Origin of the sequence: Atlantibacter hermannii, from assembly GCF_009907385.1 — a bacterium.
Taxonomy (GTDB): Bacteria; Pseudomonadota; Gammaproteobacteria; order Enterobacterales; family Enterobacteriaceae; genus Atlantibacter; species Atlantibacter hermannii_A.
In genome coordinates, this window is the sequence record NZ_JAAATR010000005.1 from 113,066 (window position 1) to 153,836 (window position 40,771).

A 40,771-nucleotide genomic window follows, 5' to 3' on the forward strand; every position below is an offset into this window, starting at 1 on the left:
TGGCACTTCAGCGTCGCGGAATTCCTGGACGATTTCAGAGGTGGTGTCGCTGATGTTATTAATTTCAGGCCAGTCCTGAACGAGGTCAGCCCACTCTTTAACGAGCTGGGAGCGATCACCCGGTTCAGCTTCCACCCAGGCTGTGATAAAGCCGTTAAGGGCGCTTACTTCGTGGTTTTGATCCAGTGGGAATAATTCTTTAACGGCCTGAATGAGTTTCCACTCAACATGCGCAGACAGTTCATCAATGCCTGGTACATCCCGGCAGGCCTGCAGCAGGTTCTGGATATAGAGATTACTTTCATCCGCCTCAGCTGCGCCGATTTGCACGTGCAGGGCTTCGCTGATTTCTTTCTCTTCCGTATCGTTAAGCAGGTGCGCAATCAGGCGCTGCGGCAGGCGCAGGCGCGCTATCGGGCGGAGTAGTGCAGGGGCGTCGGCAGCCGTCGCACTGGCGTTACCGGTATTGTCTGCCAGCTGCGCGCGCTCGTCCTGGATATTTACTGAATCCGCGGCTTTTGAAATTTGATTCCATGACTTCCCGTCTTCGCCGAGTTCGTAACGATCGCACCAGGTATCATCCAGAACGCGTTCGGCGGGCAAGTCGTCAACAACAAGCCAGTTTGTACGGACCGGCAGCTGGTAATCCGCGCCACGACCAGTTTCAATTTCGGCGTCTTCCAGGATGTTTTCGATTTCACGTTGGGCGCGTGAGTCGGATTTGGCAGAGAGCCAGCAAAACAGGTTTTTTTCTCCTGACTTCGCTTTTGCCTTAATGAGAAACGCATAGGTGTTCATTGCGTCTGTGCTCCTTTGGGTTGTAAGATCCCCGGCGCTTGTAAGAGCCGCCTTCGGTTTAGGTGAAAAATTCCGGTATGCTTTGGTCGGTGTTACCGGACGTAAGGCCCGCTTCGGCGGGTTTTTGCGTTTATGGCTCGTGAGCCATCTGGTCGTACCCGGCGCACTGCCTGGAGCAGTACTGCCGTTCTTCGCGGGCTAGCATGTTGCCGCGCAGTAAAAGCAGGGTGCTTTTTACTTCGTCGCCAGGCTGAAGAGGGCTTTTGCAGTAGGCGCATTTCGCACCGGTTGTTTCCTGTCCGTGAATCATCGGATCACCCCAGCCATTCAGAAGAACTTCCACAAGACAATCGTTAATACGTGTGGCGCCGCGCATGGTGCGCAGGTAAACGTATTTGCCGCGAACCGCTGACACATTCCAGGTGTGCCCGTCGTGCTTTGCCAGCATGCCCGGTGCCACGCACTGGCGAATGATGTGCATCGTGCCGTAGTGTTGATTAACCATCTCATCCTCTGCCGTTATCGCCCGGCTGGCGGAACATTGCTGATTACTCGGCGCTGTGTTTGTGTATCTGTTTGGATGAAATTAATTTAGCGTAATGCTAAATATCAAGCAATAGCGAAATGCTAAATATATTAAGCCTTTTATTTAGCAAATTGATTTGAAAGGAATTAAATTTTTTCTGAAGTGTTAGCTGATAAATCTCAGACGAAAAAAAGCCCGCGTTAGCGAGCCTGGAAAGATTTAACAAAGTTATGGGATGTTCAAAATTTTAGCATCTACAACAACGCCTATTATTTTGCAGTTGCCATTGATTTCGACCATCGGATATTGAGGGTTTAAAGGCTTGAGGAAGCGACGACCTGCATCAATGACCAGTTTTTTGAACGTGGCTTCGTTATCCTGTTCTAATTTAGCTACAACAAGTTTCCCATTTCGAGGTTCGATTTCGGGATCAACAAGAATGGCAGCCCCCTCAGGAATGCTTAACCCTCCCGGTGAAGTCATCGAGTCTCCTTTTACTTCAAGCCAGAATGAGTCTTCAGAGCAATCTACAGTGGTGTCATACCAGCGCTCAACGGCTTTTCGGTGATAAGGCTCTACAGCTTCCATCCATTCTCCTGCACTGACCCAACTTATAACTGGGTAGCTGCCTTTTGGCTCATGTAAGCCCCTAAACGCAACATTAGATGCATTTTCCTTAGGGTGTAGGGAATCCATCCAGCCTGACGGCAGACTCAATGCTGTTTCAATTTTCCTTGCCAATCTGTCACCAACGTTTCTGTTGGGATTATCTCCAATTAACTGGCTAAGCATAGCGGGGCTCATATCTGCCAGTTCAGCAAACTGTGCCTTAGTCATTCCTGACTCAAGACGCTTTTGCTCAAAGAGTGATTCAAGATTGGCTTTTCTGATTTCTTTATTTTCCATGCCGCCATTTTTACCACTTTTAGCAAATTGATAAATGTGCAAATTGCTAAATGTTTCTTGCGTGATATTTAGCATAACGCTAAACTCCAGATCGATTCCTGTGATGGAGAAACTTATGAGTAATGAACTTCTGCGCTGGCGCAAAGGCGCAACCACTAATGAGTGGGCACAACTAGCCAACCTTGCCAACACAACTACTGGCTATTTGGATCAGATTGCTTACGGAAATCGTAGAGCATCCCCTGAAATGGCCAAAGCAATCGAAGCAGCCTCGTATCACTTCAAAGGTCAAGCTCCGGTTATGAAAGAAAGCCTCGTTTTCGCTTCACCTCGCATTTCCGCAGCATAAATTGAGGATCACGAAATGCATTCGCAATCACTTCATTTTCGGAAGAGTACCGGAACAGTACCGGTCACGTTGATAAATCGCTATCAAGCTAAGCTCGAGATAACACATGAGCAACTGCGAACTGCGGTTCGTGCCTGGGCTGCTGCGATCGATAACCAGGATGTAGTGGGGGGACTCATTGTTGAGGAATACAAATCACTGGGCGGCGAGCTGGATTTTCCTACGGAAATTTGTCGCCAGCGCCAAAAGCTCTTCCGCTGGCTGGATGGCGATACCGATTACGCCCGCGAAAATATCCGCGAGTTAACGCCGGCAATTCTTAATGTTCTGCCGCTGGAGTTCCGTACACGACTTATCCCCCAGGAAGACATCCTTTCGCGCGTAGCGACGGCGATGAAAGAGTGCGCCGAAGCCAAGCAGGCCGTGCTGATGAAAGCGCCTGAACATCAGAAGCTGAAAGAGGTGAGCGAGGGGATCGCGTCGTTGTTTCGCCTGATGCCCGAGCAGGTCGGGCCGCTGATGACGATGGTCACGTCGATGCTGGGTGTCATGTAACCGGGGCCGCTTATGAACCATGAGCAGTTTATCGAGAAGCACGTCCGTGAGGAGCTTATCCGCCTGGGTTTTCCGGTGCCGGTGGCTCAGGGGGGGGGCGTTCCAGGCCGTGGACTTATACCGGCGCATGTCTCAGGCAAGCCGCAAGGGGAAAATTTTCGATGATGTTTTACGACACGCGAAATTGTGGGCAGAGAAACAAACAACCTCAGCCGACAGGTTCGAAGAAAAGCGCGTTAAGCGTACCGAACAGCGCGGGCTGTTCTGAAAGGGTGAAGACCGTGCTGGTGGAACAGCAACGGCCTTCGGATGCAAAAACGGGTAGTCATTGCGAGGTCATTATGACAAACACCAATTTAAATTACCAGGCGCGGGAGGCATAGCAATGTCGAATGTCGCCTACGCCAATTTCGCGGCGCATTCCGCCGCCAGGAGCAACCGGATGGAAAACCAGAAGACCGGATTCATCCCGTTGTACCGGAGTGTGCTTAAACAACCCTGGTCTAAAGATGTTTTCCTGCGAACGCTGTGGGACAACCTTCTGCTGAACGCCGCCCGACAGCCGTACACAGCAAGTTTTAAGGGGCGTCAGTGGCCACTGCAAACCGGACAACTGGTGACCACCTCAGCCGATCTGGGGCTGAATCTGTGCGACCGAAACGGAGAGCCAGCGAGCCGCCATGCGGTGGATCGGATGCTCTCATTTTTTGAGAAAGAAGGGATGATTTCCACCGTCGGTGAACGTCGGAAAGGCACAGTGATCACTATCACAAATTATGTGCTTTACGCTCAAAAAATAGACAATTTGCCCGCGCATAAAGCCGAGCATAACGGCGAGCATTACCCCGAGCATAACGAACCCAGCAACGGCGCGGGTCTGGAGGGTAATGCCGCGCATAAGCCCGAGCAAATAGCCGCGCTTAAACCCGCGCATCATGAACAACAAGGTAATAACAACAATAAAAACATTAAAAGATCTACGTTTCGGAATTCTGAAGAATCTCGTAACGACGCCACTGAAAAATTTCTCTCTCGTCACCCTGAAGCAGCTGACGGAATTTACACCCCGTCAGGCAAGTCATGGGGTACTGCTGACGACCTGAAAGCTGCCCGCTGGATTTACTCACAACTGCTGACGGTCAACGCCAGTCTGTCCGAACCGAAGTGGGTTGAATGGGCCAATACAATCCGCCTTATGCGCTTACAGGACCACCGCACGCATTACGAAATCTGCGACCTGCTGAAATGGGCAAGCAAAGACGATTTCTGGGGCGAGAACATCATGAGCCCGTCCGGCCTTCGCAAAAAGTGGGATCGTCTGACTGCCAAACGCGCACGTAAACCGAAAAACTCCCGCGCCAGCACAACGCCGCTGGATTTCGATAACACCGACTGGGCGGAGGGTCTGCTGCCATGAAAAACATTGGTACCGAGATGCGTAATTTCGATCGTGAGCAAATGCGCCGCGTTGCGATGGGTATGCCGGAGCAGCAATCCGAATCTCGCCAGGAGCATGCCGCCCAGATATTCAACGATTTGTTTCGCCAGCTGCGCGCTGCGTTCCCGGCCAGCATGTCCGTTTTTAAAACCCAGGCGGATATCGACGAATTCCGTCGCCAGTGGCTGCTGGCTTTTGCGGAAAATGGGATCATCAGCTTCGCACAGGTCGACGCTGGGATGCGCATTGCCCGCACACAGGAAAAACCGTTCATGCCGTCGCCCGGTCAGTTCGTGGCATGGTGCCGCGCCGAGGAAAGCGCCGCCGTGGGTCTGCCTGACCAGAACGAGCTGGTAAAGCTGGTTTACGAGTACTGCCGCAACCGCAGCCGTTACAGCGACGCAGAATCCTACTCATGGCCTGACAACGACATCACCCCGCGCACCGTGAAATACCGCGCCTGTTACTGGATGGTCACAACCCTGTACCAGCAGATGCGCTCTTACGGGCTTACCGACATGGAGCTCAACCGCAAAGCCGGTGAAGAGCTGGCGAAAATGGTGAAACGCATTCGCGCTGGTGAAGTGATTCCTGAGCCGGTTGCGCGTCTGCCGGTGCTGGGCAGCAAACCTGTTACGCGTGAGCAAGGAATGGCGAAAATTCAGGAAATCCGGGCGAAGTTTGGGCTTAAAGGCGGGAGGGCTTAATCATGACAACGAATTCAGTAAACGCCGTTATCATATTCCTGGCTAACCGGGAAGGGAATCTCCATGAAATTGCTGCGGCTATCAGCATGGAACCAAACCGGACCTCAACTCTGCTGGGTGGCCTGCTGCGTAGCGGGACCGTGGTTCGCTCCGGGCGCATGCGGAAATACGTTTACCGGCTGGCGCAGGACTTCCGCACTCCGGAGCAAATCTACCAGGCCCGGGTTAAAGCTGTTCAGGCAGCGCTGGCAGAACAGCGTCGACTAACCTTCGCCGGGGTGAAAAATCTGCTTCGCGAAAGCGAATGGATCACGCGGGCCTTTCTCGATCTGGCCTGTAAAAACGGCGACCTTCACAAGCAGGGTAAGCAGGGGTTCTTCCTGACTTTTGAGGATTACGAAGCCTACATCGGGGAAAGCACCCGCCGCAGCGATGCAAAGCGCAGGGCAACCAGCGCCGCATACCGCGAAGCACGAAAAGCACAGCCCAGACCAGCTAAGTCAGAAAAGCCAGCGGCCTCAGTGAACGTCGTCTGCGATGAATGCCGCCAGAACTGGCAGGGCTATCAGATCCACAAACTTTTCGGGAGTGCCCGCGCATGAAAGACATGACCCATGAGCAGTTGATACGCGCCACCTACGTGGCCGCAAAGTACGAAAATCCGAAGACGGCGCAACTACTGACAGAGTTGGCGGGAAGGCTGAACTGCGCACTGATTGCCGCACGCACCGCCTGCGCAGAACGTGCAACCGCCATGAAGGCAGAAATCGAGTGGGAAACGGCCATGCGTCAGGCTACCGGGGCAGACAGCGTTGATGATGTGGTCAGCGTGATCGATCAGCTTAAATCTGACCTTACGGCGATGGCGTCGGAAAATCTGACCCTGAAAGAATCGACAAAAAACGGCGTGATCGAACCCCACCAGATGACCAGTCGTGGCGTTTCTGTCGGGGTAAAAAACGTGATTGTAAATCGAGAAATCAAAACCCCGGCCACCGACGCATTCCTGGCTGAAGTGCTGGCCAGCGCGATACCTGAAGGTTGCGCCATTGTGCCTCAACAGATTTTCCTTGATCCATCCGACATTGAGTCTATTTGCTCGCAATGCGGTGACGGCAATGAATCCGGGTACGGTGATTTTACTGACGGTCTGTTGTGGGTTGGCAATATTCAACGTGACGACGGCAGCATTGTCCACGGCCTGCATATCTCATCCGCCGATTACTCAGAGGAAGGTGGTGTAACAGTTTGCGAGTTCGCCGCCCAACTGCGCGGTAACAGCAATGGAGGTGCGCTGTGAGTGAGCAAACCATTCTCGACATGTGCTGTGGCTCGCGCATGTTCTGGCATGACAAAACCGACCCGCGCGCCGTCTTTTGCGATATTCGCGCTGAGGAGCACGTACTTTGCGATGAGCGCCGCCTGGTTATCAGCCCTGATGTAATCGCTGATTTCCGCGCGCTGCCGTTCGCCAACGCTACGTTTCCGGTAGCGGTCTTCGATCCGCCGCATCTTGAACGTGTTGGCCCTAATGACTGGCAGGGTAAAAAGTACGGAAAATTGAACCGGGAAACCTGGCGAGATGATTTGCGTATTGGGTTTGCTGAGGCGTTTCGCGTCCTGAGGCCTCACGGCGTTTTGATTTTTAAATGGAGTGAGGTGCAGATCCCCGTTAGCCAGATACTGGCCCTTACCGATGAAAAACCAGCAGTGTGGCAACGTACCGGGAAAAATGACAAAACGCACTGGATTAGTTTTGTTAAGAAAGGAGTATCTGAGCGAGCAGAGCATGATCACCTGATGCAGTACGCTACCAATCGCATCGTAGAACTTGAAAGCCTGCTGCTGGTGGATGTGCCGGAAACAGTCTGGCCCGCTGAAGTCGGCATGGTCTATTCACAGGTAGAAAGCGCCAGAGATCTTCCTGCGCACCACCAGCGCCGCCTGAAACATCACATCAACCGCATGTGGCTGGAAAAAATGCCGGTACCGGCGATCATCACTGCTGCCTGTTCGCTGGCCGCGGCCATGGAGAAATACGCGTGAGAGAAATCATCGTTGATAATTTTGCTGGTGGCGGCGGGGCGTCTACCGGAATTGAACTGGCAACCGGCCGCAGTGTGGATATTGCGATTAACCACGACGAGAACGCCGTCGCCATGCACACCACGAACCATCCGGATACTTTGCACTACTGCGAATCGGTGTTTGATGTAAACCCGATGGCGGCGACGGCAGGCCGCCCGGTGGGGCTGGCATGGTTTAGCCCGGATTGCCGCCACTTCTCGAAGGCCAAGGGCTCAAAGCCGGTGGAGAAAGAAATTCGCGGTCTGGCGTGGATCGTTATTCGCTGGGCGCTGGCGGTGCGGCCACGCGTGATGATGCTGGAGAACGTCGAAGAGTTTAAAACGTGGGGGCCACTTTTACGCGAAATGCCGTTTATCAGCTGGGCTGAGCGCCACTTAAGTGATTTTATTGGCCCTCCTATTCCAACAGAGCAGCGGCCTGACCCTGAGCGTGCCGGAGAAACCTTCGAAGCGTTCTGCGGCATGCTTTCCGGCGGTATCCCCGCCGGGCATCCGGCGCTGGCAGAGTGCTGCGAATTCCTGGGCATTGCCGCCGACGGCGAACAGGCGCAGCAGCTGGTGGACGGGCTCGGATATGCTGTAGATTACCGCGAACTGCGGGCCTGTGATTTCGGCGCACCGACAATCAGAAAACGCTTTTTCATGGTTATGCGGTGCGACGGCGTGCCGGTGAGCTGGCCGGAGCCGACACACGGTGATCCTAAATCATCAGCAGTGCAGAGCGGTAAGCTGAAAGCCTGGCGGACGGCGGCGGAATGTATCGACTGGACTATCCCTGCGCCGTCCATATTCGACCGCAAAAAGCCGCTGGCGGAAAACACCCTCAAACGCATTGCCCGGGGCATTCAGCGGTTCGTGATCGACAATGCGTCGCCGTTCATCGTGAAGTGCAACCACACTACCACGAAAGGCAAATATGACTGTTTCCGCGGCCAGGCGCTGGGCGAACCGTTGCAGACCATCACCAAAACCCATGGCTACGCAATCGCGGTACCGCACCTGACGAAGTTTCGCACCGGCGCAACCGGGCAGGATGTCACCGAGCCGGTGCCCACAGTCACCGCCGGTACGTCAAAGCGCCCGGGTGGTAACGGGCATGCTCTCGGTCTGGTGGAAGCCGCGTTGACTCCTTTTCTGGCTGGCAGCGGCGGCAGTGAGTACCAGGCAAAGCCGCGCTCGCTGAATAAACCGGCTCATACAATCCTGAAAGAGTCACGGTCATGCGTCGTTGCGCCGGTGATCGCCCGCCAGTTCGGTGCCAGCATCGGCCACCGCGCTGATGAGCCGAGCGCAACAATAACTGCTGGTGGCGGCGGTAAATCGCAGCTGGTGACACCGACGCTGATCCAGATGGGTTACGGCGAGCGCCCCGGGCAGGAACCGCGCGTGCCAGGCCTGCATAAGCCGCTGGGTACAGTGGTGGCGGGCGGGAATAAATTCGCGACGGTGAGCGCATTCTTGGCGAAACACTACGGCGGTAACTACTCGGGACCAGGCGTCGGTTTAGATGAGCCTGTTCATTCAGTTACCACGGTCGATCACCACGCAGTTGTCGCTGCGCATTTAATGGTCAATAACACTGGTCATCCGGGCGGTTCGCTGGGCAATCCGGCTCATACCTTAACTACGGGAAATCATCATGCTGCAATAACCTCTCATTTGGTGAAATTGCGCGGCACCTGCCGGGACGGACAACCAACCAGTGAACCAATGCCAACGGTGACGGCGGGCGGCCTGCACGTAGGGGAGGTGAAAACCACTCTTGCGGTCGATGAATACGACGAACATCGCGCGCAGCAGACGCTTGAGTTTCTGCGGGAATACTGTGGCGAGGATTGCGACGGGCTGGTGACAGTTGACGGCATAACTTACCGCATCGTTGATATTGGCATGCGCATGCTGCAACCGCACGAACTATACCGGGCGCAGGGCTTCCCGGACTGGTACATCATTGACCGTGACTATCGCGGGGTGAAGTACGCGAAGGATAAGCAGGTGGCGCGCTGCGGCAACGCGGTACCGCCACCGTTCGCCGAGGCACTGGTGAGGGCGAATTTACCGGAGATGTGCTCGGTGAAAGAGCGGGCGGCATAATCGCACATTAAGCTGCCCGGCTACACAAGTTTGGGCAGCTTAGAGCGAGGAGCGGACATATTGGTTTTCTTCGCACAAAGGATAAGAGGTGGCATTTACCCAAAATGTTTAGATGATTTAGCAAATATTAAGAATTAGAAGTGGGCGGATAATGAATAATTTCTCCGCTTATCCACCTATATTCCGTTAACAATTCAAAAACTGGGATAAAGATTCAACCAATTACATAGATGGTTTAATGCGCTGCGGTTTTCGATAAAAGATTTAGAATTAAAACGCCGCAGATAATCAAGAACATTCCCAATAAAGCCCAAATATCCAATTTTTGTCCGAATACGAGCCAGCCCAGTATAGATACAGTAACGATACCAAGTCCAGACCAGACTGCATAGGCAATACCAAGTGGTATGGACTTTAAAGTAATCGATAAACAATAAAATGCAATGGCATATCCGACAACCACCACGACAGAAGGTACCAGTTTAGTAAATCCTTCACTAAGTTTCAGGCTTGTTGTTGCTACAACCTCACCTATAACAGCGATTAATAGAATAATCCACGTATTCATAATGTACCTCAACTATTAAAATAAGGATTTTGATAATAAACTAAATTAATAAAATGTGTAGTCTTGTATTTTGTATTTATTGGTGAGCAGCCCTAAGCCATTTTTAATGGCAAAAAATATGATGCTGCCGATGATAATCAAGATGTTATCTTTATTAATGTTATCCAGAGACAGGACAATGTCCGCTCTTGGCATAAAGCAGACGACAGAACAAACAGTTCATCCTCAGCATATCGTTAAATCTGAAACAAGCTGAAGCAAGACCATAAGCCACTCACGAAGTGGTTTTTTCTTTTACAATGGCTTTGAAATTACTCAATCCCTGTGCATAATAACAGTGTCAGCCTGAACAACTGACACTGATTACTCGCGCTATGGAGAACACCATGGCGCACCAAAACATCCCAAATCTCATTTCACTGACGTTTAGCGACGCCAGCGATTTTCTGCATTCTGCGGCTTCCTGTGGGGAGGCCGTATGAAACAGCAATACCTCCTCCGCAATACCAACATCCGCGCCAATGCCATCAACGCCATTAATCAGTTGCAACTCGACGAGAAGCGCCCTGTAGTCATCGAGATAAAAGAGATGACCCGCTCTATCGACCAGAACGCAAAATTATGGGCCATTTTGGGCGACATCAGCCGCCAGGTCGAATGGCATGGCCGCAAGCTATCACCTGAGTCGTGGAAGCATGTTTTTACTGCGGCACTGGTTAAGCAGGATGTGGTGCCCAATTTGTCCGGTGATGGCTTCGTGGTGCTGGGACAGTCAACCAGCAAGATGACCGTCGGCCAGATGCGCGACCTCATCGAGCTAATCCATGCCTTTGGTGCCGAACGTAACGTCCGCTGGGGTGATGAATCCCGCCTGGCTATGGAGTGGGCATCCCGCTTCGGAGGTGCCCGTGGCTAGCCCTCTCGCTCGCATCATAGAACGTCACATCTTCCGGGTTCCAGCCAGGCGCAAGCGCGCTGTCGAATTAAGTCCGTCTGATATCCCAACATTCCACTATACGGCCCACCTGGCTGATGTCCGCTGGCTGCGTCTTGCCGCCAGAAGGAAACACGCATGAGTATCTATAAACGCATCAACGGCGCTGACTGGCGCAATATCTGGGTAGTAGGCGATCTGCACGGATGCTACTCGCTGCTCATGTCTGAACTGGACCGCATTGAATTCGACCCGGCGCGCGACCTGCTGATCTCGGTTGGCGATCTCATCGACCGCGGTGCCGAGAACGTTGAGTGTATGGACCTGATTAATCAACCCTGGTTCCTGGCGGTTCGTGGTAACCACGAACAGATGATGCTGGATGGCCTGTCCCCGCATGGCAACGTCAATCACTGGATCGCCAATGGCGGTGACTGGTTCTTCTATCTCGATTACGACAAAGAGGTGCTGGCGAAAGCGCTGGCGCACAAAGTGGCTGAGCTGCCGCTGATCATCGAACTGGTGACCGGCGATAAAAAATATGTCATCTGCCATGCCGATTACCCGCACGACGAATATGAGTTCGACAAGCCCGTCGATGCCCAGCAGGTGATATGGAACCGCGAACGGATTTCCGATTCACAGGACGGTCTGGCGAAAGAAATCAAAGGCGCAGACCTGTTTGTCTTCGGCCACACTCCGGCGCGCATGCCGATCCGATTCGCGAACCAATATTACATCGACACTGGTGCCGTGTTCTGCGGCAACCTGACTATTCGCCAGTTGCAGGGTGGTGCCCATGAGTAAGCCATCCCGCCGCAAGTGCAAAGTCTGTGGCTCTTGGTTCCACCCACAGTACGCAAATATCTGGTGGTGCTCACCAGAACACGGCGCCCGTTACGCTATCGACCTGCGTGCTAAGCAGAAAGTGAAGGATACGGCAAAGCGGATCAAGGCAGAGAAGAAAGCCGAAATGGAAGGGCGTAAGCATGCCCTTGAACGCCGCCAGGCCGTGAAGCCTCTAAGTTACTTCCGCAACCAGGCGCAGCAGGCTTTTAACGAATTCATCCGGTACCGCGACAGACATCTCCCGTGCATCAGCTGCGGGCGTTATCACGACGGTCAGTATCATGCCGGTCACTTCCGCACAACCGGGGCGAATCCGGAGCTGCGCTTCAATGAGGACAATTGCCATCGCCAATGTGCCCCATGCAACAACCACCTCTCCGGCAACCTGACGGCCTACCGTCCGGCGCTAATCGCCAAAATCGGCCAGGCCCGCTTTGATGCCTTGATGGGCCCACACGAATTACCGAAATGGAAGCGCGAGGACTATATCCGGATCCGCAATGAGTACCGCGCAAAGCTTAAAGAACTGAAACAGCAGGAGGCTGCGTGAAGCCTGAATTTATCAAATCGCTCCGCATGCGCTGGCTGCGCCTCCGCATCTACCGCCGCCCGGGTTCGGTGCTGGTGGACTACCGCATTCTTCGCAATTTTATACGCATTAACCAGTTGGCAGGAGCTACAGCGTGAATACTCAATACCTGGAATTTGTACGCCAGCAGCTCATCATCGCGACCGCAGATCTGAGTGGGGCTACGAAAGGGCAGTTGATGGCCTGGCTGGAGAACGCCCAGTTCGATACCGGTACGTTTAAGCGGAAGAAGCCCAAGGTTTGGGACGAAGAAAGCGAAAAATGGGTACCAGTTGATAACCCACCGATCCCCGGCAAACAGTCACACGCAAAGGGCTCGCACATTCCTCTGGTTCAGCCGGTCGAATACTCTACCGCGTCGTGGCGTCGGGCTGTGCTGTCGCTCGAGGAGCACCAGAAGGCGTGGCTGCTCTGGAACTACAGCGAGAGCGTGCAGTGGGATCACCAAGTGGCGATAACCCAATGGGCTTGGGGTGAGTTCCGCGCGCAGATGGGGACCAAGAAGGTGGCCGGAAAAACGATGGACAGGCTGAAGGCGCTGATCTGGCTGGCGGCGCAGGATGTTAAAGCTGAGCTGGCCGGTCGTGACACATACCAGAAGCAGGAACTGGCTGAGCTGTGCGGAGTGAAGCCGGATAACTGGAGCCATAACTACGCCGACTACTGGAGTGCCATGTGCGCCATATTTGAGCGACTTGATAATGATGCTTTACTGCGAGCAGTGAGAACACGATCACAACAAAAATCAGCCCTTTCGCAGCAGAGTATTGCAAAAGTCAATTAAATAGCATACATTTAGCGTAAATCTGATATCGTCGCCATAGCTTTGGTTGTCGACTGAATCACACAACAGAGCCCGAGGTTAACGCCTTGGGCTTTTTCGTATCTGGAGGATGCTAATGAAATTTTCTGAATTGCCTGAAGATTCGAAACATCTTGCGCGCGAAGCGTTATCAAACGCTGCTGTTTGTATGAGGAGCGACGCAGGCGTTGCTGAATATGAATTGCTGGGCGAGGCTGTTGCTGCTGCGTTTGTCAAAATGGAGCGCTACGATAGCGCCCCGGATGTCTGCGCGGATTAGGATTTATCCAAACCACGCCATGTGCGCCCAGCTGATTCCGTAACTAAAACAGCGGGATCTTTTTTTACTGAGTTTGCCGTTGAGTAGGCCTTTTCAAGAACGTCTGCCCGGGTAATGTTACCGGAATAATTATACTCAGCGTCAGGGAGTTGGTATTTTGTGCCATCCCCATTCAGGATGGTCCGCTTAAAGCCTTTACCTTCCATTTTTTCATGCAGCTCTTCATAATCGTCAGAATCGGCGTTATGCAGTTCAACTCGAACAGTGAAGTTAGTCATATAATACCCATTAATTGCCTGTGGAATTATGACGTTATCAGTTTCCTTTGTCTGTGGAAAGCAGGGAACCCTGACGACCTGACAGGGTTAACAAATCGGGTTTATTAATTCTTATGCTGAACACTTAGCCCCGGCACCCGCTGGGGCTTTTCTATTTCAGGCTCCCGGAAACCCCATCAAGGTCCTGTCGTTAATTCGTCCGGAGAGCCTGATCCCCCTTCAAGTAAAGCACCCCGACAACGTCCGGAGGTGAGAGATATGCATCGTATGGAAAAATTCACTAATGGTGCCGCTGTTGGCGCAGGGACAACGACGACGCTGTTCGGCGCTCTCTCGCTTAACGACTGGGCGCTGGTTATCGGTATTGCCTGCACCATAGGCACATTCATCATCAACTGGTACTACCGCGACAGGGAGTACAGGAAAAAGTCAGGAGGTGATGATGTCCCCGGCACTCCGAAATAAAATCATCGCCTCAATCGGTGGTGGCGCTATTGCTATCGCTGCCGCCCTAATCACGGGGCCGAACGGTCACGATGGGCTGGAGGGTGTGAGGTATCAGCCCTACAGAGATGTTATTGGCGTGTGGACAGTCTGCTATGGGCATACCGGCGGTGATGTGATGCTCGGCAAAACCTACAGCGAGACTGAATGCCGCGCACTGCTCAACAAAGACCTTACCGCGGTAGCCAGGCAGATTAACCCATACATCAGGGTCGAGATTCCAGAGGCGACTCGCGGTGCACTTTACTCGTTCGTTTACAACGTGGGTGCTGGCAATTTCAAAACCTCCACGCTGCTGCGCAAAATTAACCAGGGTGATATTCAGGGCGCATGCGATCAGCTGCGTCGCTGGACTTATGCTGGTGGGCAGCAGTGGAAGGGGCTGATAACCCGGCGCGAGATTGAGCGTGAAGTCTGCCTGTGGGGCGAGAAGCCGCAGCCGAAGAAAACAGCCAGCTCGGGTAACGACTATTTTCCTGGCTCACCTGCACCAGTCGCATTTTGAGGAACAGCCATGAAACTTCGCTATCTCGCTCTGATTGCCGCGTTCCTGCTGGCTACCCTCGGTGCGCTCATCTGGTCAGCCAGCCACTATCACGATAAGTACCAGGCAGAAAAGAAACGCGCTGATACTGCTGAGCAGAATGCCAGCGCCGCTGAAACTGTCACTGCGAACGTCATACAGGCCGTTAATATCATCAACGCCATTTCAGAGGCTAACCAGGATGCAAAGAACCAGATCACACTGGAGTCACAGGGAGCCCAGGCAGATATCAAAGTGGCTGTTGCGAATGATGATTGCGCTCGTCAGCCTGTGCCTCCTGCATCTGCTGACCGGCTGCGGCAATTCGCGGACAGTTTACGTGAAGGTGCCAGTGTTGCCGCTTCCGGCAAGCCTGACTACTGAAACGCCCCAGCCGAGCATTCCCGACCCGCTGACCTACGGGGCCAGTTTGGATCTGAATGTCAGCCTGCTGTCTGCGCTGGGCCAGTGCAACATCGATAAAGCCAGCATCAGGGAAATTGAAGCATCACGAGCCTCACAATAGCGGGGATTTTTACTAACCGAGGGTAACGAATGTCATCTCCAATCATGAAGTATTTTGCATATCAGCATCTCCCGGCGCACCTGCAGGAAGTGAGCAAGCCAATTGGCGATCTTGCGACGCTGATTGATGAGTCACTGCCGGACGGCGCTGAAAAGTCAGCAGGCCTCCGCAAGTTGCTCGAAGCCAAAGATGCGCTGGTGCGCGCCAAGTTGGGCTAAGCCATTACAGAAGCTCTTCACCGAGGGGCTTCGATAATGGAGATAGTGACCAACAATTTCGCGCAATGTAGAATTAGCCCATAAAAATGAAGGGGCTAAAATGGACGCTGATATCATATCGTACGAAACATTACTCGCTACCCGATATTCTGCAGATTGGGTAATGAATGGGGCTATAGCGGCTTGGCTTGCTGCATTGAGTTCACTTTTAACGCTCATATGTGCCGCATCCGCATTAAACACATGGAAAAAGCAAGAAAAAACCAAAATAAGAAGCGAATTCAAAAGGTCTCTGCTTGCGTTGGATTACGCCATTCACATGATGCCAGATGAATGGAATGCGCACATTGCTAATATGGTGTTAATGAAATCACGCTTCCCTATATCCGCAGAGGAATCAGCAGCAGAATTAAGACTTAGTGAGCTAAAAAAATGCTGGCATGACGCGATTTCTGCATGGGTTATGTGTGAGGGGCTTTTAAAGACAACGAACTTAACTAGCCTTTGGGTAGAGTTGTCAGATCTTTACGTTAAATACACACAAGGATTCGTCAGTAAGAAGAAGATTTTAAATAAATTGGCAGAGATGCATTCTTTAGAATTTATCTTCGAATGATGACAGCAAATTCCTCGAAATCTTACCGCCTCCGGGCGGTTTTTTTGTTGCCATCACCATGGGCAGACCCATCGTAATGGCAAAAGAATGGCGAGTTTATCGCCCTAAACGTTAACCGCGAGCTTCACGACCTGGTTCGTCTTCAGTGACACGGTATCGCCAGTATCGCTCAGGCTTAACCCAAACCACTTTATCACCACTTACTTTGCGGAACTGGTTAATGATAGGCGTAGATAAAACCAGATTACCATCAGCGTTTTCTTTCAGAAGCTGTTCATTATCGACTTTGACTAAATAATCAACTACGTCTTGCTGATATAGGCAATTATCATTTTCCAACTGCGCCATCATCCAATTCGTCACGTCAGTAAGAGATAACTTTGGCGAGTTTGGGTTTACGGCTTTGGGTTGGTTGCAGTCAGTGAGTCCTCTGGAAATCTTGCTCTTTCTTGCTTTCTCCCCGCAAACCATTGGCACCAGTAATCGCCGGTAAATTCCTTGTAGGAGTTAATGATTGGCTCCTGAACAGCCATCGCCGGGCCGGCTGAAACTAAATAAACGATATCACCGGTCTTAAATTTTGGCTTGCGCTCACTTTCAGACATAAAGCTTCCTTTTTAAATGAGATATACATGGCACTCACCGACAAACAAGAAATGTTCTGTCGCGAGTACCTCATCGATTTAAACGCCACTCAGGCAGCGATTCGTGTGGGGTACAGCGCTAAAACTGCTAACCGTACCGCTACAAAGTTGCTGTCAAAAGCTGTCATCCAAAACAGGATCGCCGAACTCAAAAGTAAGCGCAACGAAGATGTGGGTATTGATGCCGATTATGTGCTTCGACGCTTGGTTGAAATCGACCAGATGGACGTTCTGGACATCCTCAATGACGATGGCAGCCTCAAGCCAATTACTTCATGGCCTAAAGCCTGGCGAATTTCGTTAACCGGCTTGGACATCAGTACGACCATTCAGAACTTCGATGAGGAGACGGCAGAAACCATCCTCAAAAAGGTTAAATGGCCTGACAAGGTGAAGAACCTTGAGTTGCTCGGCAAGCACGTTCGCGTGCAGGCATTCAAAGAGCAGGTCGAACAGAAAGTCGTAGCAACCCACAGCATCATGCCGGTTCCTTCCTGCGATAACGTAGACGACTGGGAAGCGGCAGCCCAGAAGCAGCAGAGCGAGGTTCTTGGTGGATGAATTACAAAGCTGTCTGGAAACCTTTGCCTGGGTCGCAATCGCTCTCCCTGAGCTGCCCGTGTAACGAAATACTCTACGAGGGAACGCGTGGGCCGGGTAAAACTGCCGCGCAGCTGGCGCGCTTTCGCCGCCTTGTTGGTCTGGGCTACGACTCGTTCTGGCGTGGCGTCATTTTTGATACCGAGTATAAAAACCTCACCGACATCATTACCCAGTCAAAACGTATGTACCGCCTGTTTAACGACGGTGCACGCTATCTGGCATCGGCCAGTGAATTACGTTGGGTTTGGCCTACCGGCGAGGAGCTGCTTTTCCGCTTCGGGAAAGAAGAGGGCGATTACTGGGACTATCACGGGCAGGAGTTCCCGTTTATCGGGTTCAACGAACTGACCAAGCAGCAGTCTGCTGAGTTCTACGAGATGATGTTCTCCTGCCGACGTTCGTCGTTCCGCCCGGAAAACTACCCGCTGCCGGACGGCAGTTTGTTGAAGCCGATCCCCCTAGAAACGTTCAGCACGACCAACCCGTTCGGCATCGGCCATACCTGGGTGAAGAAGCGTTTCATCGAGCCAGCGCCACGCGGCACCATCATTCGCGAAACGCAGAAGGTATTTAACCCGCAGACTGAGCGCGAAGAGGATGTGACGCTAACCCGCGTTGCGATTCACGGCTCGTTCAAAGAAAACCCATATCTGGATCCGCAGTACATCGCGACGCTGATGGCTATCAAAGACCCGAACCGGCGCAAGGCGTGGGTAGAGGGCTCCTGGGACGTTACCAGCGGCGGGCGGTTTGACCATCTGTGGAACGCATCGCTGCATGTCATCAAGCCGTTCCGCATCCCGGATAGCTGGACGGTTGACCGCTCGCATGACTGGGGAGAATCGAAGCCGTTCTCCAACCTCTGGTGGGCGCGTGCCGACGGCACCGCCGCCGAGCTGCCGGATGGTCGCCAGTTCTGCCCGCCTGCCGGGTCTCTGATCCTGATTGGCGAATGGTATGGCTGCCCTCCTGACGAGCTGAACAAGGGCCTGAACATGTCATCCACGAATGTCGCCAAAGGCGTAGCGTGGGTGGATAAGCGGCTGGTGGGCGAAGAGCTTGCTGAGCCCGAGGAGATAAAACTCAACGGGCTAACTCAGGGGCAACTGAACATCATGCCCGGCATCTGCAAGAAGGTTCTACCTGGCCCGGCTGACGGGGCTATCTACAACACTGGAGATGAAGAACTCTCCATTGCCCAGAAGATGGAATCGCAGGGAGTTAAGTGGGTTCCATCCAACAAGAAACCGGGATCGCGCGTGAACGGCGCGGCCCTGTTTGCTGACATGCTTGAGGCTGTCATTGAAGGTAAGAAGCTGGAATCAGGCATGCCTGAGAAGCCAGCATTCTACGTATTCGACTACTGCCGGGGCTGGATAAGCCGCGTACCGGTGCTCGTTCGCGACAGTAAGAACCCTGACGATGTAGACACCCAGCAGGAAGATCACGACTGGGATGGCACGCGATACGCCGTCCTGCATTCACCGCCGAAGAAAGTCGGCAAAGTCACCAGCCTGAGGCTTTAACCCATGCCTGATATTTCAACACCCAATCTGGACTATGGGAACATGGTGCAGGCGTGGGACATTAACGACGCCCTGATGGGGGGCACGCTATACATGCGCCAGCTTGGCGAGGCTTATCTGCCCCGCTGGCCGAAAGAGGATAAAGAGGATTACAAAAAGCGCCTGGCTGTGGCCACGCTTCTTCCTGCCTACGAAGAGACCATCAACCAGAACGTTGGTCGCGTATTCGCTGAGCCTATCCAACTGGGCGAGAACGTCCCGGACCAGCTTCGTGAGTTCGCAAAGAATGTGGATCTGGAGGGCAGTCGCCTCGATGTATGGGCGCAGGCGTTCTTCAGCCTGGCGATGCAATATGGCCTGTCTCATGCGCTGGTGGACTATCCGCGGGTGGATGCAGAGCAGGTCAGGACGAAAGCCGACGAAAAGGCCACCGGCGCACGCCCATACGTCACCATGCTGAATCCCCGCCAGGTGATCGGCTGGAAGTCGAAGATGACCGGCGGCAAGGTTACGCTCACCGAGCTGCGCATCAAAGAGGTGGTGGTCGAGCACGGTGACGACTTTGGGCAGACAAAGGTCGAGCAGATTCGCCTGCTGACGCCCGGGCAGGTGCGGATTTACCGCAAGGCCACTGGTGCCGACGGTCAGGTGAACTGGGCGCTGCACGACGAATGGACCACATCCCGCAAGGACATAACGCTGGTCACGCTCTACACCAAGCGCACCGGTTTTATGTGCGGCTCTCCGCCGCTTCTGAATATGGCGCTGCTGAACGTCAAGCACTGGCAGAGCCAGAGCGAGCAGGACAACATTTTGCACGTGGTGCGTGTTCCAATCCTGTCAGTGTTTGGACTCGAGGAGGGAGAGGAACTGGTGATTGGCTCCTCCTCGGCCACGTCATTCTCCGATCGTCAAAAACAGGGAATGGAATACACCGAGCATTCTGGCGCAGCGATCGGTGCCGGCAAAGAGTCACTGACTGACCTGGTGGAACAGATGCGCCAGGCGGGCGCTAAGTTACTGCGTACCGATAACACCTCGACCAAGTCTGTTGACCAGACCTCGGAAGAGAAGATGCAGGAACAGTCGCCCCTCTACACGATGGCAACCAGCCTGGAAGACGCGATCGACAACATCCTGCAAATCATGGCCGAGTACATCGGCGAGAAAGACGGCGGCAGTGTCGATGTCCGCACTGAACTGGATGTTGAGTCGAAGGAGTTCAACCCTCCTGCGGCGCTGGCCATTCAGTCGCTGCGCCAGGGCGGTGATATTCGCCGGGTGGATGCGATTAAGTCATTACAGAAGCTGAACATCATTGATGCTGATGCAGACCCCGATGTGGTGCTGAGCGAGCTGCTCGCTGAATCAGCCTCACTGACTGAAACGCCACCAGGCGAGGTGTGATATGGCCCGCTCCGTCAATGACAGGCTCCAGGACGAGACGATAGCGCATGGCCTGTATGTGACCCGCTACGGTAATGGCGTTGCCCGGCGCATGGTGGCGCTGCTGAATAAAATGGATAATGACCTGGCAGCCAGGCTGCTGGTGCTGCTGGACGGCAAGCGTGCCGATACCTACAGTGCCCGCCGCCTCGCTTCGCTGCTGGCTGGCGTACGTGACCTGAACCAACAGGCCTATGAACCGGTCAATGATGCGCTGGCGCGAGAGCTGACGCGCTACGTTGAGTATGAAGCCGGGTATCAACTGGACCTGTTCAGCAGCATCATTCCGAAACAGATCCTTAAGCATGTGCCGCTACAGAGCATCGCACCTGAGCAGGTTTATGCCGCAGCAGTGGCGCAGCCGTTCCAGGGGCGTTTGCTGAAAGAGTGGGGACAGAAGCTTGAAGCCGACCGGCTGGACAAAATCACCAACGCTGTGCGCTCCGGTTTCCTCCAGGGCGAAACGGTAGAGCAGATTGTCCGGCGCGTTGCCGGCACGCCGAAACTCAACCGTGAAGATGGGGTTATCAACGCATCCCGCCGCGACCTGGCGGTGGTGACCCGCACTGCAGTGAACCATATGGCCGCCACGGCGCGCCAGGAGTTCGCCCAGGCCAACAGCGATATCGTGAAGGCCAAGCAGTGGTCTTCGACGCTCGATACGCATACCAGCCAGTGGTGCATTATCCGGGACCGTAAACTCTACTCGCTCGACGGCAAGCCGCTGGGCCATGTGGTTCCGTACCTGCGCGGCCCCGGCAAAATCCACTTCTGCTGCCGCTCTGGTGAAATCCTGATCACGAAATCGTGGGAGGAGTTGCAGATAGCCTCAGGCGAACTGAGCAGCGCCACACGCGCCTCAATGGACGGACAGGTGCCAGCTCATACCAGTTATGCTGACTGGCTTACCCGGCAACCGTACGCGCGGCAGGAGCAGGTGCTGGGCGTCACCCGCGCCATGATGCTACGTGACGGCAAAATCACGGTGCCGGAGATGTTCAATGATGCCGGGGAGTTTCTTACCCTGGACGAACTGCGCCGCGTGGATGCGACGGCGTTCGAGTAACACAAACCTCATCAACATCAGGCTGCCTCCGGGCGGCCTTTTTTATGCCTGCCGCTGAGCGGATGCGACGCGGTGACCGGGTCGGATGACCTATTACCAATGGCCGGAAGGCTGGAGCTAAACAATGAAACTCAAACTTGATGCTAACGGCAATGTGGTCGTTGAAAACGGTATGCCTGTGTACGTCCATGATGACGGCAAAGAGATCCCGTTCGACGCAGCCGCAGCGATGACCAAAATCACCTCCCTGAACGGTGAAGCCAAAACTCACCGTGAAGCGAAGGAGCAGGCGGAAGCCAGTCTCGCGAAATTCGCTGGCATCAGCGACCCGACCAAGGCACTCGAAGCCCTGGAGATGATGACCAAAATCGACCAGAAGAAGCTGATCGACGCTGGCGCCGTTGACCAGGTCAAGGCTGAAATTACCAAGGTGTTCCAGCAGCAACTGGATGAAGTGAACGGCAAGAACCAGCAGCTGGAAACCCAGCTCTATGACGAGATGATCGGCGGCCGCTTCGGTGGTTCGAAGTTCATTTCAGAGAAGATGGCTATCCCGGCTGAGTTCGTGCGTTCCCATTTCGGGCATAACTTCAAAATCGAAGACGGCAAGGTCGTTGCCTACGACGGCCAGGGCAACAAGGTGTTCTCCCGCACCAAGCCTGGCGAACTGGCTGGCTTTGATGAAGCGCTGGAATCTCTGGTCGAGTTGCATCCGCAAAAAGACTACATCCTCAAAGCGTCCGGCAACAGCGGCGGTGGCTCTCACCAGTCGCAGCATCAGGCCGGGCAGAAAACCATGAAACGCGGTGCGTTTGATTCCCTTGATAACGCTGGCAAGCAAGCAGCGCTTAGCGATGGCGTCAGCATCGTCGATTAATCGAAAGGAGCCATAAATGGCAGGTAACACCCTTACTGGTCTGATCCCGACCATCTACACCGCACTGAACGTAGTTTCCCGTGAGCAAACTGGGTTTATCCCTGCCGTTGCGCGAAATGCCAAAGCAGATGCCGCAGCCAAAGGCCAGATTGTGCGTGCGCCAGTTGCGCCAGTAGCTAAAACTGAAGACATCACCCCCGGAGCCTCCGCGCCAAACACTGGCGAGCAGGTGATTGATGGGGTTGATGTAACCATCACCAAGTCCAAAATGGCCCCGGTCAAGTGGAACGGTGAAGAACAGCTGGCACTTGGCCCGGCCGGCACCTACAACATTATTCTCGCAGACCAATTTCAGGAGGCGTTCCGTGCGCTGGCCAACGAAGTGGATGCAGATCTCGCAGCGCTGTTCTTTAACTCGTCCCGCGCTGTTGGCGCGCCTAAGGATACCCCGTTCAGTATTAAAGATGACCTGAGCGATGCGGCACTGGCGCGTCAGATTCTGACCGACAATGGTGCTCCAACTACTGACATGCGCATGGTGCTTGGTGGTGAGGCGATGGCATCTATTCGTGGTAAGCAGTCTGTGCTGTTTAAAACGAATGAAGCCGGAACTGACCGGATGCTGCGTGAAGGCATTATCGGCAAAATCATGGGGTTCAATCTCCATGAGTCATTCAACATCGGCCGCACCGCGAAGAGCACGGCTGCTGGCTATAAAGTAAATGGCGCGAAGACGGCTGGTGACATCATTATTGCTATCTCTGCTGGTACCGGCGGCATTGCAGCTGGCACCGCGGTGAAGTTCGCCGGGGACGATAACCAGTACATGGTTGTGGCTGCTACCTCCTCAAGTATCACCATCAGCGCGCCTGGTTTGCGTCAGGATCTGGCGGACCAGGCTGCGGTCACTGTGCTGAGCGAGTTTGCGCCAAACATGGCCTTTGCCCGTAACGCATTCCTGCTTGCGAGTCGCACCCCGGCGATGCCAGAAGGTGGCGATACCGCAGATGATGTCATGAACGTGACCGATCCGGTTTCCGGCATTACCTTCCAAGTAGCGCTGTACCGCCAGTACCGCCAGGTGCGCTATGAAGTCGGTCTGTCGTGGGGTGTTGCTGCCGTTAAGCCACGCCACGCATGCATCATCATGGGCTAACAACTGGGGGCTTCGGCCCCTTTGTTTTTCAGGAGGCCCAATGGCCGGATTAACCAAAGAGCAGCGCGCGCAGCGTGAAGCCGAGAAAAAGACGAGCGACCTGGTCATCATGGTTCGTGACCAACCGGAGTTCCCCGGCGGCCCGCTGAGCGCCGAGGTTCACCCTGACGAAGTCGATAACTGGCTGGCGCTGGACTGGCGTCTGGAGGAATAACCATGCTGGTTGCCGATCCCCATTCACCTGATTTCAACAGCTACGCCAGCGTGATTGACCTGCGCGCATTCGCGGCGGGGCGCAGATATACCGTTCCTGCCGAAAATGAAGAGTGTGAGACGTTGCTGATGCAGGCGATGGACTTTCTGGAAGGGAAAATATGGCGAGGGCAGCGCTCCAGCGCATCGCAGCCGCTGTCATGGCCGCGTTCGGGCGTGCGCTTCGATGGTGTTGACCTGCCGGATGACGCCATTCCTCAACGTCTGGTTGATGCGCAATGTCGCCTGGCTATCGAGTCGCAGGAAATTGACCTCACGCCGTCGGTTGCTGGTGGTGGCGCGGTGGTTATGGAACGTGTTGAGGGCGCGGTAACGGTCCAGTACGAACCTGGCACGAACAAGGCTACGCCGTCGTTCCCCTGGTTCTATTCCTCGCTTCGGGGGCTGGTGGTGGGCGGCAATCAAATCCGTATTGAAAGGGGGTGATATGCCAATCGACTATCGCCGCATGCGCGCGACGGCAACCCGGCTGCTGACCGAGAATGGGAAGGCATACCAGCTTACCCGCGGTGGCGGCACCACCCGCGATCAGTTCGGCAAAGAGGTTACCACTCCGGCAATCACTACGACCGTCACCGGCGTTATCACCGAATACTCCTCCCGCGAAATCGATGGCTCATTGATTGCTACCGGCGACAAGAAGCTGGCGGCCACGTACGAAACGGAAGTGCGTATCGATGATCGCATCGAAATCGACGGCAAAAAGTGGCGCGTGGTAGAACCGAATCCCGTTAAGCCTGCCGATGTGTTGATCTCCTACAACATCCAACTGAGGGCGTAGGTATGGCTAGTTCTGCTAATCAGCCGTTCCTGGCTGCCATTCAGTTGTTCGTGGATAGCTCGAAGCAGGAGATGGACGAGGTGGTGCGCCGGACGGGAATTAAAATTCTCGCTCAACTGGTTGAGATGTCTCCTGTTGGTAACCCTGATATCTGGCAGGTGAACCAAACGGCATCGGCATATAACGATGCTGTGCGGGATCATAACGCTGCCCTTCGTGATAATCCGGACAACTTGACCAGGTCCGGACGGCTTAAGCGTGGGCTGCGCGTCAACGACTCGATGGACATCAAAAAGCCTGATGGCTATGTGGGCGGACGCTTCAAGAACAACTGGTACGTGGGGTTCGATAGCCAGCCGAGCCAGTCCAACGATACACCGGACGCTTCCGGTCAGGGTTCCAACTCCCGCGGTCTGGCAGTGCTTGAGGTGTTCCGGGTAGGGCAGGTTAGCTCGATTTACTTCACCAATAACCTGCCGTATGCACAGGCGCTGGAGAATGGGCACTCCGGTCAGGCCCCTGGCGGTATGGTGGGCATCACTGCGCTGGATGCCGCGCAGTTATTCCGCGAGGCAATGAGCGAGGTGCGCAATGGCCAGTGACCAGTCAATGCGAATTGCTGAATTACTGGAGAGCCGCATTGCGGTTATCTGCTCATCGCTTGGGCTGCCAGTAGCCTGGCCGAACATCGCTTTTACTCCTCCGGATAATGCGCCTTACGGGCGTGTTTATGTTCTGCCGGCGCAAACCGTGGGGCAGGACCTGGAAGGGCAGTTGCGTACGTATCAGGGCATTCTGCAGCTCAACATCATCGCTCCTGCCGGCAGCGGCGTGACGCAGGCCAGAGGGTTGGCTAAGTCTGTCGCTGACGCCTTTCCGGAAGGACTGCCGCTGGTGGGAGGCGATCTGACGGTTTACATAAACGGACCGCCGCAGGTGCGCACGCCGATTCAGGACCGAACGGCGAGCCGCAACGGTTCCAGCGGCTCCATAACTTTCACAACTCCCGTCAGCATGCAATACCGCGCTGATTACTGACCCGCCACCCGGCGGGTTTTTTTATTACCTAAATTCAGGAGAGTGCTATGGCATTCGCAATCCCTAACGGCTCGCGTGTGAACGTGGCCAAAGCCTATCAGGCTCCGATCACCTTCACTGCAGCCTCCAACGCGACGGAATGCGAACTGACCGTTGCATCCGCCGCAGGCATCCTGGCGGGCGACGTTGTGCAGGTGAATTCCGGCTGGCTTAAGTTGGACAACATGGTGTTGCGCGTTAAATCGGTGACCGGCACCAAAATCGTGCTGGAAGCGTTTGATACCACCGACACAAAGAAATTCCCGGCGGGAACCGGCGCAGGTACGCTGCGCAAAGTCGATTCGTGGATCACCATGCCGCAGGTTATGACGCTGTCCACTGAGGGCGGTGACCAGCAGACTATCAGCGTGCAGTTCCTGGAAGATGATAAGGCCCGCACCATCCCGACGTTCAAAAACGCCGTGGTTCAGGTCTACACCTTCGCGCACGACCCGCAGCTGGCGATCTACAAACGCCTTATTGACCTGGACGAATCCAGCGATACCACAGCGGTGTGGTTCCACAACCCGCGCGGCAAAGCGGATCGTTACTATTCCGCCAAGGTGTCCTTCCAGCGCGTGCCGCGTACTGAAATTAACGCAGTGGAAAGCAATGAGGCGCGTATGAACTTCGAATCGGATATGCAGATTTACCCGATCGCTGATTCATCCGTGCTGCCGCTGGCGTTCCTGACTGACCTGCCATCCACTAAAGCACTCGCAACTGGTGCTGCACTGGATCTGGCTGTGGTTATGCAGGGTGGTTCCGCGCCGTACACCTACGTGTGGAAGAAGGGCAGCACGGCTGTACCGGGCAAAACCGCCTCGACGTTCAACATCCCGTCTGTCGCATCCGGTGATGCTGGCGTCTACACCTGCGAAGTCACCGACGCCGCAGGCAAAACCCTAACTTCGGCTGCCTGCACCGTCACTGTCAGCTAAGCCATTAAGCCCGGTTCGCCGGGCTATTTGTTTTCTTTTTGTAAAACAGTACCGCTGGCGAATTTTCTGTATTCGCAGTGCCCGCTTTTCCAAACTGCGCCTTCACACGCGCTATCTAACCAAGAACCTTTCAGAAAGCGATCCTGAGAACTGCCGTTAGTGCCGGTGGGCCTCTTGGGGCGGCTTTTCTGTGTGAACAGGTTCGCTTTTTAAAGGGTGTACACCATGACTTATCCAACCGTGTCAGTAAACGGCGTTTCCGTTCGTGTTGACGACGAAGGGCGCTATAACCTCAATGATCTTCATGCGGCTGCGGTGGCCGAGGGAAATGCCACCGAATCGCAGCGTCCAAGTAACTTTGTCAAAAGCAAAGCCATCAAAGAATTTGTCAAAGAATTGACCGCCGCTACGAAAATAGCGGCGCTTAAAACCGTCAATGGCGGGGCAAAACACGGTGTCTGGGGTCTCGAATTGGTAGCGATACGATATGCCGCATGGCTAAGCGCGAAGTTCGAAATTAAGGTTTACCAGACCTTTCAGATGGTCATCCGTAATGGCATTGATGCCATGTCTCGCCTGAACAAAATCGACCACATCATCAACACTGAAACCAAGGCAATTAGCCATTGTGCCAGCCAGATGGCGAAGTGGGGCATTGGTGGGCGCAAGCAACTCCTGCATTCAGTCCGGGAGCGTGCTGCTGACGAAGTCCAGATGTACCTTCCAGGCATTAATTAAGACCCGCTGCGGCGGGTTTCTTTTTTTCTAAGGAACCGAAATGACTAAATTCTCCCTAATCCCAAACCCGAGATTTTCCGCAACCGCCAGCATTCCGCGCGCCGGCGCAGAAGACGGCAAACTGACGCTCACCTTCCGCCATAAGACGCTGGAAGAGCTGCGCGATATGGATACCGAACTTCAGAAAAAAGCTGACGGTAAAAAGAGCGCTGTCGAGCCGCAGGCAGACTATCTGATGAAAATCGTTGAAGGTTGGGCGCTGCCGGATGAGCTCACCCGCGATAACGTGATCGTTATGCTGCAGAACTATCCGCGGGCATTCGACAGCATCGGCCTGGCCTACACCAAAGAGCTGATGGGCATCCGCGAAAAAAACTGAGGCAGGTCGCCGCAGCGATGTATACGCCGGGACCGACGCTCGCGGAATTAGCCGCTTTTGGTTTAACGCCTGAAGACGTGGAGGAAGAGGTGGGTATCCTGCCATCAATCTGGCAGGCCTTTACCGTCTTCTCCGCGCTGGCTACCCAATGGCGCGTCGGAGCGAGCGGTGCGACCGGCCTTGATTACAACGTTCTCCCCTGGATGTTCGAGTTACACGGGGTTGAGGATGCGGCGGCCTGCATGGCTGACCTTCAGATTATGGAAAGCGAGGCTCTCAAGGTAATGCATAAGGAGACGAAATAATGACTGACCAAATCGCCTCGATTACTTTGCGGGCCGATGTTTCCGACCTGAAAACAGCCAGTAATGAACTGGATAAACTCGGCCAGGCGGCATCCAGTGCTGTCGATAAAGCCGATGATCTAAACAGCGTATTTCGCGCTGGTGCTGAGTCTGCGAAGCAGGGCAGTGCGGGAATTAAGGAGCAGCAGAACGCGCTCAAAGGCTTGCTGGAAAATATCGACCCGGTAAACAAGGCGCTGAACCGCCTGGATGAACAGCAGGCCGCCCTGCGAAAATTCCAGTCCAAAGGCTTCCTGGATACAGATGATTTTCAGCACTATAACAAAATCCTCGACGATACCCGTCTTAAGCTGACCGATACCGGAGAAGCAGCGGCGCGCGCCCAGGCCGAACTGGCCGCCACGCAAGCCGCCGAGAAGCAATCAGCCGCGCTGAAAAACCTGCTGGGCTCCATCGACCCGACAATCCGAGCGTTCAACTCGCTGGATGAGCAGCACGCACAGCTGGTGGCGCACTTCGAAGCGGGCCGCATCAACGGCGCGCAGTTCGAGCACTTTAACGATATTCTGAACCAGACGCGCCAGCGCCTCTCCAGCGTTGCGGACGTGCTGCCTGAAGCATTATCACGGCAGGAGGCCGCCGCCCGGCGAGCGGGTATTTCGGTCGGGCAATACAGCAATGCTGTACGGCAACTGCCGGCGCAGTTTACTGACATCGCAACGCAGCTGGCAGGCGGGCAGTCACCATTTCTAATCATGCTCCAGCAGGGCGGGCAGATTAAAGACTCATTTGGTGGTCTGGGACCAATGCTGCAGGCGCTCAGGGATGCTTTATTTGGATTTAACGAAGAGGGCAGGGAAACCTCTGAATCTGCGGCGAGTATCAGCGATGCGGCTGAAGGGCTCAATAATACCAGCGAGGCCGCAGAGAAACTCGGCAGGGCTGGTGGGCTGCTAAATACGTTCAACCTTGCCCTGGCTGGCTCTGCTGCATTACTGGCAGTTCTTGCCGGGGCAGCGTACAACTCATCTCAGCAGTTCGACAGTGTAGCGAGATCGCTCATTCTTATGGGTGGTGCTGGCTTCTCGTCAATGCAACAACTGAACGATGCTGCAAAAGATGTTGCGGATGACGCCGGAGCATCACTGGCGGATTCGGTTGAAATTCTGGTTCAGCTAAACGACACCGGAAAATATACCGCTGACCAAATGTCGAAAATAGCCAGGTCCATACTGGCTATGGGTGATGCTGGGCTGGATACGAAGGCCGCGTTGTCAGATTTTTCACGGATAGTTAACGACCCGGTTAAGGCGCTAGCCAGCCTCAATCAGCAATATGGTTTCGTTGATGAAGCCATGATGAAGCACATCATCACGCTGGAGAAAACACAGGGAAAAACAGCTGCTGCCAATGAAGCGATCACACTATTTGCGAGCACTATGGAGGATCGCAGTAATAAAATTGTAGAGGCTACCGATAATATCGGGCAGGCCTGGCAGGGGTTAAAGGCATTTGCGTCTGATTCCTTTGGGCAGATTGGGATCACGGTCCGCGCCTGGGGCAATCAGGTCATCGAAGTGTTTAAGCTTTTAGGCACTTCGTTTGAAGCCCTGTTCGTTAAAATGAAAGAATTCTCCCTCGGAATCATGGGTGGAATGGTTACTGGCTTTACGGGTATAGCCAGTAAGCTCCCGGGTGGTGAATCACTTATCAAAGCCATGGGATTTGGCGGGCTATCTGAGGGTATCGCAAAGGACAGGGAAGCAGCTAACAAAGAGTACGCTCTGCTTGTGGCGGACTATAACAAGCATTTCGCTAACCTTAGCAAATCCCAGCATCAGTGGGAAGAAGAGGCCAGGAATGGCCCCGGTGGTGGAGTAAAAGGCGAGGGGGCGGTTGACCGGCAAACGAAGGATGCCGTATCCAAACTTGCTGAGGATTCAACAAAAAAAGCAAGGGAGGCCAGAACCACTCTTGATGCGGGTGACCGCACGCTGGAGAATTACCGCGCCCAGGCCAGAACCTTAACGGAGACCCTCGAAACTCTGCGGCAGACCGGTGAAACCCACGCCAAAAATACCGAGTTCAGTAAACAGCAATCCCACTTTGCTGAGCTGGATGAGGCCGCCAAAACTCGCGCTCTTACCGCGCAGGAGAAGTCCCTCCTGTCGAGCCGCGAGGCCATTCTGAACGCCGCTAAGGTGGTGGATCAGAAGAACAAGGAAGTAGAGGCTCAGCAGAAGATTAACGGCCTGGCGCAGCAGGCTAATAAGTACGTCACCCAGATGTCCGAGAAGTCAGAGGCTCTAAGGAGCGGGTCTGGTTTGAGTAGCCGCATGGCTCAGCGAATGACTGAGGAGGCGCAGTTACGACAGGGGTGGCTGAACGGCGGCGGAAAACTGGAAGACGCAGGCTATGAGAAAGAGCTGGCAGCGCTTCGGAATTATTATGCTGAGGAAGATAAGCTGCGCGGCGACTGGAAGACTGGCGCATTAAGCGGATGGAATGAATACCTTGAGGCGGCAACTGACACCTATAGTGCGGTGAAGAACGTTGCTGGTTCTGCGCTTACCGGACTATCAGATATGCTGACCGATCTCATGACGACCGGGAAGGCGTCCATTAAGGCATTCGGTATGTCGATGCTGAAGATGATCGCTGAAGTCGTAAACCGTTTGATGGTGGCTTATGCGGTGCAGGCGGCAATGGGGTGGATAAGTGGTGGTTCAGCGCCATCAGCTGGGGGCGGGCAGTCATTTGCCGTTCCGTCGTATGCGCCAAATGCTAAAGGCGGTGTGTATGAGTCGTCGGGCCTCAGTAAATATGTGAATGGTGTCTACGACACCCCTCAGTACTTCACGTTCCAAGGTGCATCCAAGTTTGCCAAGGGCGGTGTATTTGGCGAGGCGGGGCCTGAGGCGATTATGCCTTTGACGCGCGACTCAGCCGGGCGTCTGGGTGTCAGGGCGCAAGGTGGAGGTGGTGCGCAGCCGCAGGTCAACATTGATATCTACGTCGATAACAAGGGCAACACATCATCAAACACGTCTGGAGATGGCAGTGCTGCGGCGCGGGCTTTAGGAAAGGAAATTGAAGCCAAGGTGACTGAGATCCTGATGAGGGCGGCTCGAAGCGATGGTCTGCTTGGCAGGCAGTTCCAGACAAAGTAATGGCTTGACTTTGATCCTGAGACAGTAATATCACCCGCACCTGGTTACACCATCGCATCCCCTGGTTATTATGCTCAAAACCATACTAATCAGGGGATGATAATGAAAAAGGTCTTTACGACTGCAGTGCTGGCCTTGGCGCTTTCTGCATGTGCGGGGAGCAATTCAAACAGCGGAGCTGAAAAGCAAAACAAGTATGATGAGCTTTCAAAATGCGATGTTGCTATTGAGGTGCCCTCCCATTCGCCGGCAAATAAAAGGGACTTCGCAGAGTTTCTCTCCACGCAGGCTCGCAATGCTTCAGCTGATCAGTTCGTTACGCAAAAACGGTTAGATATCCTTCAGCTTATTGGTTGGAATTCTTCCGTAGCTGATTCAATTGCGTCGTGTGGGGCAGCCAGAAAGGATAAGCGGAAGGAAATGACATTAGGCGCTTTCGAGCGGATGAAGGCGAGCACCATTAATGCAGATGAAAAGCGCGCGCTTGTTGAGGCGTACAGCTCATGGGAGGCCTATGTGACAAGCCAGACACCTCTTGCAAAGCAGGACTTTGATTCAAAGGTTGGTTATTACAAAAATATGTGATTACATCGCAGCCCAACTACTAAGCCTGTCAGAAAGCATTTCATTAATGCCGATTCGAGAGATCTGGTGTTGTGGTTAGTCCCTATAATGTCGCCTGTAAGTCAAAAGGAGAAGCAATGAAGATTATTGACGGTGTTCATCAAGGCAGTCTGGTTTTAGATAGCAGCACCACGATTTCAGGTATTCTTGAAGGGGACCTAACAGTAACTGACGGTAACACCGCAATTATCACAGGAATTATAGGCGGAGGCATCGTTGTAATGTCAGGAGGTAGAGCGGTCGTCAATGGGATCGTTAGTGCTTCTGCAGTCAATGACGGTGGTTACCTTGAGATTGCAGGAACTGTGCAGCATGGTGTTCACACAAATTCAGGGGAAACGGTAATCCACCCTGGCGCCGTAACTTAATAAATGTTTTAAACGAACTCGAGCCTCGCTAACGCGGGGCTTTTTATTGTCGGCGCAAGGCAAGGCTATGTTCAATGTATATTTAGCCAGGTTTAGGCATCTGAGTAGTTTTGCTATGATTCGGCTAAACATCATTTGGCCGATACGGATATGACTAGCGCTAACCCTCTGCTGAAAACCAATGAGCTTCTTGACAAGCTAGTTCCCTCTATCGAGTCGGGCGAAAATCTGATTGGTGAATTTGGCCTGCGTGTAGTTATCCGAGAGGCTAAAAAAATACCAGATGCCTATCAGTCACTTTTAGTCATAGGACTTGCAGAAATCGTTGGTGGTAACTATGTTGCTGCTATGGAAACTCATCGACGACTTACCCTTATCAATCCTTATAATGATGTGGTGTGGGTGAATTTTTCAGTTGCGTTAGGCCAGAGATGCCAGTATCGATTGGCGCGTGAAATATCCCACAAAAGTATCCCTTATGTCGGCTTTGCTGGGCTTTGCCATGCTTATTTAAATGCAGGGTTTTGGGGGGATCTTGAAACCATGTTGCTTATAAAGGGTCAGCCAATTTTCAATTCCTGCGATATATCATCATTTGCAGAAAAACAAAGGTACGACATCATGCGTTGCGATTCCATCTTTGATATTTTGATGGATGACAGAGAAGAATCTGGTTATTTATTTCAAATGGCTTCTCTTGTAATGCAAATTGCAGAAAGGCTAAAACTCTCACCGAGACAAGCGTCAATCCATACTGATGCAGAAGGAATGTTAATTTTCTCTTTCGGTATAACTACAGATCTCTCTGATAACTTATGGGAACTCAATGATGAACTTGCTTCATTGATCGTTGATAATCAAATCTTCTCGTCCAATAGCATTGCCACATTCCATGTGATAGGTGAATGAAATGGCTATCTCACACTCTGAAATTCTTCATCTAGCAAAATCGATGGCACAAAATGCTGAAAACGAAGTTAATTTGAGGGCTTCAATAGGCCGAGCGTACTACAGCATGTTTCACGTTGCACATGAACTTGCTGGTGGCCGCGTCCCAAAAAATCACCCAATCCCGGGCAAAAATTTCAAAGGCGGAACTCATGCCCGCTTGTCTCAGTATTTAGCAGACTGTGCCGAAAATTTACACCCGACGCATGTAAGAGCATTGCAACTATTATCTGTAAAGCTGAAGATGTGTCATAAATCCAGGTGTGAAGCGGATTATGAATTAACCCAAAATATACATAAATCACAATTGGACTGCATCTTAAAAGACGCTGAAATGACTCAAGATATTTTGAAGGAAATTAAGACATTAGTTATCTAAACATTTCTTGAATACCATTCGTTGTTATCAACCCAGCTCCGGCTGGGTTTTTTTATGGAGCAAATATGGCAGTAGAAACCTACAAATGGCGATCGCAGCTTGGCGCGGGCGCGGTTGAATATAACCAGACGGTGCGCACCGCACAGTTTGGCGATGGCTATGAGCAGGTGGCCGATAACGGTATAAATTCCACAGCCATTCAGGTGCCGATGAAGCACGTTGGCAGCGAGGCAGAGGTAAACGCAGTTCGCGATTTCCTCCTGGCTCATACCGTGAAAGCCTTCATTATCACACCGCCGGGCGAAGAGAAGGGGCTTTACCGGGTCGTTGCTGATTCAGTGCGAAAGAATCAGCTAAACAGCAAGTTCGCGGAGCTTTCCTTCACTATTAAACGGGCTTACGGAGTTTACGCATAATGGCACTTGTCGATCAGGCGGCGATGCTGGCACCGGGTGGCAGGATTCGCCTGGTCGAAGTGGACGCCTCAGAGTTCAGCGGGGGTATACATCGCTTCCATTACAGCCCGTTCCCACATACTCCGGCAGAGATAGATGCCGCGAACGGCGACGAAAACGCGCTCGGGCCAAAGCCCATAATCTGGGGTGGCAAAACATACGAATTCTGGCCCTTCCAGATGACAGACCTTTCCCTTTCAACGGACCAGGCGGCAGAGCCGAAGCTGAGCGTATCGAATCTGGACGGGCACATTACCGCGCTCTGCCTCCAGTTCAAAGATATGGTTAACGCGAAGGTAAGCATCATTGACACCTACTCCATTTATCTGGACGCGGCGAACTTCCCGGGCGGGGTCAACCCAACGGCAGATCCGACAATGTTTGCCCTCCAGACATTCTGGCTGGACACCAAAACATCGGAGGATGATGAGGTTGTGACGTGGTCAATGAGCAGCCCGGCAGACCTTCAGAGCCTGGTTATTCCTACCCGGCAAATCACATCGCTCTGCGAGTGGGCGCTGCGCGGCCAGTACCGCAGCGGCGACGGGTGCACCTACAACGGTACGGCTTATTTCGACGCAAAAGGTAACCAGGTTGCCGACCCGGCTTTGGACGCGTGCGGGGGATGCCTCAGCGACTGTCGTAAGCGGTTTGGTGCTGGCCTGGCGGAGCCAAATACTGCCGTTCTCGATTTCGGGGGCTTTCCGGCCACAGTACTTTTCAATCGATAACCGGACATACCAATGAACAAAACAATTATGGCGGCGATCCGGGCGCATGCGCTGGAGGAATCCCCGCGCGAGTGCTGTGGCTTCGTCATTCAGTCAGGGCGGCGTCAACGTTATATTCCGGTGCCGAACAGCCATGAAAAACCGACAGAGCATTTCCGTATTGACGGCGAGCACTGGGCAAATGCTGAGGATGCAGGGACGATTATCCGCGTCGTTCACTCGCATCCGGGTGATGGCGCGCGACCTATTCCGTCAGACCTCGATCGCCAGCAGTGTAATCAGTCTGGTGTGGTCTGGGGTATTTATGCGCCAGACTGCGATGAATACGCTGAAATCACGCCGGATGCCATCCCGCTGATTGGCCGCCCGTTCATTCTGGGCTCGCACGACTGCTGGGGACTGATTATGGACTGGCATGCCACCCAGGGTATAACGCTGACTGATTTTCGCGTCGATTATCCATGGTGGGAAAGCCAGTACCCGGACAACCTCTATTTTGAGAACTGGGAGCGGGAAGGGTTCGTTGAATGCGATCCGGTTCCCGGTTGCATGGTCATCATGCAGGTCGAATCCGCTAAGTGGAATCACGCCGGAGTCATCACCGAAGAAGGCGAACTACTTCATCACCTCTACGGGCAGCCATCCTGCATCACGCCGTACGCCCGCGGCTATTTCAAAGACCGGACGATGATTTGTGTCCGGCATAAAGAACTGAAAAAGGAGATAAAACCATGGCGCGTTTAACCACTATTCGGCTGTATGGCGCGCTGGGCGCGCAGTTCGGGCGTGTGCATAAACTGGCGGTTCAGACATCAGCGGAAGCTGTAAAAGCCTTGTGCATTAACTTCGATGGGATGGAAGATTACCTCATGAACGCCAAAAAAAACGGGATGACCTTCGCCGTGTTCCGCGGCAAGCGAAATATCGGCGTGCAGGATTTCAAAGAACTGGGCGGTGACAGTGATATCCGAATTGCACCAGTGATGGAAGGTTCGAAGAAGGCCGGCATTTTCCAGACCATTCTCGGCGCTGTGATGGTAGTGGCCGGGATCGTAATGACGGTGATCTCAGGAGGTACGGCATCTCCTTTGGCTGCTTCCTTGATGGTTTCCGGGGTAGGGATGATGGCCGGGGGTATTTACCAGATGCTTTCACCGCAGCCTAAAGGGCTGCAAGGCCGTGATGATCCCGACAACAAACCCAGCTACGCTTTCGGCGGTTCCGTCAACTCCCTGGCGATGGGCAATCCGGTCGCAGTGCTTTATGGCGAGCGTGAAATTGGCGGAGCCATTATCAGCGCAGGGATTGTAGCTGAAGATATTTAATCTTCCCTACCAGAGGGAACTGCTGATCTTTAAAAATCGGGGTGTTAAGATTAGTCTGAATTTTTTTACAGGAGAAAGGGATATGAAATTGACTGGATTTTTTGCCTCATTGTTTTTTTTGTTTTGTTCTTCTGGCGCAGTGGCTGATGAGGGCTTTTCAGCTCCTCTTGGTTTAAAATGGGGGCAAAGTCAAGAGACCCTTACTAAGGACTATGGTGCCACGCCGGCTGGGAAAAATGACACTCGTTTAAAATTATTTTTGATAAGCAACCCGCCTATAAAAGTTTCGGGATTTGACGAGTTTTATGGTGTTATTGATGACAAATATGGCCTAGTCAAAGTTATCGTTATTGAAAATATTGACGGTGACGCATATGGCTCTAAGGGATTAGAAGAGTATAAGAAAATCAAAGAAGTGATAGCCAAGAAATATGGAAAGCCCAGTTCAAAATATGAATATATTGGAAGAGAACTCTATAAAGATAATGATGAGTTTTATCAATGCCTTGCATACCAAGGGTGTGGTACTTACAGCTCGTTCTTCAAGCCAGTAGGCGGAGGAGATGTTGCCGTGTCTTTGAAAGGGGAGCGCAGAGGTAAGGGATACCTGTCTATCGACTATGAATCCGTTTTGTTCAGCAATGTTCTTAATGAGCAGGAAAATGATTCAAAATCTCAAGCTGAAAAAGGTCTTTAAATAATCTCTTTATAAATTCTCTATTCCTATAACCCGCTTCGGCGGGTTTTTTTATGGATGCAATATGGCAACAATCATTGGAGCAAAGGGCGGCGAACAGAAGCAGCATACCCCCGTTGAGCAACCTGATTCAGCTCAGTCCATGGCGCGCTGCCGTCTGCTTCTGGCGCTGGGTGAGGGGGAATTTGCAGGTGGGCTCGATGTCACCAAAATTTTCCTGGATAACACACCGCTCGGTAACGCCGACGGCTCAATGAACTTTGAGAATGTCTCCTGGGATTTTCGCCCCGGCACGCAAACTCAGTCCCCAATTCCCGGCTTTCCCGCTGTGGAAAATGAGACCAGCATCGGCGTATCGCTGACAAAGACCACTCCCTGGACCCGCGCTATCAGCAACACCCAGATTGACGCTGTGCTGGTGCGCATCGGCATTACCGGTCTGCAGCAGCAGGAGAATGACGGGGATATCGTCGGCACGAGCGTCACATACCACATCGACATAGCGGTAGATGGCGGCGCATACAGTACCGTACTTACCAAAACGGTAACGGAAAAACTCAGCTCACTGTACGAGCTAACGCACCGCATCAACCTGCCTAAAGCTAATACCGGCTGGCAGATCCGCGTTGTGCGTGATACCGCCGACAGCACAAGTCAGATGCTGCAGAACAAAACCCAGGTCCAGGCAATCACTGAGGTGATTGATGCCCGCCTGCGCTATCCGCATACCGCGCTGCTGTATGTGTCATTCAGCGCCAAGGCGTTCAGCAATATCCCGAAAATATCCTGTAAACCGCAGGGGCGCATAATCCGTATTCCCCAAAATTACGACCCGATTAACCGGACATATGGCGGCACGTGGGATGGCACATTCAAATGGGGATGGACTAACAATCCGGCGTGGATCTGGTTCGATATCCTGACGGAGCCGCGCTTTGGTCTTGGCCGCCGCGTTACGCCGGATATGCTGGATAAGTGGGAGCTGTACCGGATTGCACAGCGATGCGATCAACAGATCCCGGATGGCCTGGGTGGTAGCGGAACCGAGCCGCGTTTTTTGTTTGACGTGTACATCCAGGCGCAGGCCGACGCCTGGCAGGTGATTAAAGACATCGCGGCAGGCTTCAACGGCATGACGTTCTGGGGTAACAACATGTTCAACGTTGTCTCAGACATGCCAGCAGACACCTCGAAACTGCAGATCCTCACCCGCGCTTCTGTGGTGGGGAAGCCGGTCTATTCCAGTGGTAGCGAAAAAAACCGTTACAGCTCTGCGCTGATTAATTTCAGTGACCCCGGCAACCACTACCAGGACCGCACAACGGCAGTGATGTTTCCTGAGCTGGTGAAGCAGTTCAAATTCAAGCAGACGCAAATTACTGCCATTGGCTGTACGCGCGAAAGCGAGGCGCAGCGGCGGGGCGGCTGGGCGGTGTATTCCAACTCACTTGACCGCATCATCACACTGCAGACCGGGCTCGATGGTTTTGTCTACGTGCCGGGCACGGTATTTGCGTTTGCCGACGAACGCCTGTCAGGACGCATATACGGCGGGCGCATTACCGGGTATGACGCGGGACTCAAAACTGTGACCACTGACCGCGGGACCAGCGCAGTCGCGGGCGACACGTTGATGATCCGCACGCAGGACGGCACCGTGGAAAGTCGGGTTATTCAGGCAGTAAACGGCACGCAGCTGGTAGTGGCCACGCCGTTTATAGCCGCCCCGTTACCGAACGCTATATTCGTTATCGATGCCGGGCAGTTGCGCCTGCAGTACTTCCGGGTAACGAATCTGACGTTTAACGATGATGAAAATACGTTCACCATCACCGGTGCTGAGTACAACTCATCAAAATATGATGCAGTAGATAATAACGCCCGCCTCGATATACCGCCGATCAGCCTAATCCCGACCGGACTGGTTGCGCAGCCAGTCAATGTCGCTGTCACCAGTTACGACGCGGTACGCCAGGGTCAGCGTGTGGCGACACTGGTCGCTACATGGGACGCGCCGCTGGATAAAAATGGCAAGCCGCAAGCGGATGTTATCGCCTACCGGGTGCAGTGGAAGCGCGGGGATAACGAATGGATCAACGTGCCGGAGACAGGCCTGCGCGATATCGAAGTGCCTGGGATTTTCGAGGGCGACTACCTGGTGCGCGTACGCGCCATCAATTCAGGTGGGGCGTCCAGCCTCTGGGCGACGTCGGCGCTAACTCATCTCAAAGGCAGGATCGGTGATGTGCCAAAACCCGTCGGGCTCGCTGCAACTGACGATGTAGTATTCGGCATCAACGTAACCTGGGCATTCCCCGCCGATACCGGCGACACGCTGAGTACTGAGCTGCAATACAGTCTCGCGGCCGACGGCTCGAATCCGATGCTGCTGGCGGCGGTACCGTACCCACAGAAACTCTATCAGCAAATGGGGCTCAAAGCGGGGCAGGAATTCTGGTACCGCGCGCGGCTGGTGGATCGCATCGGTAATCAGAGTGGCTGGACTGATTTTGTTCGAGGACAGTCCAGCATTGATGTTTCTGACATCACTGAAGCCATACTGGAGGACATGAAACAGACCGACTTGTTCAAGGATGTCGTTGAAAGTGCGATTGACAGCAGCGCAAAAATTGCCGGGATTGTCGCTGATGTGCAGCAGAACGCTGATGATCTCGAGCAGGCCGCTCTGGCGATACAGCAGAATACCGACGGTCTGGCGGCGGCAGCGGTGAAGATCGACGAAACTGCGGCCACGCTCGACGGCATGACTGCCGGCGTTAAAAACTCCTCGATTGCCGTGATCCAGAGCACGATAGCCCAGGTGACCAGCCGCCGCCGGCAGACTGCCACGAACGCCGGGAACAGTGCCAGCATTGACCGTATTGATACCACCATCGCTGATGCCAGTCAGTCGGTGGCTCGCGCGCTGGTGACGCTGGATGCGTCCGCAGGCGGTAACGTTTCAAACGCGACCGATCTGACCGAGACGCTGGCTAACTTCACGCAGGCTTCAGCCACGAAAATCAACTCCCTGACGGTCACGGTGAACGGCCAGACCGCAGCCATCACCGCCAGCTCTCAGGCAGTAGCAGATATGGCTGGCAACCTTAACGCGATGTACAGCGTTAAAGTGGCGGTTGACGCCAACGGCCGCCAGTACGCCGCAGGGATGGGTATTGGGGTGCAGAACACGCCATCAGGCATGCAGTCGCAGGTGCTATTCCTGGCGGACCGCTTTGCGGTTATGTCTCAGGCTGGCGGGGCTGTTACGCTGCCATTCGTGATCCAGAACGGGCAGACTTTTATCCGCGATACGTTCATTCAGGACGGCACCATCAGTAACGCAAAAATCGGTAACTATATCCAGTCTGCAGACTGGGACGGCACCGGTAATGTGGGCTGGCATATCAATAAATCGGGATTTGCAACGCTCAATAATGTGACGGTGCGTGGCAATCTTTACGCCGCGTCGGGCAATTTCAGTTTTAACGGCGCGAATAATACTGTGGTCATCGATGGCAACGGGGTAACCGTTAATCTGCCGGGTGGCGGCCTGATCAGACTGGGGATGTGGTGATGCCGGCAGGATTACTGATAGATCTCAACGATGGCGGACCCCGGATGGAAATTACATCCGGCCTGCGGTGCCCGACGTTTAGCGGGCAGTGGACGGCAGCTTCAACTTCTGTTTCGCTGGATATAGCGAATTATGTCCCCGGGAGTGAAGTGATACTGCTACCCCGTGTCTGCGCTGCATATTCTCCCCCGGTCGGGACCTCACTTGTTCCCTCTGTTGGTGTTTTAACCGGGTTCACACAGTCAGGCTCGACGGTTACCCAGACCTACTGGGATTCGAAGGGGGATAAGCTTGTCAGGGGATTCGATGCTTCTGTCTGGCAAATACTGCCCGCGAGCTCGGGCAGCGGCATGCTGATTCAGGACTCAACCGATTTCATGAGCATTGCCTTAAATACTATGGCCGGGTTCTGCGTCTGGCGCGGTTCGGTAACGTTCAGCGGGACCTGGGCTCTGCCTGAGACGATTGCACCAAAATCCAACTACATCGTGTTTGGAAAATGGTCACACCCGAGCGCCACGGTTGAGTGCGACGGCAC

Annotated in this window: 52 protein-coding genes and 3 pseudogenes (1 of these 55 only partly in view); 48 read left to right on the top strand and 7 right to left on the bottom strand. The window is 53.6% G+C overall.

The genetic code is table 11. The features are described 5' to 3' along the window. From GV764_RS02365 to GV764_RS02375, 3 genes are all read right to left on the bottom strand, one after another. Window positions 1-798 carry the beginning of a RecE family exodeoxyribonuclease gene (locus GV764_RS02365; RefSeq protein ID WP_161658912.1) on the bottom strand. Its footprint begins 2,604 nt before the window's first position, so only the first 798 of its 3,402 coding nucleotides appear in the window; its start codon is at window positions 796-798; the stop codon falls past the left edge of the window. A gap of 130 nt (window positions 799-928) precedes the next feature. Further along, entirely contained in the window at window positions 929-1,303 is a 375-nt protein-coding gene (locus tag GV764_RS22335; RefSeq protein WP_476561204.1) for a YdaE family protein, read from the bottom strand. Window positions 1,304-1,552: 249 nt separating this feature from the next. Continuing rightward, entirely contained in the window at window positions 1,553-2,305 is a 753-nt protein-coding gene (locus GV764_RS02375; protein ID WP_161658913.1) for a LexA family protein, read from the bottom strand. Window positions 2,306-2,345: 40 nt separating this feature from the next. Between GV764_RS02375 and GV764_RS02380 the strand changes: the two genes are divergently transcribed. From GV764_RS02380 to GV764_RS02415, 8 genes and pseudogenes are all read left to right on the top strand, one after another. Then, the gene (locus GV764_RS02380; protein WP_161658914.1) at window positions 2,346-2,579 is read left to right on the top strand and encodes a transcriptional regulator; all 234 of its coding nucleotides are present in this window, start codon (window positions 2,346-2,348) and stop codon (window positions 2,577-2,579) included. A 15-nt stretch (window positions 2,580-2,594) separates the two neighbouring features. Then, window positions 2,595-3,134, top strand: a complete 540-nt coding sequence (locus GV764_RS02385; protein ID WP_161658915.1) for a toxin YdaT domain-containing protein — start codon at window positions 2,595-2,597, stop codon at window positions 3,132-3,134. Window positions 3,135-3,576: 442 nt separating this feature from the next. Further along, window positions 3,577-4,551 carry a replication protein gene (locus GV764_RS02390; RefSeq protein WP_161658961.1) on the top strand — a complete coding sequence of 325 codons (975 nt, stop codon included), beginning with the start codon at window positions 3,577-3,579 and terminating at the stop codon, window positions 4,549-4,551. Then, window positions 4,548-5,279 (top strand): replication protein P, encoded by a 732-nt coding sequence (locus tag GV764_RS02395; RefSeq protein ID WP_161658916.1) that lies wholly within the window; start codon window positions 4,548-4,550, stop codon window positions 5,277-5,279. The genes GV764_RS02390 and GV764_RS02395 overlap by 4 nt, the downstream gene beginning before the upstream one ends. A gap of 2 nt (window positions 5,280-5,281) precedes the next feature. Next, window positions 5,282-5,881, top strand: a complete 600-nt coding sequence (locus tag GV764_RS02400; protein WP_161658917.1) for a hypothetical protein — start codon at window positions 5,282-5,284, stop codon at window positions 5,879-5,881. Continuing rightward, entirely contained in the window at window positions 5,878-6,579 is a 702-nt protein-coding gene (locus tag GV764_RS22035) for a hypothetical protein (protein WP_236651823.1), read from the top strand. The genes GV764_RS02400 and GV764_RS22035 overlap by 4 nt, the downstream gene beginning before the upstream one ends. After that, window positions 6,576-7,043, top strand: a pseudogene (locus tag GV764_RS22040) (class I SAM-dependent methyltransferase); the annotation flags it as partial. The gene GV764_RS22035 and the pseudogene GV764_RS22040, both read left to right, overlap by 4 nt. 278 nt (window positions 7,044-7,321) lie before the next feature. Beyond that, window positions 7,322-9,460 (top strand): DNA cytosine methyltransferase, encoded by a 2,139-nt coding sequence (locus GV764_RS02415; RefSeq protein ID WP_161658919.1) that lies wholly within the window; start codon window positions 7,322-7,324, stop codon window positions 9,458-9,460. Between the two features lie 235 nt (window positions 9,461-9,695). Here GV764_RS02415 and GV764_RS02420 read toward each other — a convergent pair whose 3' ends face one another. Continuing rightward, window positions 9,696-10,028, bottom strand: coding sequence for a DMT family transporter (locus GV764_RS02420; protein WP_161658920.1), 333 nt, complete (start codon window positions 10,026-10,028; stop codon window positions 9,696-9,698). A gap of 478 nt (window positions 10,029-10,506) precedes the next feature. Between GV764_RS02420 and GV764_RS02425 the strand changes: the two genes are divergently transcribed. From GV764_RS02425 to GV764_RS02455, 7 genes are all read left to right on the top strand, one after another. Further along, on the top strand, window positions 10,507-10,944 hold the full coding sequence (locus GV764_RS02425; RefSeq protein ID WP_161658921.1) for a recombination protein NinB: 438 nt from the start codon (window positions 10,507-10,509) through the stop codon (window positions 10,942-10,944). Then, on the top strand, window positions 10,937-11,104 hold the full coding sequence (locus tag GV764_RS02430; RefSeq protein WP_161658922.1) for a NinE family protein: 168 nt from the start codon (window positions 10,937-10,939) through the stop codon (window positions 11,102-11,104). Before GV764_RS02425 ends, GV764_RS02430 begins: the two co-directional genes overlap by 8 nt. Then, window positions 11,101-11,769, top strand: coding sequence for a metallophosphoesterase (locus GV764_RS02435; RefSeq protein ID WP_161658923.1), 669 nt, complete (start codon window positions 11,101-11,103; stop codon window positions 11,767-11,769). The genes GV764_RS02430 and GV764_RS02435 overlap by 4 nt, the downstream gene beginning before the upstream one ends. Beyond that, the gene (locus GV764_RS02440) at window positions 11,762-12,361 is read left to right on the top strand and encodes a recombination protein NinG (protein ID WP_161658924.1); all 600 of its coding nucleotides are present in this window, start codon (window positions 11,762-11,764) and stop codon (window positions 12,359-12,361) included. The genes GV764_RS02435 and GV764_RS02440 overlap by 8 nt, the downstream gene beginning before the upstream one ends. Continuing rightward, entirely contained in the window at window positions 12,358-12,498 is a 141-nt protein-coding gene (locus GV764_RS02445; RefSeq protein ID WP_161658925.1) for a YlcG family protein, read from the top strand. The genes GV764_RS02440 and GV764_RS02445 overlap by 4 nt, the downstream gene beginning before the upstream one ends. After that, on the top strand, window positions 12,495-13,184 hold the full coding sequence (locus tag GV764_RS02450) for a bacteriophage antitermination protein Q (RefSeq protein ID WP_161658926.1): 690 nt from the start codon (window positions 12,495-12,497) through the stop codon (window positions 13,182-13,184). The genes GV764_RS02445 and GV764_RS02450 overlap by 4 nt, the downstream gene beginning before the upstream one ends. Before the next feature lie 115 nt (window positions 13,185-13,299). After that, the gene (locus GV764_RS02455; RefSeq protein ID WP_161658927.1) at window positions 13,300-13,482 is read left to right on the top strand and encodes a hypothetical protein; all 183 of its coding nucleotides are present in this window, start codon (window positions 13,300-13,302) and stop codon (window positions 13,480-13,482) included. Here GV764_RS02455 and GV764_RS02460 read toward each other — a convergent pair. Then, a complete protein-coding gene (locus tag GV764_RS02460; protein WP_110497820.1) occupies window positions 13,479-13,760 on the bottom strand; it encodes a type V toxin-antitoxin system endoribonuclease antitoxin GhoS in 282 nt (93 codons plus the stop codon). The two genes, GV764_RS02455 and GV764_RS02460, sit on opposite strands and share 4 nt — an antisense overlap. A gap of 258 nt (window positions 13,761-14,018) precedes the next feature. Between GV764_RS02460 and GV764_RS02465 the strand changes: the two genes are divergently transcribed. From GV764_RS02465 to GV764_RS02490, 6 genes and pseudogenes are all read left to right on the top strand, one after another. Next, window positions 14,019-14,225, top strand: a complete 207-nt coding sequence (locus GV764_RS02465; RefSeq protein WP_161658928.1) for a phage holin family protein — start codon at window positions 14,019-14,021, stop codon at window positions 14,223-14,225. Further along, a pseudogene (locus tag GV764_RS02470) lies at window positions 14,203-14,697 on the top strand (lysozyme); the annotation flags it as partial. The gene GV764_RS02465 and the pseudogene GV764_RS02470, both read left to right, overlap by 23 nt. 81 nt (window positions 14,698-14,778) lie before the next feature. Then, window positions 14,779-15,045, top strand: a pseudogene (locus GV764_RS02475) (DUF2570 domain-containing protein); the annotation flags it as partial. After that, window positions 14,990-15,313, top strand: a complete 324-nt coding sequence (lysC, locus tag GV764_RS22340) for an Rz1-like lysis system protein LysC (RefSeq protein ID WP_476561207.1) — start codon at window positions 14,990-14,992, stop codon at window positions 15,311-15,313. The pseudogene GV764_RS02475 and the gene lysC, both read left to right, overlap by 56 nt. A 29-nt stretch (window positions 15,314-15,342) precedes the next feature. Further along, complete coding sequence (locus GV764_RS02485) at window positions 15,343-15,531, top strand: hypothetical protein (protein ID WP_161658932.1); 189 nt, start codon at window positions 15,343-15,345, stop codon at window positions 15,529-15,531. A gap of 100 nt (window positions 15,532-15,631) precedes the next feature. Further along, window positions 15,632-16,147, top strand: a complete 516-nt coding sequence (locus tag GV764_RS02490) for a hypothetical protein (RefSeq protein ID WP_161658933.1) — start codon at window positions 15,632-15,634, stop codon at window positions 16,145-16,147. A gap of 111 nt (window positions 16,148-16,258) precedes the next feature. Here GV764_RS02490 and GV764_RS02495 read toward each other — a convergent pair whose 3' ends face one another. Beyond that, a complete protein-coding gene (locus tag GV764_RS02495; protein ID WP_476561205.1) occupies window positions 16,259-16,510 on the bottom strand; it encodes a DUF6953 family protein in 252 nt (83 codons plus the stop codon). Window positions 16,511-16,542: 32 nt separating this feature from the next. Beyond that, window positions 16,543-16,752 carry a DUF2158 domain-containing protein gene (locus GV764_RS02500; protein ID WP_161658934.1) on the bottom strand — a complete coding sequence of 70 codons (210 nt, stop codon included), beginning with the start codon at window positions 16,750-16,752 and terminating at the stop codon, window positions 16,543-16,545. 27 nt (window positions 16,753-16,779) lie between these two features. Between GV764_RS02500 and GV764_RS02505 the strand changes: the two genes are divergently transcribed. The 27 genes from GV764_RS02505 to GV764_RS22345 form a co-directional block, all read left to right on the top strand. Then, a complete protein-coding gene (locus GV764_RS02505; protein WP_161658935.1) occupies window positions 16,780-17,352 on the top strand; it encodes a terminase small subunit in 573 nt (190 codons plus the stop codon). After that, complete coding sequence (locus GV764_RS02510; protein ID WP_161658936.1) at window positions 17,349-18,920, top strand: terminase; 1,572 nt, start codon at window positions 17,349-17,351, stop codon at window positions 18,918-18,920. Before GV764_RS02505 ends, GV764_RS02510 begins: the two co-directional genes overlap by 4 nt. A gap of 3 nt (window positions 18,921-18,923) precedes the next feature. Continuing rightward, window positions 18,924-20,327 (top strand): DUF4055 domain-containing protein, encoded by a 1,404-nt coding sequence (locus GV764_RS02515; RefSeq protein WP_161658937.1) that lies wholly within the window; start codon window positions 18,924-18,926, stop codon window positions 20,325-20,327. A gap of 1 nt (window position 20,328) precedes the next feature. Beyond that, window positions 20,329-21,432: a phage minor head protein gene (locus GV764_RS02520; protein ID WP_161658938.1), complete on the top strand. Its 1,104-nt coding sequence runs from the start codon at window positions 20,329-20,331 to the stop codon at window positions 21,430-21,432. Between the two features lie 124 nt (window positions 21,433-21,556). Further along, window positions 21,557-22,309 carry a DUF6651 domain-containing protein gene (locus GV764_RS02525; protein ID WP_161658939.1) on the top strand — a complete coding sequence of 251 codons (753 nt, stop codon included), beginning with the start codon at window positions 21,557-21,559 and terminating at the stop codon, window positions 22,307-22,309. A 16-nt stretch (window positions 22,310-22,325) separates the two neighbouring features. Continuing rightward, window positions 22,326-23,465 (top strand): major capsid protein, encoded by a 1,140-nt coding sequence (locus GV764_RS02530; RefSeq protein WP_161658940.1) that lies wholly within the window; start codon window positions 22,326-22,328, stop codon window positions 23,463-23,465. 40 nt (window positions 23,466-23,505) lie between these two features. Continuing rightward, window positions 23,506-23,679 (top strand): hypothetical protein, encoded by a 174-nt coding sequence (locus tag GV764_RS21940; protein WP_201743032.1) that lies wholly within the window; start codon window positions 23,506-23,508, stop codon window positions 23,677-23,679. A 2-nt stretch (window positions 23,680-23,681) separates the two neighbouring features. Further along, complete coding sequence (locus GV764_RS02535; RefSeq protein ID WP_161658941.1) at window positions 23,682-24,164, top strand: DnaT-like ssDNA-binding protein; 483 nt, start codon at window positions 23,682-23,684, stop codon at window positions 24,162-24,164. 1 nt (window position 24,165) lies between these two features. Beyond that, a complete protein-coding gene (locus tag GV764_RS02540; RefSeq protein WP_161658942.1) occupies window positions 24,166-24,519 on the top strand; it encodes a hypothetical protein in 354 nt (117 codons plus the stop codon). Between the two features lie 2 nt (window positions 24,520-24,521). Continuing rightward, complete coding sequence (locus tag GV764_RS02545) at window positions 24,522-25,121, top strand: hypothetical protein (RefSeq protein ID WP_161658943.1); 600 nt, start codon at window positions 24,522-24,524, stop codon at window positions 25,119-25,121. Window positions 25,122-25,128: 7 nt separating this feature from the next. Next, window positions 25,129-25,557: a phage tail terminator-like protein gene (locus GV764_RS02550; RefSeq protein WP_236651826.1), complete on the top strand. Its 429-nt coding sequence runs from the start codon at window positions 25,129-25,131 to the stop codon at window positions 25,555-25,557. 47 nt (window positions 25,558-25,604) lie between these two features. After that, entirely contained in the window at window positions 25,605-26,537 is a 933-nt protein-coding gene (locus GV764_RS02555; RefSeq protein ID WP_161658945.1) for a phage tail tube protein, read from the top strand. Between the two features lie 225 nt (window positions 26,538-26,762). After that, window positions 26,763-27,275, top strand: a complete 513-nt coding sequence (locus GV764_RS02560; RefSeq protein ID WP_161658946.1) for a KilA-N domain-containing protein — start codon at window positions 26,763-26,765, stop codon at window positions 27,273-27,275. Window positions 27,276-27,315: 40 nt separating this feature from the next. Then, window positions 27,316-27,654 (top strand): phage tail assembly chaperone, encoded by a 339-nt coding sequence (locus GV764_RS02565; RefSeq protein WP_161658947.1) that lies wholly within the window; start codon window positions 27,316-27,318, stop codon window positions 27,652-27,654. A gap of 17 nt (window positions 27,655-27,671) precedes the next feature. Beyond that, the gene (locus GV764_RS02570) at window positions 27,672-27,959 is read left to right on the top strand and encodes a DUF1799 domain-containing protein (protein WP_161658948.1); all 288 of its coding nucleotides are present in this window, start codon (window positions 27,672-27,674) and stop codon (window positions 27,957-27,959) included. Next, window positions 27,959-31,129, top strand: coding sequence for a phage tail tape measure protein (locus GV764_RS02575; protein WP_161658949.1), 3,171 nt, complete (start codon window positions 27,959-27,961; stop codon window positions 31,127-31,129). Before GV764_RS02570 ends, GV764_RS02575 begins: the two co-directional genes overlap by 1 nt. Window positions 31,130-31,231: 102 nt before the next feature. Beyond that, window positions 31,232-31,714, top strand: a complete 483-nt coding sequence (locus GV764_RS02580; protein ID WP_161658950.1) for a hypothetical protein — start codon at window positions 31,232-31,234, stop codon at window positions 31,712-31,714. Window positions 31,715-31,830: 116 nt separating this feature from the next. After that, window positions 31,831-32,121, top strand: a complete 291-nt coding sequence (locus tag GV764_RS02585) for a hypothetical protein (RefSeq protein WP_161658951.1) — start codon at window positions 31,831-31,833, stop codon at window positions 32,119-32,121. Between the two features lie 150 nt (window positions 32,122-32,271). Continuing rightward, window positions 32,272-33,030, top strand: a complete 759-nt coding sequence (locus GV764_RS02590; protein WP_161658952.1) for a hypothetical protein — start codon at window positions 32,272-32,274, stop codon at window positions 33,028-33,030. Window position 33,031: 1 nt separating this feature from the next. Next, entirely contained in the window at window positions 33,032-33,448 is a 417-nt protein-coding gene (locus GV764_RS02595) for a hypothetical protein (protein WP_161658953.1), read from the top strand. Between the two features lie 65 nt (window positions 33,449-33,513). Next, window positions 33,514-33,864: a phage tail protein gene (locus tag GV764_RS02600; RefSeq protein WP_161658954.1), complete on the top strand. Its 351-nt coding sequence runs from the start codon at window positions 33,514-33,516 to the stop codon at window positions 33,862-33,864. Beyond that, window positions 33,864-34,634 (top strand): phage minor tail protein L, encoded by a 771-nt coding sequence (locus GV764_RS02605; protein WP_201743033.1) that lies wholly within the window; start codon window positions 33,864-33,866, stop codon window positions 34,632-34,634. The genes GV764_RS02600 and GV764_RS02605 overlap by 1 nt, the downstream gene beginning before the upstream one ends. A 12-nt stretch (window positions 34,635-34,646) precedes the next feature. Beyond that, complete coding sequence (locus tag GV764_RS02610; RefSeq protein ID WP_144132371.1) at window positions 34,647-35,378, top strand: C40 family peptidase; 732 nt, start codon at window positions 34,647-34,649, stop codon at window positions 35,376-35,378. Then, a complete protein-coding gene (locus GV764_RS02615) occupies window positions 35,366-35,959 on the top strand; it encodes a tail assembly protein (RefSeq protein ID WP_161658955.1) in 594 nt (197 codons plus the stop codon). Before GV764_RS02610 ends, GV764_RS02615 begins: the two co-directional genes overlap by 13 nt. Window positions 35,960-36,041: 82 nt before the next feature. Next, a complete protein-coding gene (locus GV764_RS02620; RefSeq protein ID WP_144132360.1) occupies window positions 36,042-36,656 on the top strand; it encodes a hypothetical protein in 615 nt (204 codons plus the stop codon). A 64-nt stretch (window positions 36,657-36,720) separates the two neighbouring features. Continuing rightward, window positions 36,721-40,233 carry a TipJ family phage tail tip protein gene (locus GV764_RS02625; RefSeq protein WP_161658956.1) on the top strand — a complete coding sequence of 1,171 codons (3,513 nt, stop codon included), beginning with the start codon at window positions 36,721-36,723 and terminating at the stop codon, window positions 40,231-40,233. Beyond that, a partial coding sequence (locus GV764_RS22345) for a DUF6453 family protein (RefSeq protein WP_476561206.1) occupies window positions 40,233-40,771 on the top strand: 539 nt, incomplete at its 3' end. The genes GV764_RS02625 and GV764_RS22345, both read left to right, overlap by 1 nt.

Coding starts and splice junctions, on each gene's coding strand:
- GV764_RS02510 (WP_161658936.1), top strand. CDS start 17,349: ATGAATTACAAAGCTGTCTGGAAACCTTTGCCTGGGTCGCAATCGCTC.
- GV764_RS02615 (WP_161658955.1), top strand. CDS start 35,366: ATGGCGCGTTTAACCACTATTCGGCTGTATGGCGCGCTGGGCGCGCAG.
- GV764_RS02620 (WP_144132360.1), top strand. CDS start 36,042: ATGAAATTGACTGGATTTTTTGCCTCATTGTTTTTTTTGTTTTGTTCT.
- GV764_RS02575 (WP_161658949.1), top strand. CDS start 27,959: ATGACTGACCAAATCGCCTCGATTACTTTGCGGGCCGATGTTTCCGAC.
- GV764_RS02400 (WP_161658917.1), top strand. CDS start 5,282: ATGACAACGAATTCAGTAAACGCCGTTATCATATTCCTGGCTAACCGG.
- GV764_RS21940 (WP_201743032.1), top strand. CDS start 23,506: ATGGCCGGATTAACCAAAGAGCAGCGCGCGCAGCGTGAAGCCGAGAAA.
- GV764_RS02440 (WP_161658924.1), top strand. CDS start 11,762: ATGAGTAAGCCATCCCGCCGCAAGTGCAAAGTCTGTGGCTCTTGGTTC.
- GV764_RS02455 (WP_161658927.1), top strand. CDS start 13,300: ATGAAATTTTCTGAATTGCCTGAAGATTCGAAACATCTTGCGCGCGAA.
- GV764_RS02550 (WP_236651826.1), top strand. CDS start 25,129: ATGCGAATTGCTGAATTACTGGAGAGCCGCATTGCGGTTATCTGCTCA.
- GV764_RS02570 (WP_161658948.1), top strand. CDS start 27,672: ATGTATACGCCGGGACCGACGCTCGCGGAATTAGCCGCTTTTGGTTTA.
- GV764_RS02535 (WP_161658941.1), top strand. CDS start 23,682: ATGCTGGTTGCCGATCCCCATTCACCTGATTTCAACAGCTACGCCAGC.
- GV764_RS02465 (WP_161658928.1), top strand. CDS start 14,019: ATGCATCGTATGGAAAAATTCACTAATGGTGCCGCTGTTGGCGCAGGG.
- GV764_RS02420 (WP_161658920.1), bottom strand. CDS start 10,028: ATGAATACGTGGATTATTCTATTAATCGCTGTTATAGGTGAGGTTGTA.
- GV764_RS22035 (WP_236651823.1), top strand. CDS start 5,878: ATGAAAGACATGACCCATGAGCAGTTGATACGCGCCACCTACGTGGCC.
- GV764_RS02385 (WP_161658915.1), top strand. CDS start 2,595: ATGCATTCGCAATCACTTCATTTTCGGAAGAGTACCGGAACAGTACCG.
- GV764_RS02610 (WP_144132371.1), top strand. CDS start 34,647: ATGAACAAAACAATTATGGCGGCGATCCGGGCGCATGCGCTGGAGGAA.
- GV764_RS02515 (WP_161658937.1), top strand. CDS start 18,924: ATGCCTGATATTTCAACACCCAATCTGGACTATGGGAACATGGTGCAG.
- GV764_RS02595 (WP_161658953.1), top strand. CDS start 33,032: ATGGCTATCTCACACTCTGAAATTCTTCATCTAGCAAAATCGATGGCA.
- GV764_RS02375 (WP_161658913.1), bottom strand. CDS start 2,305: ATGCTAAATATCACGCAAGAAACATTTAGCAATTTGCACATTTATCAA.
- GV764_RS02435 (WP_161658923.1), top strand. CDS start 11,101: ATGAGTATCTATAAACGCATCAACGGCGCTGACTGGCGCAATATCTGG.
- GV764_RS02555 (WP_161658945.1), top strand. CDS start 25,605: ATGGCATTCGCAATCCCTAACGGCTCGCGTGTGAACGTGGCCAAAGCC.
- GV764_RS02460 (WP_110497820.1), bottom strand. CDS start 13,760: ATGACTAACTTCACTGTTCGAGTTGAACTGCATAACGCCGATTCTGAC.
- GV764_RS02545 (WP_161658943.1), top strand. CDS start 24,522: ATGGCTAGTTCTGCTAATCAGCCGTTCCTGGCTGCCATTCAGTTGTTC.
- GV764_RS02565 (WP_161658947.1), top strand. CDS start 27,316: ATGACTAAATTCTCCCTAATCCCAAACCCGAGATTTTCCGCAACCGCC.
- GV764_RS02625 (WP_161658956.1), top strand. CDS start 36,721: ATGGCAACAATCATTGGAGCAAAGGGCGGCGAACAGAAGCAGCATACC.
- GV764_RS02425 (WP_161658921.1), top strand. CDS start 10,507: ATGAAACAGCAATACCTCCTCCGCAATACCAACATCCGCGCCAATGCC.
- GV764_RS02580 (WP_161658950.1), top strand. CDS start 31,232: ATGAAAAAGGTCTTTACGACTGCAGTGCTGGCCTTGGCGCTTTCTGCA.
- GV764_RS22335 (WP_476561204.1), bottom strand. CDS start 1,303: ATGGTTAATCAACACTACGGCACGATGCACATCATTCGCCAGTGCGTG.
- GV764_RS02390 (WP_161658961.1), top strand. CDS start 3,577: ATGGAAAACCAGAAGACCGGATTCATCCCGTTGTACCGGAGTGTGCTT.
- GV764_RS02605 (WP_201743033.1), top strand. CDS start 33,864: ATGGCACTTGTCGATCAGGCGGCGATGCTGGCACCGGGTGGCAGGATT.
- GV764_RS02530 (WP_161658940.1), top strand. CDS start 22,326: ATGGCAGGTAACACCCTTACTGGTCTGATCCCGACCATCTACACCGCA.
- GV764_RS02520 (WP_161658938.1), top strand. CDS start 20,329: ATGGCCCGCTCCGTCAATGACAGGCTCCAGGACGAGACGATAGCGCAT.
- GV764_RS02485 (WP_161658932.1), top strand. CDS start 15,343: ATGTCATCTCCAATCATGAAGTATTTTGCATATCAGCATCTCCCGGCG.
- GV764_RS02560 (WP_161658946.1), top strand. CDS start 26,763: ATGACTTATCCAACCGTGTCAGTAAACGGCGTTTCCGTTCGTGTTGAC.
- GV764_RS02600 (WP_161658954.1), top strand. CDS start 33,514: ATGGCAGTAGAAACCTACAAATGGCGATCGCAGCTTGGCGCGGGCGCG.
- lysC (WP_476561207.1), top strand. CDS start 14,990: ATGCAAAGAACCAGATCACACTGGAGTCACAGGGAGCCCAGGCAGATA.
- GV764_RS02590 (WP_161658952.1), top strand. CDS start 32,272: ATGACTAGCGCTAACCCTCTGCTGAAAACCAATGAGCTTCTTGACAAG.
- GV764_RS02490 (WP_161658933.1), top strand. CDS start 15,632: ATGGACGCTGATATCATATCGTACGAAACATTACTCGCTACCCGATAT.
- GV764_RS02395 (WP_161658916.1), top strand. CDS start 4,548: ATGAAAAACATTGGTACCGAGATGCGTAATTTCGATCGTGAGCAAATG.
- GV764_RS02500 (WP_161658934.1), bottom strand. CDS start 16,752: ATGTCTGAAAGTGAGCGCAAGCCAAAATTTAAGACCGGTGATATCGTT.
- GV764_RS02380 (WP_161658914.1), top strand. CDS start 2,346: ATGAGTAATGAACTTCTGCGCTGGCGCAAAGGCGCAACCACTAATGAG.
- GV764_RS02525 (WP_161658939.1), top strand. CDS start 21,557: ATGAAACTCAAACTTGATGCTAACGGCAATGTGGTCGTTGAAAACGGT.
- GV764_RS02585 (WP_161658951.1), top strand. CDS start 31,831: ATGAAGATTATTGACGGTGTTCATCAAGGCAGTCTGGTTTTAGATAGC.
- GV764_RS02505 (WP_161658935.1), top strand. CDS start 16,780: ATGGCACTCACCGACAAACAAGAAATGTTCTGTCGCGAGTACCTCATC.
- GV764_RS02540 (WP_161658942.1), top strand. CDS start 24,166: ATGCCAATCGACTATCGCCGCATGCGCGCGACGGCAACCCGGCTGCTG.